This is a genomic window from Ruegeria sp. CL5 (genome assembly GCF_056536485.1).
The window spans coordinates 336,376-387,227 of record NZ_JBQFPS010000004.1 but is presented as its reverse complement, the minus strand read 5'-3'; the positions used below and the strand labels follow the sequence as shown (position 1 = coordinate 387,227).

Here is a 50,852-nt window from a genome sequence, read left to right as displayed (position 1 = left end):
TGCTTATGCTCCCCCATAATCCCCAATGGATACTGAACAGGCATCTCCCACCCAGCAAAATCAACCAACTTACCACCCAACTCAACATGCAAAGCGTGAAGAGGCGTGCGTCTTAAGGATGTCATGATGGCTACCTTCTAATTATATAGTGAACAGAAGCTATCCCGTCAGTCTGACCCAAGCTGAATATTTTGCAACGATTCAGCCCCGGTTTTCGATGGCAGACCAAGGACTGGCCAGGCTCGTATGCGAGTGTATGCTTTAATAATGTTCCTATAGGAAACTTTTTTCCATTAAGCAACACTCTTTAGATCGCGCCTAACTTACTGCTTTGCTTTTCCAATCCTTCCCAGACCATACGAAGGTAGAAGCTCAGATCTTACAGCACCTTATCACATTCATGACCTCAGTTTCTGAACCGCACAATCCAGAACCTTCAAGCCGGCAACCAGGTCAGTTTCGGTTGTATCCTCGGCAAAATCGTGGCTGATTCCACCAATTGACGGGACAAACAGCATCGCAACCGGCATCATGCGCGAAACATTGGTTGCATCATGCAAAGCCCCTGATGGCATCCGTCGCCACCGGCCTGGCGCGATCTGCTCGGCAGCCGCTTCCAGCGCTTTGCGAAGTTTGTGATCCATCGCCACAGGCTCCAAGCCCAGAAGGGATCCATAGCTAAGCTCCACACCCGTTTGTGCGGCGATATCGCTCGCGGTGTTGCGAATGATCTCTTCCATCTTTGCCAGCCGATCTGCATCTCCATCGCGCCACTGCATCGAGAAACGCACGCGGCCCGGCACGATTGAGGACGCGCTGGGATGCAGGTCTACATGCCCAATAGTCCAGACTGTTTGCGGCGTTACCACGTTACGAAACTGGTCATTAAGGCGTGAATTGAATAGGGACAGCGCTTGAAATGCATCGCGTCGCAGGTGCATGGGCGTTGTACCTGCGTGGTTTTGCTGGCCAACAAACTGAATCACCATATCGCGAATGCCGACGATGTCGGTAACAACACCGATCTGGTCACCCTGCGTGTCAAGCGAGGGGCCTTGTTCGATATGCATTTCGATGAACCCGGTGAACCGACCCGGGTCGACGAAACTAGCGGCACAATCCGCCATCGCCGCGCGTGCGCAACCAAAGGTCTCTCCGGTATGATCGGTCAGCCCATCTGCCCGTACCAGATCCAATCCGCCAGACCAAACCGCCGAGCCCGTTGTGACACCAAACCGACCTTCTTCATCCTGAAAGCTGACAACTGAAATAGGTTGCTCGCTGGACCGCGCGACCTCAAGCGCCGCAATCACACCCAATGCGCCATCCAGCCAGCCGCCTTCGGGTTGGCTGTCCGAATGTGACCCCATCAACAGCGACGGTCCTTCGGCTAATCCGAAAAGGTTTCCAACCGGGTCGAAATGGGGGGTCAACCCGGCTTCGGCCATGCGGCCTGCCAGCCAATGACGGGCTGCAATGTCAGCTTCAGAATAAGCAGGCCGAATGACACCTTTGCCCACGCCAGAAGCTCCGAACTGCCGTAATTTATGCAGATCTTCCAGAAACCGTTTTTCGTCGACTGCCATTACATTCCCCCGATCAACCAGAATGCACAATACGCCCGTCAGATTAGCTCGCAAGGGAGGGGCGTGAATTGATGCAGTTTTTCCCCAAACCCCTCTGGCCCCGAACGCGAAGCTGCCCTAAGACTTCGTCGCAAGAGGGTTCGAAATGTCATTCATTACATTGGTGCGTCACGGGCAGGCCAACACCGCCGCGCGGGACGAGAATAGCTACGACAGGCTCAGCGATCTGGGCCACCAGCAAGCGCGTTGGCTGGGTGCGCATCTGAAAGTTACCCAGGCCCATCACCCTCGGGTCTATTGTGGCACCCTTACACGTCATGTGGAGACAGCAGCCAGCATGGGTTTGGCCGAACCTGTGCACGACGCGCGCCTCAACGAAATTGAATACTTCACCCTCGCGCAGCTGTTTCATGAGCAACATGGCGTGGCGATTCCAATCGACCGCGAAGAGTTTGTGGAACATCTTCCCAAGACATTTACCGCGTGGGCCAATGGCGAAATTGAAAACCCGCCAGAGACCTTCGTCGAATTTGAAACCCGCGTCCGCGACGCGTTGCGCGACATCGGGACCGAAGGCGGGCCCGCGATTGTTGTGACATCCGGGGGGCTGATCTCGATGGTGGTCCGGCAGGCGATGATGCTGGATATCACTTCGATGGCACGGGTGGCGCTTGCCATCATGAATACGTCGATGCATCGTCTGCACCCAATCGGTTCACAGCTGAGCCCGGTCCTGTTCAATGCAGTGCCCCATCTGGAAGCACCAGATCGGCATTTTGCACAAACCCACCTGTAAGGAGGCACGGATGCAGCTCTATTTTGCCCCCCGCACAATCTCAGTCGCTGTGGCGATTGCGCTGGAAGAGGCCGACTTGGAATATGAAGCCGTGCAGCTTGATTTCGCCGGTGGCGAGCAGACAAAGCCCGCGTACAGGCAAATTAATCCCAAAGGCCGTGTACCTGCGCTTGCGGTTGATGGTGGCATTTTGACTGAAACCGGCGCCCTACTGGAGTTTGTTGCCGCCAAAGCACCCGAGGCCGGGCTGGTTCCGGCTGATCCCGTGATGGCAGCGCGAATGCGGGAGGTAATGTATTATCTGGCCTCGACCATGCATGTGAACCACGCGCACAAACTGCGCGGGCCTCGTTGGGCGGACAAGAAGGCCAGTTGGAAGGACATGAAGGACAAGGTACCCCAGACGATGACCGCGTCATGCGACTATATCGTTACAAACGGGCTGCGTGGTCCGTTCGTGTTGGGTGAGACACTCTCGCTAGCCGACGCTTACCTCTATGTGGTCTGTAGCTGGCTGGAAGGTGACGGCGTCGACGTTTCGGCCTTTCCCAAGATCATCGCCTTCCGCGAGGCGATGGAGGCTCGGCCATCGGTTCAGGCGGTGCGCGCCGCCGGAATGCTCTGACAAAAGGAAGTATGATGACACATCTCTGGGTCCGGGCGGAACAGCGCCCGAACGAGGAACGGGTCGGGCTTACCCCTGAAGGTGCCGCCGCACTGATCGCTGCAGGCATTCGTGTGACGGTCGAAAAAAGCTCTGTACGGGCTATTCCTTTGGATGGTTACAGACAGGCAGGTTGCGAAATCGCGTCCGAAAATTCGTGGCCAGAAGCCCCGCTTGACGCAATCGTCTTTGGCTTGAAAGAGCTGCCCGAGGATGGCACGCCCTTGCCTCACCGCCACATCATGTTTGGCCATGCTTATAAGGGTCAGCATTCTGGACGCGAATTGTTGCGGCGGTTTAAGGCCGGTGGCGGCACGCTTTATGACTTGGAATATCTGGTGGACGCAGATGGCCGCAGGGTTGCAGCCTTTGGCTATTGGGCTGGGTACGCCGGGGCTGCGGTTACACTGAAGACATGGGCAGCGCAGCAACGCGGGCAGGAATGCCCACCCGTTGGTGTTTATGCCAACAAAGACGCGTTGAATGATGAACTGATGGCCGAACTGGACGCTACAGGAGCCGACCGTCCCCGCGCCATCGTCATCGGCGCGTTAGGCCGTGTCGGGACCGGCGCCGCCGATATGTGCGAGGCCATGGGGGTCGCCGTCACCAAATGGGACATTGCCGAGACGTCCAGAGGCGGGCCATTTCCCGAAATCCTTGATCACGATCTCTTCCTGAACTGCATCTTCGCCCGACCGGGCACCCCGGTTTTTGTCCCGCGCGATGCTCTGAGCGCACAACGCAGTCTGACGGCCATCGGCGACGTGGCCTGCGACCCGGACAGCGATTACAACCCAGTGCCGGTCTATGACCGTGCCACCACATGGAACGCCCCTGCTTTGCGCGTGGCGACCAACCCGGTCATGGATGTGATGGCCATCGACAATTTGCCGTCGATGCTGCCCGTCGAAAGCTCGCAAGACTATGCGGCGCAACTGCTACCGTCCCTGCTGACGCTGACCGATCTGGACAGCGGTGTCTGGGGGCGGGCTGAGGCAACCTACAAAACACATATCGAAGGGATCTGAGAGATGACGATTCACTGGTGTGGCACCGGCCTGTCGGCCATCCCCGGCCTGCGCCGCCTAATCGAAGGCGGGCACAAGGTCAATGTTTGGAACCGGACTGTCGAGAAGGCCAAGGCCGAGGTCGGAGACCTGACGGATGACATCCGCGCCTTCGACATCGACGCCCTAGGCGCGGTGCTTGAGAAGGGCGACATTATCGTCTCGATGCTGCCGGGTGACTGGCATGTGCCACTGGCAGAGCTGGCAATTTCAAAAGAGGCCAACTTTGTGTCGTCATCCTATATTGCACCAGAGATGCGCGCGCTGGATGACATGGCGCGCGAGGCAGGTGTCGCGCTGGTCAACGAGGTCGGGTTGGACCCTGGGATCGACCACCTGATGGCGCATGCTCTGGTCGCCGACTACCGCGCCTCGGGCGCCTTCGATCCCCAGAACCACCTAAGCTTTATCTCGTATTGCGGCGGGATCCCGAAGAACCCAAACCCGTTCCGCTACAAGTTCAGCTGGTCACCGTTAGGTGTTCTAAAGGCGCTGCGCTCACCGTCGAAATCAATCCGCGACTATGCCCCATTGGACGTCGCGCGCCCGTGGGACGCGATCAGCAGCTATATCGCCCCGCTGCCCACGCCCGAAAGCTTCGAGGTCTACCCGAACCGCGACTCGATCCCGTTTAAGGCCGAGTACCAGTTCGAGGATCACTGGCCGGTCAAAGAATTCGTCCGCGGCACCCTGCGCCTGAACGGTTGGGCTGACGCGTGGTCGGATGTGTTTACTGAAATCGAGACCCTCACAGGGCCAGAAGGCGACGCCCGCCTGAAAGAGATGTCGGATCAGTTCTGGGAAGAAAACGCCTATGACGAGGGCGAACCCGACCGCGTGGTTCTGTGTGTGGGCCTGAAAGCCGAGAAAGAAGGCGTTGAGGTCTGGCATAAGACCTATGTCATGGACGCTTGGGGTGACGAACGCGGCACGGCCATGGCACGCCTGGTTTCGATCCCGGTGTCCCTTGCAGTCGAAGCCGTCCTGAACCGTGCTATCCCTGCCGGTGTCCACGCCGCGCCAAGTGATCCGAAACTGATACAGGGTTGGATGGACGAGATCGACACACTGGCACAACACCTGCAGATCGTGGACCACACCGCCTAAAACGCAATCAGCCGCTTCGAACACGCGAAGCGGCTGATCACATTGTGGCGTCGCTGACAGCCGTCAAATATATTGCGCTATCACCGCTTCAACATCGCAGCGATTGAGCCCAAGCTCTGACAATTCGAAATCTGAAAGACGGTTCAGCTCTTGACCGGCGCGAACGATATCGGCTTGGATTGCGCGCATTCTCATCGCCTGATCGAACAATAACAGCGCACTGTTAGACACGTTCTGTTTCGGATTTGGGTTGCTATCCAGCATATTCGTTACCTCGCGCTTACTTACATAGATTGCTTTTCGGATCGCACCGGACAGTGCCTAAGAGCAGGCCTGATAGGGCGTGTTGTGATAAACGTTTCGATATACGCGCTGCCGTATCTCAGCGCGTGGGATGCCGATATCGCTAAGCTGATGATCATTGAGCTTTTCAAGCACTCGGATCGTCTTGTTGTAAACTCTGCGACGCTGCCATGCAGATGGGGCCTCAGGCTGGCTCGCAAACTGGCCGAAGAAAAGAGACCGATAATCAGCTGCGGTTGTATTGACGTGTGCCATGTCGAATTCCTCCAGTATTCATCGTTGCTGTTGATGAACCTGATAAAAGAACTCGACATTAACCTCGGAGGAACGCCGCATTAATATTATTTAATGAAAGCGGATCAATCAATCCGATGCGCCAGCATCCGGACCAACCCATACGCCATAACGCGAGAACAGGGATTACATCAGATCGTTTTCGACATCTTCGGCAGAGATTCCCAGCGCATCCAACCCATTTTCCAGGTGATCGGATAAATGCGGCGTTCCTATCAGATAATCCGCGCAAGGGGTTGAGGCCTCGGACTTTGCGGTAGCAATGGCCTCGGCCAGATCTTCAGCGAAGAAGCTCTCACGACCGACCCACATGACGGCGACCAGTTCTGCTTGTTCATCCTCGCTCATGCGTTCGATGAATGCGCGTAACTCGCCCTCGGCCCGGTTCAACTCTCGCCCCATCATGGCAACCTGGGCGATTTTTCTTGCCGAGATTTCCAACATGTCCCAACTCCTCGTGTTCGCGGTTCACTGTTATCTGAACGATGCCACAGGCGATCGTCTTTGATCTTGCGCAAAGCGGAGGGCTTTACTGATGTGAACGCGATACAGGCTGATCAGGAACGGGCGCGGTGCGAAAGGGGCTGAACCGGGCGCGCTTGACCCATAGCTTAAGCGCTTGCCAGTGGATCAGAAACACCGCCCTTCGCGCTCCGAACGGTCGGCGCCAGAGCGATTTCAGAATAATGCGGTTGCTAAGCGGCCGGCGTGGACCCGTCAGGGTGGCGATCAGCCCCCCGCTGCCGCGGCCATAGTCGATCCAGACACCCACGCGCTCGTCGCGATAATCAAACCGAAACGTATAGGTCCCTTCAATTTCTTGAAACGGCGAGACATGCATCAGCTTGTCAGCCAGTATCCGATCAGTTGGCGCAATGGGCGAATGATCGGGTTTGTAGCACAGATAGCTGTGACGCGTACCATAAGTATTGGTCACTTCAGCAACCACAGCATAGAGCTGATTCACGTCATCAAAGCAGAACCAGAAACTCACGGGATTGAACACATGCCCAAGCATGCGCGGTTGGGTCAACAGAGTAATCTGCTCCGGCTGAGGAATACCCTGCGCCTCAAAACACTCACGCAGCCAAATCGCGCCGCGACCCCGACCAGGCTCGCCACCGTGATCGCTATCTCGCCATCCGGTCAGATTCACCTTGTTGAACGAAAACAAAAAGGGCGTCGTGGCACATACTTCAGGGTCAAACAGAACATAATCGATTGAATAGCGAAACGAATTATCGATCGCACCCTTGCGCCCGTGAAAGGTATGACCCGCGATGTGATCAACAGTGTTCATAACGCAGATGTTCCGTACTGACTGCAAATTGTTCAAAAGACATCCATTTCCGAATGCCCCTACATCATACATTACGAAATACTGCTCGTTTTGGATGAATTTTTTTGCACCAGACTGATCCAACTTGGGTCAGACAACGTAATGAGGTTATGTTTACCGAAATAGATACCGTGACCTTGGACGAAGCGGCAGCACAACCTGCTGTCAAAAGTGCCGTGCACGGCGCCAAACGATTTAAAGGTAAATCGGTGAACAGACAAAACAAAGGTTGTGATACGAGAAAGGAATGGGTGGATCACGTCCGTCGCATCCGAGATGCGGAGGATCAGATCGCATTTGCTGAACTGTTCCAGCATTTTGCGCCTCGAATAAAGGCATTCCTAATCAAGTCCGGGTCAGACGCTGCACTGGCAGAGGAATGCGCTCAAGAGGTCATGGCGACCTTGTGGCACAAGGCGCATCTTTTTGACCCGACAAGGGCAACAGTTGCGACCTGGGTGTTCACGATCGCAAGAAACAAGCGCATTGACGTATTGCGCAAACAACGCCGCCCCGAGCCCGAGGAACTTGGCTGGGGTCCTGAACCCGAACCCGAGCAAGAAGACGTTCTGGCACTTCAACAAGAAACTGCGCAACTGCGCGACGCGATAGCAGCGCTACCCGGTGCGCAAAGACAACTGATCGAGAAAGCCTATTTCGGCGATCTGAGCCATCGAGAAATCGCATCTCAGACCGGATTGCCTTTGGGAACGATCAAATCACGAATAAGGCTGGCGCTGGATCGCTTGCGCCATGCAATGAATTGAGATGACGATGATGAGCAACGAGATTAAACATCACCTGACAGACGACCTGCTGATGGCCTATGCCGCAGGCAATCTGCCCGAAGCGTTCGACCTGATGGTCGCCACGCACCTATCTCTTTGCGACCACTGCCGCGCCCGCGCTGAAAGCTTTGACGCAGTTGGCGGATGCGTTTTGCAGGAACAAGATGCGTCAGCAAGCATGAGTGACGGTTCACTGGCGGCAACAATGGCATTGATTGCTCAGGGCGCACCAAAGGTGAAACCCGCGCACCCGTCTTGTGCAGTTCTTCCGACACCGCTGCAGGACTATGTCGGCGGCGACGTGAACGCGATCAAATGGAAGCCCGTCGGCATGGGAGTCAAACAGGCAATCCTGCCCACGACCAGCGAAGCCACCGCCCGGTTGTTGTTTATCCCCGCCGGGGCAGCAGTGCCGGATCACAGCCATAAAGGCATAGAACTGACGATGGTCCTGCAGGGTGCATTCTCTGACGAGATCGACCGCTTCGACCGTGGCGATGTCGAAATCGCTGACCAGTCTATCCATCATACCCCTACGGCAGATATCTCTGAAGACTGCATTTGCCTGGCCGTCACTGATGCTCCACTGAAGTTCAGCAAGCTGATGCCGCGCCTGTTCCAGCCATTCCTTCGAATCTGACCCGTTGTGGTAGGGTTGTTTATCGACGCTAACTAGATCGGGGTTTTCAATGTTCTTAAGGATGGCAGTCACAGCGCTTTTGCTGACTTTTGGAGCCAGCGTTTCTGCACAGATGTCCGCAGACGTGAAATTCCAACCGGGCAATTTCGGTACGATGGTGAATGGGACTGTCACCGGCGACGAATATTTCGACTATAAACTGGGCGCCAAAGCGGGGCAGGAGATGTTCGCCGACCTTAAGGTCAGTGACACCAATGGCAACGGCGTGATCTATTTCAACATATTGCCGCCGGATAGCGACGGCGTCGCAATTTACAACGGCTCAATCGATGGAAATACCGCCCGGATCGAGCTTCCCGATGATGGCGACTACACCATACGTGTTTATCTGATGGGTAACGATCGCGACACAGGCAAGACGGTTGGTTACAATTTGGACCTGTCGATCCAATAACGCTTACCCTTCGGTTTTTCCCAGCGGCACGACGTTTGTTTGGTCATCCGGCGCAAGCTCTTCGAAGTCGAAATTGTCCAACCGTTGCGCCCGGCGACCCGCCTTTTCCGCGCTGATCTTGATTTCCGAGATATCCTTTGCAGCCTGCCCGAAATGACGGTCGAGGTTCGACACCCGGTCGCCCAAACGTTCCACATCCTTATGCAGCAGCCCCAATTCCTTGCGGATCGCACCGGCCTGTTCGCGCATACGCGCATCTTTAAGGATCGCCCGCATGGTGTTCAGCGTCGCCATGCAAGTTGTGGGTGAAACGATCCAAACGCGTTTCGAGAAACTCTCTTGCACCAATTCAGGGAACTTGGCGTGCAGCTCGGCATAGACTGCCTCAGAGGGTAGAAACATCAGCGCACCATCTGCAGTTTCACCGTCCAGAATGTACTTCTCGGCAATATCGTTGATGTGCTTGCGCACGGTACTGCGGAACATCTGTACCGCTGCTTTCAGCTCCATGTCGTTGGTCGATCCGATCAGCGCCTCATAGGCTTCCAGCGGGAACTTACTGTCGATCACGATCGGTCCGGGAGGGTTCGGCAGGTTGATCAGGCAATCAGCGCGCCGTCCGTTCGATAACGTGGCCTGCAGCTGAAAACTATCTGATGGCAGCGCCTTCGAAACGATATCGTTCAGCTGGATTTCCCCGAATGCCCCGCGCGTCTGCTTGTTCGACAGAATATCCTGCAACGACAGCACGTCGCCTGAAAGCTTGGTGATATTGTCCTGCGCTTTGTCGATGGCTGCCAGACGTTCCTGCAATTGCGTCAGCGAGGTCGCCGTCTGTTTCGACGAACCATGCAGCGATTCCTTCATCCGCTCCTGCATCTCAGCCAGAGCGCGCGCCGATTTCATCGCGTTATCCGCCAGCCGGTCATTCATCTGCTGTTGCACTGATGACAGGCGGGATTCAACGGTCTGGATCACCTGCACCTGCGCGTTGGCCTGCGTGTCCGAGACATGCTGTAGGCCACCCCGCAGTTGTTCCTGCCCCTGGCTCAGTTGCTGCACATGCTGCCCAAGGTGCGCCATCTGCCTGGCCAGCGGCTCCGCCATTTGAGCTGAACGCTGTGACGCTCGAAGTGACAGAAACAGAAGCAGCAGAATCAACACCACCACCCCGCCTGCAATCAGGATGATAGGGTCATTCAACGCATATTGGGTGCCAGCAATCTCGATCATGTTGCCTCGGATGTTCTTGTTTTATTCTTCATAGCCCGAGCGGGCCAGCGGATCAACTGCGGCCGAACAGGCGTTCGATATCGCTCAGCTTCAGTTCCACATAAGTTGGCCGCCCGTGGTTGCACTGCCCGGAATGGGGCGTCGCCTCCATCTCGCGCAGCAGGGCATTCATCTCTTCGGCCCGCATCCGACGGCCAGACCGAACCGAACCATGGCAGGCCACGCGGCTCAGGATCGCCTCGATCCGCGCTTGCACCGTCTGGCTTTCGCCCTGATCAGCAAGCTCATCAAGGATATCGAGGATCATCGCGCGGGCATCGACCTCGCCAAGAATGGCCGGAGTTTCGCGCACCGCGATGGCCCCGCCACCAAAGGATTCGATGGTCAATCCAAAGCGCGACAGGTCCTCTGCAACGGCCATCAGACGCGCGCAGTCACCGTCTGTCAGTTCGACGATTTCGGGGATCAACAACGCTTGTGCGGCAACGCCATTTTCGGCCATCTGAGCCTTGAGCTTTTCGTAAACCAGCCGTTCATGTGCGGCGTGTTGATCCACGATCACCATGCCGTCTGCCGTTTGGGCGATGATGTAATTCTCGTGCACCTGCCCGCGCGCCGCCCCCAAGGGCAGGTCTTGCGGCTCATCCACCGGTGCAGTTTCGGGCACCGGTTCCATGATGCGTCCGCTATAGTCCTGCGACAGTTCCGCAAAGCCCGGAGACTGCGCCCGATAGGCCGCCTGACGCGCCGCGGATGACGGGCGATCCATTTGATACACCCGCGCCGGGGTTGCAGGTGCCGGCTCGGGCCGCATCGCACCCAAGGTTGCGTTGGCCACGGTCGAAGATGCCCGGTGCCCGGCCTCGGCCAACGCGTGACGCAGGCTGGACACGATCAAGCCACGCGCGAGGCCGGGATCGCGGAACCGAACCTCGGATTTTGCCGGATGTACATTCACATCCACCAGCGTTGGATCGCAATCTATGAACAGCGCCGCCGCCGGATGCCGGTCGCGGCTGAGGAAATCGAAATAGGCCGCGCGCAGGGCACCGGTCAACATCTTGTCCCGCACGGGTCGCCCATTGACGAACAGATACTGCGCCACTGCAGCCCCGCGCGAATAGGTCGGCAGCGCGGCATAGCCATAAAGCCTGAGCCCTTCGCGTGTGGCATCGATCTGCAAAGCATTCTCAGCGAACTCACGGCCAAGAACGCGCGCCAATCGGGCATGCAGCGCATCAAACAGATCGCCATTCTCGCGGTCGGCACGAAAGGTCACGCGCCCCTCTCCCCCACCCGAGACATCGCGCAGAGTGAACGCGACCGAAGGCTCGGCCATCGCCAAACGTTTCACAATGTCCGAGATCGCCTGCGCCTCGGCCCGGTCCGTGCGCATGAATTTCAGCCGTGCCGGGGTGGCGTAGAACAGGTCTCGCAACTCAACCACAGTCCCAGCGCGCAAGGCTGCTGGCTTCACTGCATCCATTTTGCCACCGGACACTTGGATCGAGGCCGCATCAGCACCCGAGACACGGCTGGTGATGGTCAAACGCCCGACAGCCCCCAGCGAGGGCAGTGCTTCACCGCGAAATCCAAAGGTGTGGATATTCAACAGGTCGGCGCCGTCGATCTTCGATGTCGCATGGCGCGACAGCGCCAGTGGCAAATCCCCGGCTGCGATCCCACACCCATCATCTGTGACACGAATCAGGGTCTTGCCGCCATCCGCGACTTCGACGGCAATGCGTTTGGCCCCGGCATCTATGGCATTTTCGACCAATTCTTTAACTGCAGAGGCCGGCCGTTCCACGACTTCACCAGCAGCAATCCGATTGATCGCTGCATCATCAAGCTGCCGAATTACCGGGCGATCATTGCTGATATTGGGGTCTGCATACACCATACCACTATACCTAGCATAGATATGCGCGATTCGACCACAGGTTTGGATGGTACAGCGGGCGAGCAAATGATGTATCCGGCCAGCTTAACCCTGTCGTAAAGGGGGTAGCGACTTAGGTCAATACTGGCCGGATATACCAGAGTGAGTGGTGGTCTTGTGGTATTTGATCAAGGTTTGCGTACCATCGCACATGGAATAAATCCCGTTAATATTTGGAAATTGTTTCCAGTTGGCGAAGTTCAGCCGAAACCTTGCGAAACCCATTGGCGTGAATACGCCAAGTTAAGCCTGGCTGGGGGCTCCGCTGCGGGTTCGCCAGGGGCCAAGGACGGCGGTCAGCGCCAGTATCAAGCCAGATATCGTCGCGATCATTCCCGCAGCACTAACAGCATCTGCACCCCCCAGCCACAATGGGCCGTACCCAGCCAGAACATATCCCGAGATGGCTGAAATGGTCGCGAACAGAACGCTCCAGACAATCTGGGTTTCCAGCCGGTTCGTCATCATCCGAGCCGCAGCGGGTGGACAGATGAACATGGCGATCACGATGATTGATCCCACGGCATCAAATGCAGCTACGGCAGCGATCGCCGCTGTGATGACCAGCGCCATACCCAACACACCGGTTCGGATGCCAATGGTACGAGCAAATCCTTCGTCGAATGTCGAGATCTTGAGCGGCCGCCAGAACAACCAGGTAAACAAGATGACACCCACCATCGTCAGTGCAATTCGGGGCAATTCGGGGGGCAGACCAGCCAACGCCTGTACGTCCAGCAGAGACGACCATCCTGTGGCATCCAACCAGATCAAGCTTTCCAGATTGCCATAAAGCGCATGTTCCACGTCTAGATGAACCGTCGAGGTATCAGTCTGTTCCAACAGTAATACCCCGCCCGCAAACATGGTTGTGAACACCACTCCCATTGCGGCGCCGGGTTCAATCTGACCTAATCGTCGGATCGCCTCGATCATCACAACGGCAACGACAGCGGCCCCGGCCGCGCCGAGCATCATTGGCCAAGTAGAGATCGCACCTGTCAGCAGAAACGCCACGACAATGCCGGGCAGAACCACATGGCTGATCGCATCGCCAATAAGGGCCTGTTTACGAAGAACCAGAAAGTTTCCGGGAAGCGCGCAAGCGATGGCTGCAAATGTTCCAATCAACAGAGGGGTCAGCGACAGAGGGACAAATTCTTCACCACTCATGGCATGACCTCCTGCGGGCCACCGATGCGACGGTCTATTTCGGCGATCTGATCGCGCGTTAGAACAGTCTCGATATCACGCAAACCATCGTACAGCGCCGCGGTGGCCTCGTGCGCCTGATCGGCACGTACGAATTCCCACCGCTTTTCGTCCCGCAGCGCTTTGGCGGCGCGCGCTTTCCCTTCATCTGTCGCGACACCATCGGCGCGCACGATACCCGCACGACGCAGCAGGCGAATGGTCAGTGGCTCATAGATCTTCTGACCTTGCGCCAGCGCCAGAAGACCCTGCCGGATATGCACGCGTCGCTGGAACCTAAGGTGCCGCAGTACCGCCGCCAAAACGCCTCGAACCGGTGCGAACAAAAGTGACAGCGCGAAAAATCCAAAACTGACCAGGACAATGATCGGACCGGTTGGCAGGTTCGGTGCCGAGGCCGAAATTCCTGCCCCCAAAAAGCCAGCAAGCCCCCCGGATATCCCTGCCAGCAGCACAACACGGTCGGATCGTTCTGTCCAAAACCGCGCTGTCACCGGAGGAATGATGAGCAGTGCAACAATTAGGATCAGGCCAACGATCTTCAACCCGACCACAGTGACCGCCATAACAAGTCCCATCATCGCCAGATCAATCCGGTGCACAGGCAACCCACGCGCGGCGGCGTATTCGGGATCAAAGGCCACCATCGTCATCGGACGGCGGATAATCATCACCAGCAACAGAGTCGCCGCGCCACCGATTGCGATCACCAGCGCGTCTGCCCAGAGCATTCCGGCGGTGGACCCAAGCAAGAACCCCTCCAACCCTGCTTGACGTCCAACACCCATGGTCTGAATCACCGTCAGCAGGACAACACCAAAACCAAAGAAGACCGAAAGAACCGCACCGATCGCAGCATCCTCTGCAAGCCGCGTATGACGCGTTAGCCAGTTCATGCAAAGCAGACCGACCCAAGCCGATATGGCCGAACCGACCAACAGACCAATTAGATTGCGCCCATCCCCTCCAAACGCCACCAATGCCATGAAGGCAAGGCAAACCCCCGGCAGGGTCGCATGGCTAATGGCATCACTTACGAGGGCACGCTTACGCAGGAACAGAAACGTGCCGGTCACTCCCGCTGAAATGCCCAGCAACGTCGCACCGATCGCGACCAGCGTGGCGTTATAGCCTAGCTGCAGGGTCAGAGCATCCCAAAGCATGATTATCCCAGCGCGCGTGAAATCTGATCAATCTGTGCCGTTGCGAGGCGTCCGCCATAAGCGGCTTGCAACGTTTCCGCAGTAAAGGCCTGCTCAACCGAACCTTCGGCCACCTTGCGGGTGTTGATCAGGAACACATGGTCAAAATAGTCCGAAACCGTTGCCAGGTCGTGATGCACCACGACAACGGTCTTGCCTGCTTGCTTTAGTGATTTGAGCACAGCAATGATGGCCTTTTCGGTTGCGGCGTCCACGCCCGCAAAGGGCTCGTCCAGCAGGTACAGATCAGCATCCTGAGCCAATGCACGCGCAAGAAAGACCCTCTGCTGCTGACCACCGGAAAGCTGACCAATCTGACGGTCAGCAAACTCTCGCATTCCGACACGGTTCAAACAGTCCATGGCGCGGGCCATATGACGTGCGCGAACACGACCCAGTAGACCCAACTGACGCGACAATCCCATCAGAACCACGTCAATCACGCGTGTCGGAAAATCCCAATCCACACTGGCGCGCTGCGGGACATAGGCGATACGCGCACGTTGATCTTCGAGCGGCTGGCCAAACACCGTCACCTGACCGGAAAGAGGCGATACGATCCCCAACGCGGCCTTGAGCAAAGTGGACTTGCCAGCCCCATTCGGTCCGATGATCGCCGTCATCGCGCCGGGTTGCACCGTCATATCCACCGAGAACACTGCGGGCTTCTGACCGTACGAGACAGTCAGACCGCGAATGGCGAGCGGGCAGCGATCAATATCCTGCCCTTCAATTGAAACACCTTGAACTGTTGCGAGTTCCAGCATGGCTCAGAGCCCCGCCGACAGTTTGCCGTTCATGCCACGCTGCGGCACATCCGCGCCCAGCGCCCCGGCAATCACGGTGATGTTGTGATCAAGCATTCCGATATAAGTGCCCTCATATGTGCCGGGCTCTCCCATCGCGTCCGAGTAAAGCTCTCCACCGACACCGACCTCGTGGCCTTCAGCCGCGGCACCCTCGATCAGAGCACGCATGGACCGGTCAGAGACCGAGCTTTCCACGAAGACCGCTTTCAACTGACGGTTCACGAGTGTGTCGACCAACTCACCGATGCGGTTCAAACCGGCCTCTGATTGGGTCGAGATGCCCTGAACACCCAGCACTTCATAGCCATATTCAGCACCGAAATAGCCAAAGGCGTCATGGGCGGTTACCAACATACGGTTGTCATCAGGAACTGCAGTAAGCATCTGTTCGCCATAAGCGCTCAACGCGTCGATCTCGGCCAGAAACGCTTGAGTATTTGCAGAAAAGAATTCTGCAGCCTCAGGGCGAGCTAGAGTCAGAGCGTCTTGCACCTCAAGCACAACATCACGCCATAGCACCGGGCTCATCCAGACATGCGGGTCATATTTGTCGGCGTAGTCGTCATGAGCGCGTAATTTGCCTTTGTCGACACCCTCCGCAACTGCCACAACGGTTTGCTTGCGTCCCAGATCATCGAAGAAATCTTCCATCTGCGCTTCGAGATAGAGGCCGTGCCACAGCACTAGATCTGCGCGGGTCATCGCAACAATATCTGTGCGCGTCTGACGATAAGCATGTGGGTCAACACCTGGGCCCATCAAACCTTTAACTTCAACCTGATCACCGCCGATTTGCCGGGCCGTATCAGCGATCATGCCGGTCGTTGCGACAACCTTCAACGGCGCCTCGGCAATAGCGGCGGCTGGTAATGCAGCAACGAAAGCCAATGCTGCAAGAAAGGTACGGCGAATCATTTGCGACTCCATTTAGGTGCCTTGTTACCTCTGAATATGCGAACCATTCGCAACTAAGTCAATGCAAATGCGAATTACTCGCAAGAAAACATCTTTTTTGTCCATTTGGTCAAAATTTTACTCTTTGCAGGGGTCGGCACACCTTTCTTTTCTTCGCAGCCCATGCGAATTTGGCGCAAACCTCCAAAAGGACGGAAAAATGGAAACGCAGAGCTCAGAAAGCCCCGTGCGCACCCCGCATCTGCCGCAAGTGACCGAGCCCCGGAACCCGGGAATGGACCTGGATCTGGATTGGGTGCGGGCCGTACAGGCCAACACTTCGGCCATCGAACGCCGCGCCGCGACGCTGCCCGGTCGGCGGTCGGTAAAGAAGGAATACCAGGCAGCATGGCTGCTGAAGGCGATCACAATGATCGACCTGACCACCCTATCGGGTGATGACACAGTAGGGCGGGTTCGCCGCCTTTGTGCCAAGGCTCGGCAACCAGTGGCATCGTCGGTTCTGCAGGCGCTGGACATGCCGCCAATCACAACCGGAGCGGTCTGCGTCTACCATGACATGATCGAAACGGCTGTGGACGCATTGGAAGGCACTGGTATTCCGGTTGCGGCGGTATCCACTGGCTTCCCGGCTGGTCTATCTCCATTCCATCTGCGCGTGGCCGAGATCGAAGAAAGTGTGAAAGCGGGCGCCGAAGAGATCGATATTGTGATATCGCGCCGTCATGTGCTGTCCGGCGATTGGCAGGCCCTTTATGATGAGATGAAAGCGTTCCGCGTCGCTTGTGGTGATGCCCATGTCAAAGCCATCCTTGCCACCGGCGAACTGGGCAGCCTGCGCAATGTCGCCCGCGCCTCTCTGGTCTGCATGATGGCAGGTGCTGATTTCATCAAGACCTCGACCGGCAAGGAAAGCGTCAACGCAACCTTGCCTGTTTCGCTGGTGATGATCCGAGCCATTCGCGACTATTATGACCGCACCGGCTATCGCGTAGGCTACAAGCCTGCGGGTGGGATTTCGAAAGCCAAGGATGCGCTGGTCTATCTGTCGCTGATCAAGGACGAGCTGGGCGACCGCTGGCTGGAACCGGATCTGTTTCGCTTTGGCGCCTCATCACTGCTGGGCGATATCGAGCGGCAGTTGGAACACTATGTCACCGGCGCTTACTCCGCTGGTTACCGTCACTCCATGGGCTGAGGACAAAAACAATGACAGTCAAAGAGATTTTCGAGACCATGGACTACGGCCCTGCCCCCGAAAGCGCAGCCGAGGCTCTGGCCTGGCTGGTCGATCAGGGCGACAAGTTCGGCCACTATATCGATGGCGCATTCACCAAACCCGGCAAAGGGTTTGATAGCCGCAATCCGGCGACCGGAGAGGTTCTGGCCAAGCTGACGCAAGCGAAACAGGGTGACGTGGACGCTGCCGTTGCCGCCGCGCGCAAGGCGCAACCCAAATGGGAGAAGCTGGGCGGCGCGGGGCGTACACGTTATCTCTACGCGATTGCGCGCCTGCTGCAGAAGCATTCGCGCCTGTTTGCCGTGCTCGAAAGCCTCGACAACGGTAAGCCGATCCGTGAATCGCGCGATATCGACATCCCGCTGGCGCAGCGGCATTTCTATTACCATGCGGGCATGGCGCAGTTGATGGAAAGCGAACTGCCCGACGCTCAGGCGCTGGGGGTTTGCGGCCAGATCATTCCGTGGAACTTCCCGCTGTTGATGCTGGCGTGGAAAATCGCGCCTGCGCTGGCAATGGGCAACACGGTGGTTCTGAAGCCGGCCGAGTACACCTCGCTGACCGCACTGCTGTTCGCCGATATCTGCTCGCAGGCCGGGTTGCCGAAAGGCGTGGTCAATATCGTGACCGGAGACGGTGCGGTGGGCGAGATGATCGTAAACGCGGACGTCGATAAGATCGCCTTTACCGGTTCGACAGTTGTGGGGCGGCGCATCCGCGAGGCGACTGCAGGGTCGGGCAAGGAGCTGACATTAGAATTGGGCGGTAAGTCCGCCTACGTCGTCTTTGATGACGCCGATATCGACAGTGCCATCGAAGGTCTGGTCGACGCCATCTGGTTCAATCAGGGTCAAGTCTGCTGCGCAGGCTCGCGCCTTCTGGTTCAAGAGGGCATCGCCGATCGTTTCCACGCTAAGTTACGTGCCCGGATGGACACCCTGCGCATCGGTGACCCGCTGGACAAGTGCATCGACGTGGGCGCTGTAGTGGACCCTGTTCAGCTGCAGACCATCAAGGGCATGGTTGAAAGTAACACCGCTGGTCGCGTTCATCAGGCCGCTTGCGACTTGCCCGCGAACGGCTGCTACTACCCGCCAACGCTGATCTCGGGGTTGGAGACCTCTGACCCGCTGATGCAGGAAGAGATCTTTGGACCGGTGCTAGTTTCGTCCACCTTCCGCACCCCCGAAGAAGCGGTCGAACTGGCAAACAACACCCGCTACGGGTTGGCAGCAACGGTCTGGACCGAAAACGTAAACCTCGCGCTGGACATCGCGCCCAAGCTGGTTGCTGGCGTGGTCTGGGTGAACGCGACCAACCTGTTTGACGCCGCCGCCGGGTTTGGCGGCGTGCGCGAAAGCGGCTTTGGTCGCGAAGGCGGCTGGGAAGGTTTGGCGGCATACACAAAGCCCAAGGGCAAAGGTAAACCGCTGGCGAAGATCGAGGCGATCATGGGCGAAGGTGCTCCGGTCGATCCAATCGACCGCACCGCCAAATTGTATATCGGTGGTAAACAGGCGCGGCCCGACGGTGGCTATTCAAAGCCCGTTTGGGGTAAATCCGGTCTGCTGGGCCATGTGGGGCTTGGTAATCGCAAGGACATCCGGAACGCGGTTGAGGCCGCAGCTGGTGCCAAGGGTTGGTCCAAGACAACCGGCCACCTGCGCGCGCAGATCTTGTACTACATCGGCGAAAACCTCTCGGCCCGTGCCGATGAATTCGCCGCGCGTATCGACGCAATGACCGGCAAAAAGGACGGCGCGAAAGAGGTTGAAGCCTCAATCCAGCGTCTGTTTGCCGCCGCTGCCTGGGCCGACAAGTATGACGGTCAGGTGCATGGCGTTCCGATCCGGGGAGTCGCTATTGCGATGAAAGAGTCCGTTGGCGTGATCGGTGCTCTGTGTGCCGACGAGGCACCGCTTCTGGGTCTGGTTTCTGCGATGGCGCCAGCGATTGCCATGGGCAACCGGACAGTTCTGGTGGCTTCCGAGCCCTATCCACTGGCGGCAACAGACTTTTACCAGATCCTCGAAACTTCGGACGTCCCCGCTGGCGTGGTGAACATCCTGACCGGCAGTCATGTGGAATTGGCGAAACCGCTGGCCTCACATCTGAACGTGGATGCGGTCTGGTCGTTCTCGTCCACCGACCTTTCGAAAGAGATCGAAGCCGTCTCGGCCGGAAACCTGAAGCGAACTTGGGTCAATAACGCGACGGCATTTGACTGGAGCATGGACCATTCCCGCCGGTTCCTTCAGGCTGCGACCGAAGTGAAAAACATCTGGGTGCCCTACGGCGAGTAGGGCTCCCTGCCAAGGGAGGTCTACATGGATTTTTCAGGAAAAACCGTCATCGTCATCGGCGGAACCAGCGGCATCAATCGCGGCATTGCCGAGGCCTTTGCGGCCTCGGGCTCCAAACTGGCTGTAGCCAGTCGTTCGCAGGAAAAGGTTGATGATACGGTCGCGGCTCTGAAAGCCGCTGGCGCACAGGATGCCTTCGGTGCAGCGTTTGACGTGAGGAACCCTGAGGCCGTAGCGGCTGGACTGAAACAGTTCCATGATACATTAGGCGATTTTGACGTTTTGGTATCGGGCGCAGCAGGTAACTTCCCGGCGCTGGCGGCTGAGATGTCAGTCAATGCGTTCAAAACTGTGATCGATATCGACCTGATGGGCACGATCCACGTGATGAAGGGGGCCTACCCGTTCCTCAAACGCCCCGGCGCCAGCATCATCAACATTTCGGCCCCGCAGGCCTACTTACCTTATGAAGGTCAGGCCCATGTCTGCGCGGCAAAGGCGGGCGTGGATCAAATCACCCGGACCCTTTCGATGGAATGGGGTGTGGAAGGCATTCGTGTGAACTCGGTCGTGCCCGGTTTCATCGAAGGCACCGAGGGAGCCAAACGCCTTGCCCCTACCCCAGATGCTGGGGAAGCGTTACGCAAAGACGTACCGTTGGGCCGTTGGGGCCAACCGAAGGACGTGGCAAACGCCTGCCTGTTCCTCAGCTCTGACCTTGCCAGCTATATCAGCGGCACTGTTCTAGCCGTCGACGGAGCGCTTTATCAGCGCGGGTCAGGCAAATTCGGGCAAATGATGGGGCAGATGCTGCGGACAGCAAAACACAACTAAGTACCGGTCAGGACATAGGTGTCGCCAGCGTCTAAAGACCCGCAGGATTACCGTTTCAAAGAAGGCTACGAGCGTTTGGCACACAGGCCAGCTGCAACCAAAAGCGTAGTCAACAAACTGGCAACAATATAGAGTATGAACGCGCCAAGCAGGGATTGGCCAAGAGCCAGTGAAGCCGCAAATGTCAGCAGCCCTGCAAGTATACCCATTCCTAATACCGCAACTATCATGGCGTCTTTCTATCCTACCTATTGTCGCACGAGACACCGGTCTGATCTAACCGCTCAATCGCCTCGACAACGAAAGCATCCTTGATGTTTCTGGCCAAATTATGACCACGACTCATTAATGAACTCCTAAGTCACAAAATTGCACGCCAAGGGATTTCTAGTACCCTTGGCAGATTATAGTTTGCGCGTCCTGCACGACTGGCTCAACACAATCACACGGTCATGACGCGCAGCAAGGTCGTCTGACCGCTATCCGTCCAGACCGATCGGTTTCCCAACCACGGTGAAATGCAGGCCTTCGGGGTCCAAAAACTCGGCGGCTACCCGGTTTAAATCCTCCAGTGTCACCGCGTTCACCTTGTCATTGCGGGTTGCGATATAGTCGATGGGTAAGTCTTCCATCTGCATCCCCACCATGATCCCCGCGATCTGTCCATTCCCGTCGAACCGTAGCGGATATGCGCCTGTAAGATAGGTCTTGGCGTCATCCAGTTCCTCTTGGGTAAATCCCTCGGACGCAGCGCGGGCCCACTCATCGCGGATCACGTTAACCGCGTCGGCAATCCGGTCGTTGGCGGATGAGACCGAACCAAGGTAAACCGAGGCCAGATCCTTGGGCACCAGAAAGGTCGAGACACCGTAGGTTAGACCACGTTTTTCCCGCACTTCGTGCATCAGGCGGCTTTCAAATCCACCACCGCCTAATATGTGATTCAGGATAAAGGCTGCAAAGAAATCAGGATCGTCGCGGTCAATGCCTTTTTGGCCAAAAAGAGCAACCGATTGAGGCGTGTTGAATTCCACCACACTTATGCCGCCATCGATCTTAACATCGGCCTTATCCGGGATGGCTTTCCCTGTTTCTGGCAAATCCACCAGCAGAGTATCCAACAATGTGCCCAATTCTTCTGCGGTGATGTCACCGACGGCCCCGACATATAGCCGATCCTTGGCAAAGACGTTCTCGTAGGCCGCAATGATATCGTCACGGGTCAGCCCCGAAACACTTTCGATCGTCCCTTTTCCGTCCGTCGCGTAGGGGTGATCTCCGTAAGCCATTGCTGCAAAACTGCGTCCGGCAATATCGTTCGGATCAGTTTGGTCCGATTTCAGACCCGAGAGCACCTGCCCCCGCACCCGTTCAATGGCATCTTGGTCAAAGCGGGGGTCGTGAATTGTAGTCCGCAACAGATTGACCACATCATCGCGGTTCTCGGTCAGGAAGCGGGTTGAAATCGAGACTGTATCATCCGTCGCGCGGTAGCTGAATGAGGCCGCCAATGCCTCAAGCTCGCGCGCATAGGTCCGGACATCCATGTCGCCCGCGCCTTCCTCGATCAACCCGCTCATCAGGTAAACTGCGCCGCGTTTATCGGGATCATCCAAGGAGGTGCCGCCACGAAATCGCATCTCAAGCGCGGTAAAGGGTATTGAGTGATCTTCGACCAGCCATGCGGTGATTCCCCCTGGCGAAGTTACCTCCTGGATTTTGATTTCAGCCGATGCGGGCAGCGCGATAACAACAGCGATCAGAGTCGCAAGAATCCGTTTCATTGTGTCACCTCATCGTCACGCATCAGCCAACCGGTTACAGATGTTTCGGGCTGTATCACTTCTCGTGCCACCGCGATGATGTCATCGCTTGTCACCGCCTGCAGGATATCCGGCCAAGCCTGTACATCCTCGACCGTCAACCCGCTGGTCAGCGCGCGTCCATAGCGGTTTCCGATTCCGTCCACATTATCGCGCGCATAGGTTTGAGCGGCGCGAAGTTGCATCTTGATACGTTCCAGATCCTCTTCGTTCACGCCTTCGGCAATAAAGTCTGAAACGACCTGATCCATCGCATCCTCGGCCTCCTGCAACGAGACACCTTCGGCCGGAACAACAATCAGATCAAAGGTTGTGTCATCCAGTGAAACGCCCCGGTAGAACGCACCGGTATAGACGACCAGTTGCTGCTCAAACTGCAGCTTTTCATTCAGATAGGATGTGGTGCTACCGCCCAGCAACTCGGCCAAAAGAAACAGCGCCGCGGCTTTCTCCTGTGCCCCTGCATCGCGTTCGGGTGCCAGATAACTGCGTTGCACATAAGGCTGCGAGACCCGGGCGTCTTTGTAGGTCAGGCGGCGCTCAGCCGTTTGCGGGGGCTCCTGCGAACGGATCCTTTCGGGCAGGTCCGGATTGGCGGGAATCACACCATAATACTGATCTGCAAGCAATTTGACCTCGTCCGGGTCAACATCACCAGTCACCACCAGAATGGCGTTATTGGGCGCATAATGGGTCTGATAGAAGGACAGGGCATCGTCCATGTCGAGTTCTTCCATCTCGTGCTTCCAGCCGATAATGGGGACGCCATAGCGGTGGTTCAGATACTGCGCTGCGTTCATCTGTTCGCCAAACAGCGCGCGTGGATTGTTCTCGGTCCTCTGGTTGCGTTCCTCAAGGATGACGTCGCGCTCGGTCACGATGTCATTTTCAGTCAGGCGGATGTTGCGCATCCGGTCCGCCTCCATCCGCATCATCAGTTCCAACCGGTCGGCGGCAACGCGCTGGAAATAGGCAGTGTAGTCATAAGAGGTAAATGCGTTGTCATTTCCCCCGTTGGCCGCGACGGTGGCCGACAACTCACCCGCTTCCATTGTATCGGTGGCCTTGAACAGCAGGTGTTCCAGAAAATGCGCGACACCAGAGGACCCGATCGGTTCGTCTGCCGAGCCTGCCCGATACCAGACCATATGCTGCACCACCGGCGCGCGGTGGTCTTCGACCACTACGACGTCCATGCCGTTATCAAGCGTGAAAGTGGTAACCGCCTCATGCCCCTCTTTGGCCAAAAGAGGGGATGCTGCGATCAGGGCAGCCGACAATGCCAGGGCCCGAACCATGGGGCATCCTCCGTTTCGTTTCTGGTATTCAAACTACGGTGGTGCTGCCAGTGTTCAAGGCCAATGACGGAATGTTAAGAAAAGTTCATTCCAACGGAGGCGCAGAAGGTGTTTCAATACCACGCTGCCGCGCCGCTTCGTTTGCATTGTTCGCATCGATCGACTCGCGCCGATATGCCTGCGAATAACGATCCACCGGGAAAAGCCGCAAACGCGTGAAGCGCTGCTTCTTCTTACGGAAATCCGCATCTTCCTGGGCAACAACCTGCCGCGTATTGGCGGGAACACCATATCGGCTTGAAGCTGTGACCAGCGCTGCATCACTCGCAGGAATCGCGGTATTGGGGTTCAGGGCCGCTTCGCTACCGCCGAGAGCCACAACAGCATCTGCCTTTGGATTGGGATCAGTCAGATTCGCACCACCGGGGGTAGGTGCAGGTAGAAAAGCATAATCCTTTGGTTGGGTCAGCGGCTTAACCGGCAAGACCGAGAACTCATCCGGCCCGGGCCCGGGCGCCCGAAGATTGCGCAAACCAATATCAGAACAGCCCGCAACTGTCGCGGCGAGTGTCAGAACAAGAATGGTGCGTGGCATACGCATCAGTGTCTCCAGCCAGTTTCAGGCGCTTTTATCGCATATCATCGGGCAGGTCACGAGGGCTTTTTGCCATCGAACAGGACCAGACCTAATGCTCCCGCAAATATGAACACATCCGCCAGATTGAACACAAACGGGTTATTGATCCCACAGCAGGACATGTTCAGAAAATCCAGAACATAGCCATAAAGCACCCGGTCCACGACATTTCCCAGCGCGCCGCCGATCAGCAGGCCACCGCAGAATTGTTGAAACCTCGTCGGAGCTATTCGGCCCAACCAAATCAGGACACCCAGACAAATCGCCAGAGAAATGCCGATCAGGACCCAGCGCGCTGCATCGCTGTCGCCCTGAAACAGCCCGAAGTTGATGCCGCGATTCTCACCGTATTTGAACACCAGAAACGGCGGCAGGACGCCGATATCGCCCTGCGCAACGCGCAGCACGTGAACGACCAGATACTTGCTGATCTGGTCGATCAAAAGCGCCGCCAGTCCGGCCCAGAGGAGGAGCGGGCTGCGCATCAGTGACGGAAATGCCGCATACCGGTGAAGACCATGGCCAGACCTGCCTCATCTGCCGCCGCGATCACCTCATCGTCACGCATCGAACCGCCGGGCTGAATGACGCAAGTGGCGCCTGCCTCGGCGGCCTCCATCAATCCGTCGGGAAAGGGAAAGAACGCATCAGATGCCACGGCCGAGCCGATGGTCAGTGGTTGGGGCAGTTCCAGTACGTCGGCCATGCGCTCGGCCTTTTTGGCGGCGATCAACGCTGAATCGACGCGGCTCATCTGGCCTGCACCAACGCCTACGGTTGCGCCGTTTTTAACGTAGACGATAGCGTTGGATTTTACGTGTTTGGCGACCTTCCAGGCAAACAGCAGATCGCGCATTTGTTCGTCAGACGGGGCCTTCTTGGTGACGACCTTCAGGTCATCCATGCCGACAAAGCCGTTATCCTTGTCCTGCACCAGCAGGCCACCGGCGACCTGACGCACGGTTTTCCCTCCTGTTGTCACGTCAGGCAGAGCCTCTGTGGTCAGCAAGCGCAGGTTCTTCTTCGCGGCGAATATCGCTTTGGCCTCGTCCGACGCACCCGGAGCGATCACGACCTCGGTAAAGATTCCAGTGATCTCTTGCGCGGTTTGCGCATCCAGAGGCTGGTTCAGAGCAACTATTCCGCCAAAGGCCGAGGTCCGATCACAATCGAACGCGGCTTTATAGGCCTCAAGCAACGTGGCCCCCTTGGCCACACCGCACGGGTTCGCGTGCTTAATGATGGCACAGGCTGCGCCGTCCGCCGGATCAAACTCGGCGACCAGTTCAAACGCCGCGTCCGTGTCGTTGATGTTGTTGTAGCTCAGTTCCTTGCCCTGATGCTGCACAGCGGTCGCCACGCCAGGGCGATCTGTACCATCTGTGTAGAATGCAGCCTGCTGATGGCTATTCTCGCCATAGCGCAGGGTCTGTTTCAACTCACCCGCAAAGGTGCGGCGTTTCGGCGCCTCAAGCTGCAATGCGTCGGCCATCCAGTTGGACACGGCGGTGTCATAAGCGGCAGTCCGGGCATAGGCCTTTTGCGCCAGCCACTGTCGGAAACCCAGAGACGTCTTACCGTAGTTTTCTTCAAGTTGATCCAGCAGCGAAGAATAATCCTCGACATCCACAACGACGTTAACGAATGCATGGTTCTTGGACGCCGCCCGGATCATCGCAGGTCCACCAATGTCGATATTCTCGATGCACTCATCGTAACCTGCACCCTTCGCCACGGTCGCTTCAAACGGATAGAGATTCACGATCAGCAGGTCGATCGCAGCAATCCCGTGTTCGTTCATCGCGGCAACGTGGGTATCATTGTCGCGCAGCGCCAGAAGGCCGCCATGCACCATCGGGTGAAGCGTTTTGACCCGGCCATCCATCATCTCAGGAAAACCGGTCACCTCGCTCACATCTTTGACCTCTAGGCCAGCATCACGCAACGCTTTGGCCGTGCCGCCAGTCGAAAGCAACTCGACCCCGCGTTCGGACAGTGCCTTGCCCAGTTCGATCAATCCGGTCTTGTCGGAAACGGAAAGCAACGCGCGGCGCACGGGGTGAAGATCGGTCATGGGTCCAAAGGTCCTTTTGGCGTCAGTCGAATACGGGCTCGTCCCGGTGCGTGTCCCGCACGGCATAGGCTGTATCCTGAGCCTTGCTGAGCGTCCACCGGATGCGCGTCGCATACTCCATTGCGCGCCCAGATAGAACGATCTGTTTTGTCGCGCGCGGCTTTAATCGACCTTTTTCCAAGTAAACGCTTGGTTCAACTGACAACTTTCCAACGCGATCGTGGCGGAAAACCCAAATCTCGCCGCTTTTGAGCGCCATCGACACGGCCGCACCGCCCAAATCCAACGCCGCATCAACGTCGGGATGCAGGTGAAAACGGATATCAAAGGCGATCCCATTCAGGCCCGCCCCGTCCATGGCCCGGTCAAATTGCCGTTTGGCTTTGTCGGTTGCGGTCAGCAGTATATCTTCTCCTTCAAGCTCGCGCCCATCAAATCGCAGCTCGAGCGTACGGGCGTGGGTCAGACCGAACACTTTGTTGTAACCATCATGGCCGACCATGAACCGTGTGCCCTCAAAGGCATCTTCGAAATCCACCGGGACGTCCCGAGGGCCATCGACCAGCGCCTCCTGCGACGATCCTTTTGCGACTTCGGCAAGCCGCCCGCTGGAGTAGCCGTCGACACACAGGGTTGAATGGGACGGGGTTGCGCGCCCCGCACGTCGCCAATCCTGACCAAAACTGCCACCCGATCCACAGTTCACGATCAGCGGGCGCCGGCCCGAGGTCAGTTCAAACGCAAGGGTGGACGCGTGCGCGTTATACGAGGCTGCGCCTTTGGGTGGCGCGCTGGCATCCACCAGAACCGTCGTGCGCGAGGCCGCCAGACGCGCATAACCCATCGACAGGTCCGAGTGCTGCTGCGGCTTTACCCCGCTTTGCGCCAACGCCTGATCCAACCGTCCTTCCAACCCGCGCCCACCGCCGTGAAATCTGGCCAGCGCCCCATCCGCATGGCGCAGATTTCGCAACGTCGGCGCGATGCGTTTGATCGCTTCGGTCTGCGAAGCAGGTGTGCCGCGGCCCACTTCGCTGAGAGCCGCCGAAGTCCAGGACAACAAGGTAAACACCTCAAGCAATTCTTCGGGATTGCGGGTTGGGATACCGCCTTCGGCATCAATCTGACGTTCACACTCACGGGCCAGAGCACGCAAGGCCGGGTCTGCCATCTGCTCCTGACCTTCCAACGCCAATCCGGCCTGCACAAGACCGGCCAGAGCCTCGAACCTTGGCAATCCCGGTGTTGCCGCTGTCCAGCGTTTGGACAGAAACCACGTCTGCTGCGACAGCGATCGAAAGAAAGCCTTGCTTTGCGCCTCATCAACACCGCGCAGAAGAAAAACCGCGTGATTGATCCAACGCATGACCCGCCGCCCTGTCAGGTCCGGCGCCCAACCAGGGCCTTTGCCGCGCCCATGCGCATCTATCCAACCCCAGACCCAACGCTGCGCTTTTTCCCGGGCGCGCATGTCGCCCACGGCCGCCAAATCGTCCAGCCACACAAAACCGTGGCGTTCGTCATCGAAATCAAGGCTTGGCGCGACCACATCCCAGAGGTCGGTGTCATCAGCCTCGACCAGATATCCCGCAAACAGCAAATTCCCGGCCACCAGTTGCCGACCACGGGCAAAAGACCCAACCGTACGCGGCTCGGGCTGGCCGACGAATCCCGAGACCGCCTTCCGCCTTTGACTCAGGCGCGCGTAAAGACGGTTATGAAACCGCGTCCAGCGATTGGCCATTGTATCCGTGTTTGACATGACGCTTGCGACTCTGCCCCTTGCGCTCTGCGGGCGCTTGAGCACACGATAGACCGGTCCGCGCGTCAAGTCATCGAAAAGCGTCGCGTCAGGCGGATTTGTTCAGACAGGCGATATAAAACCCGTCCATCCCTCCCTTGTCCTGCCAGTAATCGGGACGCAAGCGCAGGCCACCTTCTTCAGTGATCCAATCTGCTTCAACGCCCGCAATCTCAAGAGCGGCGCGGTCAACCTGCATATCGGAATAGCTATCCAGTGCCTCTTCAATCTGTACTTCACCCTCGTCCGGCAGAAGCGAGCATGTGCAATAGACCAACCGCCCGCCGGGCTTCAGCAAAGTCCAGGCATGGGCCAGCATGCGCGCCTGTAACTCGATCAACCCGCCAAATTCCGAACCGTCCTTGGCGAAAGGCAAATCCGGATGGCGGCGAATCGTACCCGTTGCCGAACAGGGTGCGTCCAGCAAGATAGCGTCATACTGGCCCTTATGCTCCAGCGCATCTTGGGCGATAACCTTAGCTTTCAGGCCGGTTCGTTTCAGGTTCTCGCGAACGCGCACAAGTCTCGCCTCCGAGATATCCAGAGCGGTGACATCTGCACCTGCAGCGGATAGCTGCAAGGTTTTTCCACCCGGCGCGGCGCAGAGATCCAGAATTTTCTCTCCGGCTTTCGGGGCCAGAACCCGAACGGGTAACGCCGCCGCCGCATCCTGAACCCACCAATCCCCGGCCTCATATCCCGGCAGGGTCGAGACCTGCCCCGCATCCTGCAGCCGCGCCGAATCGGTGGGCAACATCTCTGCACCCGCGATCTCGACGCTTGGTTTTGGCGTCAAATCCAATGGTGCCCCGTTGAAATGCGCGTGCTCCATACCTTTCACGGCGTCTTCACCCCACGCCATGATCAGCGGTTCGCGCAACCACTCTGGCAGGCGAGGCACACGCATCTTGGGCCAAGCGTCGGGCCCGTCGGCGGCAATCTTGCGCAAAACCGCGTTAACCAACCCCTTCAGCCGTCCATGCTTGCGCGAACGGCCCACGATCTCGACCATGGAATTCACCACCCCGTGCGCGGCTTCGCCCTGACACAGCTCGACCGTGCCAAGCCGCAAGGCGTTGTGAACCGTCAGCGCGGGCGTTTGTCGCAGGTGATCGGCCAGCAGCCGGTCGGCACGCTCGAGCCCGCGCAAGGTTTCGATCGTCAATCGTTGCGCCCGCGCGCGATCCTCAGGGGCCAATCGATCCAGCGCACCTGCCGCAAGACATTCGGGCAACAGCCGCTCCTCGCCGAGTATCTGATCCAGCAGATAGATCGCACTTCGGCGCGCTGCTGTGGCGGAATTTAACATGATGCTGAGTGCCTCTCGTGACCTTTGCCCGCATTGCCTTGTGCGGACGAGGGCGTATATCAAGGCCCTGTACGGAAAGGAACCCAATGTCATGAGTGACGAGCGCAAAGACCTGCCCCCTGCCGCCCAGCGCGCCCTTGCCGAGGCAGAAGAACGCCGCAAAAACGCAGAGGCCGAAGCGAAGGCACGGCCCAAAGAGCTGGGCGGGCGCGACGGACCAGATCCGGCCCGTTACGGCGATTGGGAGAAAAAGGGCATCGCTATCGATTTCTGATCAGCCATCGCGCAGCGCCTGCAAGAAGTCATCGATCAAAGCGCGCTGTCGATTCGAGCGCACCCTATCCTCGGGCCATGTCAGCCAATAGCCATCTTTTGTCGCAAGCTCGGACATATCCAGTCTGAGAAGTTGACCGGTCTCCAAACTGCTCGACGCCAAAGGGAGTGATCCCAACGCGATCCCCATGCCCTGACGCGCTGCCGTAATCGCATGACCCACCGAGTCGAAACTGATCCGGCTAGCCGGTAATTCATCAACCCCCGCAACCTGCGCCCAATCCTTCCAGCCGGGGCGTTCTCCACGTAGATCAATCAGCGGCGCGCCCCACTTGATGCCAGATGCTGCCATCGGTGCCAGCACTTCAGGCGCGATAAGCTTTGCCTTTCGCCCAGGCCAGACGCCTCTGCCATAGCGGATCTGCAGCCAGGTACGCTCTTCCTCCAACGTAGCGCGACGCGCCATCGAATCTGTCATCACACGCACTTTGGGCTGCGCCTCCAGGAACGTGGGCAAGGCAGGGAGAACCAGCGCGTGGATATGCGACGAAAGTCCTGCGACCCGAAGCTCGCGCGGGGTTTTTCCGAAAAGATCCTCGGTATTGCGTTCCAGTGCCTGCAGGCTGTCCTGCACCAATGGCAGATAGCTTTCACCCTCGATTGTCAGCGACACGCCCCGTGCCTCGCGCACAAACAGCGATCGACCTAACCAAGCCTCAAGATTGCCGATCCGTTGACTGACCGCTGCCTGCGTCAGACCAAATTCGCGCGCAGCGGCAGAAAAACCGCCCAGTCGCCCGGCAGCTTCGAACACGCGCAGCCAGTCCAGAGGGGGTAATCCGATCTTATTCTTAGCCATAAGATTTTCCAGGCCTCAGCGGCAATAAGGTTTAATTGTGGTAATGCCACGAAGCGCGTATCTCTTCAAGCAAAGCCCGCGCTGAACAGGAGAACCCCCATGCTGCGCTCTGCCACCCATGACCCCTCGATGGTCACCATCGATTTTGCGAACGGCACTCAATCCCGATTTCACGCCATCTGGTTGCGCGACAACGCTCTGGACCCCGAAACACGAGCGTCGGGCAATGGTCAGCGCCTGATTACAATCAGCGATATTCCGGCTGAGACTTCGATCAGCGCGGCAGAGGTCGTTAACGGAGATCTGATCGTCACCTTCCAGCCCGAAAACAAAACTGTGACTTTTCCTGCCAGTTGGTTGGCCGAACACGTCTATGATCGCGATCGGGACAGCGAGATCGGCCGTCTGGCCCCAGACATCACAACTTGGGAACGCGGCATCGACGCGCCGTGCGGTGACTGGAATGCGGTGCATGCCAACCCCACGGCCAAGCGCGACTGGCTGGCCGCAGTGGCGGAATACGGGTTCGCTAAGCTAACAGATGGTCCCACCGAGCCAGAATCGCTGCTGAAAGTGGCCGATTTGTTCGGCTATGTGCGTGAGACCAACTATGGTCCTTATTTTGAGGTCCGGACCGAGGTGAATCCAACCAACCTCGCCTATACCGGATTAGGTCTGCAGGCCCATACCGACAATCCCTATCGCGACCCGGTACCAACGCTGCAAATCCTCTACTGTCTTGAGAATTCGGCCGAAGGTGGGGATTCCATTGTTGTCGATGGCTTCCGCGCGGCCGAGCGTCTACGCGATCAGAACCCCGAAGGTTTCGCCCTGCTGGCGGGCTATCCGGCGCGGTTTGAATACAAGGGCTCTGACGGCGTCTGTCTACAATCGCGTCGCCCGATGATCGAACTGTCTCCGGATGGCGAATTGATCGGCATCCGCTTCAACAACCGTTCCTCCGCTCCGTTCGTTGATGTGCCTTTCGATCAGATGGAGGCCTATTATGCCGCTTATCGTCAGTTGGGTGAGATCATCGACGATCCTGCCATGGGCGTGTCTTTCAAGCTGGAACCGGGCGAAAGCTTTATTGTCGACAACACCCGCGTCCTGCATGCGCGTCTGGGTTACTCCGGCGCGGGGTCACGCTGGCTGCAGGGCTGCTATGCTGACAAGGATGGGTTGCTTTCGACCTTGGCAGCCATGCGGATGGCACAGCCGGAGGCAGCAGAATGAAACCCGACTTTTCAACCCTGAACCAGGACAACATCGTGGCATTTATCGGCGACATCTTCGAGCGCCGTGGTGGCGAGGAATATCTGGGCGAACCCGTGACCATGGCCGAGCACATGCTGCAGGGTGCCACGATTGCCGAACAAAATGGGCAGCCCGAAGAAATCATTGTCGGCGCGCTGTTGCATGACATTGGTCACTTCACATCTGAATTTGGCACCTATCATCCCGACGACACCGAAGATCGCCACCACGAGGACGCGGGAGCAGAGGTGCTCGAGCAGTTCTTCCCCTCGGTCATCACCGATTGCTGCCGTTATCATGTGGCGGCCAAGCGATATCTCTGCGCGACGAAGCCTGATTATTTCAACCGCCTGTCCGCCGCCTCGGTTCATACGCTAGAACTACAAGGCGGCCCGATGAGCGCCGCGGAGGTCGCGGAGTTTGAGGCCAACCCGAACCTGAAAGAGATCATCCAGGTGCGCTATCTCGACGAGGCGGGCAAGCGCGCGGAAATGGAAACACCGGATTTCGCCCATTTCGCGCCGATGGTGCAGCGCATGGTCGATAAACATCTGGGTTCGTCATGACCGCGCCAGAGTACATCTTCGAGGCCAGTTCAAAACCATCCCTGCCCTGGCACGAGGTGCCGCTGATCCGCGCAACGGATACTTCGGTCAAGGGGTATGGCTGTCTGGTCGACACCCCGGATACGTTCGAGATCGAAATTGTGCGCTGGCCGCAGCAAGGTTGGCGACCAATTGACGAAGGAACCGGCGACGAAGCGGGTTGGGTCGAAGGCACGTTCAAATGCGACTGGCAGGGCGATGTTCTTTATGGTGAGAACGAGGCCGTCAAAGGCCACTACGTTCTGGGTTGGTCCACCGATCCGCAAAAGGCACAGACGGGCCGTCAAACCGGACCCCGCGATCAGGTCTTGCTGTGGCATATGAACTACCACCCGGACGGGGGGCAGATGTTCTGGCCGCTGGACAACAAACCCTTCATCGTCCCCGCCGCCCTGCCCGGCGACAACCTGACGCCCGAAAAAGTGGTGGCGTTCTGGTGCGACGGCTCACGCGGGCTCTATATTCACCCCGGCATCTGGCACGAGGGGATTTTCCCGGTCGAAGACCACCAGCGTTTCCTTGACCGGCAAGGACGGGTTCATGCCCGCGTCAGCGCCGATATCGGGAAAGAATTCGGCGTCTATCTGGCCTGCCCGCTGCGAGCGGACAAGATCAGGGATTTATGACCAACGCCGCCTGATGACTCGAACGTTTGCGGGCGATCCAGAACTGTACGACCAGCAGATAAGGCACGAAGAACGCGAAGTTCTGCACCAGATCGAAAGGGCCCGAGAAATCGGGCTCTGACCCCACTCCACCGGTCAGCAGGTACCAAAGCGTGTAATGCACACGGTATAGCCATGACCCAAGAGCCAGCCAGAACAGCCGCAACCCCCAGGCCCAATGCCCTGCACGACCCCTGATCAGCGCCATCCTCGCCACCATTAATCCAGCGGTGAACAGGCAGAGCCCATACAGAAAGAACGCTGCAGACATGAGCGGTCCACCGATGGTTCCGCGCAACGGGATATAGGTCATGCCCGCCAGGCCGGTAATCAGCGCCAGCGTGACCAGCAGCCCGCCCAACATGCGATGAAATCCGATAAACCGCTGCCGAAGGCCCCGCAGCAGCTGCAGCGGCACCAGCGCCACCAGCAAAGTTCCGGCAAAGATATGCAGCATCATGGCCGCGTTGCCGACATCTTGACGTTCGGAAAAGAGATAGCTCTGCCTAGCCGCGTCCTCGGACAGGCCAACACCGATCATACCCAGCCCGTGCATCAAAAAGGGCAGCAGCGTCAGATAGAACACGATCAGCACCAATCCGGTCGCCACTCGAGATGTAAGGTTCCGCATAGGCCCGAGTTTAACGCCGTTGCGCGGCCCGTCTCTGGCTTACAGCCCGAGCACATCCACCATGTCGTATTGGCCCGGTGCCTTACCCTGCCCCCATAGCGCTGCCTTCAGCGCGCCACGCGCAAAGATGGCGCGATCCGTGGCGAGATGGCGCAAGACGATGCGTTCTCCCGGCGCGGCAAACAAGACGTCGTGTTCGCCGACGATGTCTCCACCGCGGATGGCGTGGAAGCCGATATCACCGCGTTTGCGCGCGCCGGTAATGCCGTCACGACCACGGTCGGACACATCCGCCAATTTGACGCCGCGCCCTTCGGCGGCGGCTTCACCCAGCATCAAGGCCGTACCAGAGGGTGCATCAACCTTGTGGTGGTGGTGGCCTTCGATGACTTCAATGTCGAAATCCTCATCCAGCGCGGCGGCAACCTTTTTGGTCAGTTGCACCAGCAGGTTCACGCCAAGGCTCATGTTTCCTGCCCGCACGATCACCGCATGGCGCGAGGCCGGTTCCAGCGCCGCAATCTGTTCGTCACTCATGCCGGTGGTGCCGATCACATGCACGCAGCGCGCCTGCGCGGCCAAAGCGGCAAACTCCAGCGTCGCCTCAGGTGCGGTGAAGTCGATCACCGCCTGCGCCTGCGCGAAGGCCTCCAGCGGATCATCGGTGACCAAAACTCCCAGCGCAGGGCCACCCATTGCTTCACCAACATCCTGACCGATCCAATCGTGACCCTTGCGCTCGACCACACCAACCAGGCGTGCCTGATCACTGTCGGTCACGGTCTTGATCAGCATCTGCCCCATACGGCCCGAAGCCCCTGTAATGACGATCCCCGGAATATGGGTCATTGCGTTGGTCCTTTTCTAAAGTCGGCTCAAAGCCTCCTACCCCGTTCGCACCCGCTTGGCAAAGCCCGGCTTTGCGCTTAGATCGGGGTTTATGGCTAAGAACAAATTCCACGATGGCCCCGGCCCGTCCCAACGACAGCTGCGTGTCGGCGAACTTATCCGCCGTACCCTGTCCGAAGTTTTGGCGCGCGGAGATGTCCACGACCCCGATTTGAACCGCATGTCGATCACCGTGGGCGAGGTGCGCACCTCGCCCGATCTAAAGATCGCCACCGCCTATGTGCTGCCATTGGGCGGCAAAGGGCAGGAGGACGTGATCGAACTGCTCGCTCGCAACAAGGGTGAGCTGCGGCGCATGGTCGGCAAGAAGGTCGGACTGAAATTCTCTCCCGATCTGCGGTTCCGGTTGGATGACACATTCGACCGTCTGGATGACACCCGTCGCATGTTCGAACAGGACGCGGTGCGCCGCGATCTGGACGAGTGATCCGCCTATCTGTCACATTAGGCGCAGTTGTTTGGGCCGCACAGGCTGGGGCAGTGACTTGTGAAAAGCTGACCCACGAGGACAAGCGCTATACCATTTGCGAGGTAGACGCGGCATCCGAAGATTTGCGCCTGTTCCTGAACGATGAGAATGGCGACCTGTTGGGCCATTTCTCGTCAGTGAACGAAGCTCTGGCCCCTGACGGTAAGCGTTTGGCCTTTGCGATGAACGCGGGCATGTATCATGATGATCGCTCGCCCGTGGGTCACTTTGTTGAGGACGGCGAAGAACAGATGCGTGTGATCCCGAATGCTGGCCCGGGAAACTTCGGTCTGTTGCCCAACGGTGTGTTCTGCATTCGCGATGGACGCGCCGATGTGTTTGAGACATTGGATTACATCGAACGCGCGCCGGAATGCCGGTTCGCCACCCAGTCCGGCCCGATGCTTGTCATCGATGGAGAGTTGCACCCCCGATTCCTGCCGGATTCGACCTCTCTCTATATACGCAATGGTGTCGGAACCAACGCTGAAGGGACCCGTGCGGTATTTGCAATCTCTGAGGATTACGTCACCTTCCATGAATTCGGCAGGGTGTTCCGCGACGCGCTGGATACTCCGAACGCATTGTTTCTGGATGGCAATATTTCGCGGATGTATGACCGCGCCAACAACCGATCGGACATCGGTTTTTCACTGGGACCAATAGTAGGCGTCGTCGAGAACGTACCGGCAAATTGACAGCGTCGAAGCGATCCGCTAACTCGCGCGCCTCAGTAAGTTTCAAGGTGCAAGATGGGACGCAAACGCAAGGGTCGTGACATTTCCGGTTGGCTGGTGGTGGACAAGCCTGCGGGCATGACTTCGACCGCGGTCGTCAACAAGGTGCGTTGGGCGATGGACGCCAAGAAAGCAGGCCATGCAGGCACGCTGGACCCCGAAGCGACCGGCGTTCTGGCGGTAGCTTTGGGCGAGGCGACCAAGACTGTTCCCTACATCACCGATGCGCTGAAAGCCTACACATTCACTGTGCGATTAGGACAGGCGACCAATACCGACGATGCCGAAGGCGAAGTTATCTCGGAAAGCTCTGCACGCCCGACGGATGAAGACATCAAACAGGCGCTCTCACCGTTCCTCGGGGACATCATGCAGGTGCCGCCCAAGTTTTCAGCTGTGAAGATCGACGGTCAGCGCGCGTACAAACTGGCCCGCGATGGCGAAGATGTGGAACTTTCCGCACGCCCCCTGTGGGTTGAAGAATTGATCCTTGTCGACCGACCCGACACCGATCATGTGATGTTGGAAATGACATGCGGCAAAGGCGGGTATGTCCGTTCGATCGCGCGCGATCTGGGCGAAGCGCTGGGCTGCTACGGCCACGTCAAAGAACTCCGTCGCATCTGGTCGGGTCCGTTCGAGGCCGAAGACGGCCTGTCCATCGAACAGATCGACGAGATGGCCAAATCCACAGCATTGGATGAATACCTGCACCCGTTGGAAACCGGCCTGTCTGATCTGCCTGAGTTGAAATGCACCCCGGAAGGGGCAACCCGACTGCGCAATGGCAATCCGGGAATGGTGCTGGCATCCGACGTCGAATACGGCGACGAGGCCTGGGCTTCGCTGGATGGCAAGGCTGTGGCCGTCGGGATATACAAATCCGGTGAATTGCATCCCAGCCGGGTGTTCGTCGTTTGAACCACGTGTTAGGCGAAGGGCATGATCACCCGTTCTCATACCAAGGGCGACGCGCCCTCGACCGCCATCTACTCCAACTGCGAAAAGTATCGCTATAGCCTGACCCGCATCTGGGATCCGGCGGGGCGCAAGGCGCTGTTTGTGATGCTGAACCCATCGACCGCAACCGAGGTACAGAACGATCCCACGGTGGAACGCTGTGAACGGCGGGCGCGAACACTGGGCTTCGGCGCATTTCAGGTTACCAACATTTTTGCATGGCGCGATACCGACCCGCGCAAAATGCGCGCAGCCGAGGATCCTGTTGGACCGCAGAACGACCAAGCCATTCTGGAAGGTGTTGACTGGGCCGATCAGGTTATTGCTGGCTGGGGCACACATGGCGCGCATCTTGATCGCGGTCGATCTGTCGAAGCACTGCTGCGCGCCACTGGTCAACCGATGTATCATCTGGGGCTCACCAAAGACGGCCATCCAAAGCACCCGCTCTACATCGCTTACGCGCAACAGCCTCAGTTGTGGTGACAAAGGGTTAACCACGCCTGCAACTTGGCTTTGACCAACCTATTGATTGCATGAGATGTTTTACACTCGGGGCAAGTGTGCTTGCGGAGGGTAATCATGTTTCTGATCGGTTTATTCGGGATGGCTGCATTAGGAGGGGCCGCCTATGCGATAAGCGACGTTCTCGTACCCGACGAAACAACCGAGGAGGATGGTGAGCAAATTGATGACTCGGTTGAGGATGAATTGACCGAAGGCAACCTCCTCGAACTGGATGAAGATGTTGAAGAGCCCGATTCATCTGAAGATACCAACACAGGTGAAATCCTCTCTGAGCATGAGGGAAATCTGGTCATCGCGGGCGATGAGGATGCAAATGTTCTGACCGGACAAGAGGGTAATGATCAGATTAATGGGTACGAAGGCGGCGACCTCATCGACGGGGGGGACGGAAATGACATCATCTACGGTGGTTCCGGAGAGGACACGCTAATCGGAAACGTCGGGAACGATGTGCTACATGGCGGGAATGGCGACGACAATTTGGCCGGAATGTCAGGCAATGACGACCTGTATGGTCATTTCGGAATGGATGAGTTGGAAGGTGGCGACGGCGATGACCGGATTTTCGGCGGTCAGGACGATGATGTCTTGAGGGGCGATGACGGCGACGATCAATTGCAAGGTGGCGACGGCGATGACTATCTGACAGGCGGTGCAGGACAAGATGCCCTGTTCGGTGGAGACGGGGATGACATTCTGAACGGCAACGATGGTCGGGAGGAGACTTCCCCTGACTTTCTGAACGGGGGCGCTGGCGATGATGTCATACTGGCCAAAGACGGAGATATCGTCACCGGTGGAGACGGCGATGACGAAATAATCGTGCAGCCAGAACCGGATCAGGAGGCCGCAACAATCATGGATTTCCAGATTGGTCACGATAAGCTGCTAGTCACCTGGGACGGCCCAGAAGACCCTGAGCTGACCATCGAGCCAGACAGCGAAAACAATGACCTGACCCATGTCAGGGTCAACGGCGAGAACGTTGCGCAGATATTTGGTGCAGAAGGTCTAGCCGCAGATGATATTCTGTTTGTGACCGAAGCCCAATTGGCACAGTACGCTTTCACTGGTTGAACCCGCAGAATCCCTTTGCCATTCGCAACAAAAGCGCCTATACGCGCCCATCCGCATTGGAATCGGTGCGGTTTTCTCCATGGGCCTGTGCTGGACGACATCCCGGCCTGCGCCATCAACTCTAACCTTTAAAGGAGACCCCGATGTCGATTACTGCCGCTGAAAAAGCACGCGTCATGAAAGAATTCGCAACCAAGGACGGCGACACCGGTTCGCCAGAAGTCCAGGTTGCCATCCTGACCTCGCGCATCACCACCCTGACCGAGCACTTCAAGACCCACAAGAAAGACAACCACGGTCGTCGCGGTCTGCTGAAAATGGTCGCCCAGCGCCGTAAGCTGCTTGACTACCTGAAGGGCAAAGAAGAAGCGCGCTATCAGGACCTGATCAAAAAGCTGGGCATCCGCCGCTAATCACGCTTTGTTCGTGCGTTGCGGGCACTGAACGCCCCTTTTTTGTACATCTAGTACGCCCGCCAATAGGCGGGCGTATTTGTTTTGTGTAACACTGAATCAGCTATGGCATCGTGCATGAAGCATGGCCGAGAACTATAGGCCAACCCACGTTCAGGAGTGGCATTAAAATGTGCAGTTACACTTTGAACAAATTTTTTTGCTCCATGTGAACCACTTCACTGACCAGACCAAAAGAATGCGCCATGCTGACATTGTTAGTGAGTAGGCGCTTCTTTTGTTTCGGGCGTCAGGTTTTCATAGTCCTCCCTATATTTACTGGGCGCGCCTTTGACAGGCGCGCCCTTTTGTTACCTTGATCACCCGGAATGCGAGCGATTCTCAGCCGATTTGCATCAAATCCAGGAAGAAGTTCGTGCTCCGGAAGACGAGAAGACCCATAATCAATCAAGGGTCTAATTGTGACGTGGCGTCGCGACCGAATGGCGATAGCTCCGAAGGTTGACGTAAGCGTAAGTAATACAGCTATATTTTTACCACTTGATCAAAAATGATGCGAAACGTGGAATCCTTCCCCCTTTCTCAAAGTCAAATTTTTCATACATGCGCCGTGTCGCTGCGGGTTACCACTCACGGCATATGATCTTTGAGCTTCTCCCTCGAGGCTCAGATCTGACCCGCAGCGACAAGCATCTGGGCGAATTAAGTTGTTGGGAGGTGAACGATGCCATTGAAATCTGTTCTGGACAGAGTGTTTTCGACTAAAACAATTCGAACGGCTGATGTTGTTAAATCATCGGTGGTGCCTTCCAGCCCAGATGGAACGCGAAAACCAATATCGAGGGTCGAAACTGCCGCTGTTCTCCGAGGACTTCTCAGAGAGGAACAGCAAAATCCGGCGAAACCGCGCGCGCACGAAGACCCAATACAATAGCGCGCCAATGTCGTCACATCCGGCCTCTGTCATCGGGTTTCCAGTGCCAAATATCGAAGCAATGCGCACTATTGAAAACGCCCGCAACTCGGCGGGCGTTTAATGGGGGTCAGGTGAACTCGGGCTGCTATTGCGACATGCCACCTTCGCTGCTGACCTGTTCCTGAACGTGGGTCTCATTGCCCACGGTCGCACCACGTGGAGGGAAATCCGCAAAAGTCGCCAGATGTGCCTGAACCAGCCGGGCTGCCGGACCAAAGGCCCACATCTTGTTGCCCATCCAGCGGGTATACATCCCGGATTCCTCGGCCGCTTTCTCATAAGGATCGCGGCGTAGGTTGAACAGCAATGGCGCGTTCAGTTCCTCTTTAGGACCGGCCCAGCCCTTTTCCTGAATGGTGAAATGCGCCTTCCAGTCGTTATAGCGGATCGCCTGCAGATCGGTGCCTTCGTAATAGACAATCTCTTTGCGGTTACTGGGTGTTTCGCCAGTCAGATATGAAAGCTGATTATACCCGTCCAGATGCACCTGATAGCCTTCGAACCCTTCAAGCAGATCGGCAGGAAGGTTCTGCGATCCGCCTGCTGCCGCGACAAGAGTGGGCATCCAATCCATGCCGTCGAAGATACCGTTCAGCACCTGACCTTCAGCAACTTTGCCGGGCCAACGGATGATCGCGGGAACGCGGAATCCTCCCTCCCAGGTGGTGCCTTTTTCGCCGTGGAATGGCGTGGTGCCACCATCGGGCCATGTCATCGTTTCCGGACCATTGTCCGAGGTGAAGATGACGATGGTGTTGTCGGCGATACCAAGCTCTTCTAGATGCGCGGTCACCTTGCCGACATTGTCGTCAAGCTCCTTCATGACCACATCCTGCAGGCCGCGCCCGTCGCCCAGCATCGCCTCGTATTCCGGGCTGAGATGGGTCCAGACATGCGCCCGCGCAGGCGCCATCCAGACAAAGAACGGGGTTTCGCTGTCAACTGCGCGGTTGATGAAATCGATGGTGTGGGCCGTGACCTCATCATCCAGGGTTTTCTGACGTTCAGGCGGGGCTGGACCGTCATCAATGATGCGCTGTTTGCCCACCGGCCCCCAGCGGGGGTCGACGGTTTCGTCAACGGTATCCGTAGCAAACGAGTGGATAATGTTGCGCGGACCGAACTGAGCGGCAAATTCCGGATCATCCGGCCAGTCGGGGTCGGTCGTGTATTCCATAGCGTTGAGGTGGTAGAGCCAGCCCCAATATTCATCAAAACCCTTGGCCGTTGGCAGGAACTTGTTCAGATCGCCCAGATGGTTCTTACCGAACTGCCCCGTGGTATAGCCCATGGAATTGAGGATATTTGCCAACGTCGGGTCTTCGTCGCTAAGCCCGACCGGATCGCCCGGAAGGCCCACCGTGTGCATGCCGGTACGTACCGGGAACTGACCGGTGATAAAGGCGGAACGCCCTGCAGTGCAGCTGGGTTGCGCATAATAGTCGGTCAACCGGGCGCCCTCGGCGGCAAGCTGATCCAGATTCGGGGTCTGGATGCTTTTGACACCTTGATGATAGCTGCCAAGGCTGGCCCATCCGACATCGTCAGCCATGATCACCAGAATATTGGGCTTGTCGGACTGTGCAACGGCCGTCGTGGCAACCGCCCACAAAGCCGCAGCGAGGCTGGTAGTTACTGATTTTATTCGAAACATTCGGTTCGACTCCTGCGTTCAATCGGATTGGCCGAGTGGGCCGATATGCGGTATGTCCTAGCGGGTGGACCATTCGCTCCGCAAACGCGGGTTTACTTTTTTGCAGGATCTGAAACTTAATGTTCAGTAACTGAAACTTGAGGGTCATCGTGTTAACTAAAAAGACTCTTTCCGCCTTTCTGCACCTTGCCGAGACGGGCAACTTTCAGGAAGCGGCCAAACGTCTGGGCGTCTCGAACGCGTCGCTGTCGCGTTATGTTTCGATGGCCGAGGAACAAGTCGGCTTTCCGCTGTTTCACCGCAAACGCGGCAACAGCGGGCTGACGCGTGAGGGGCAAACGTTCCTGCCCGTGGCCAAAACTCTGCAGGCGGATTTGAATCGCTGCGCTGATCAGGTGGAGCGTATCCGTCTGGATACCGGTCAAACCGTGCGGATCGGCTGTGGCCCTCTAACGCCGCGAACGCTGGTGCGGCCCGCGATTCAGGCCGCCTTGCAGCAATCCCCGGCATTCCGTTTCAGGGTGGATGTCAGCGCGCAACAGGCACCGATCGAGATGCTTGAGAGCGATGAAATCGACATCTATCTAGGCGATCTGACGCATACGCCCGAGACCGAGAATATCAAGCTGATGATGTTCGAAAAACGTGCGGTGGCGTTTGCTGCCCATGTTTCACATCCACTGCACGGCACCTCGCCTGTAACCTTGAACGCGCTTTTTTCATATCCTTTCGCCTCGCCGCATCTGCACAAGCATTGGCGTGCGGCGATCAAGCGGGCATTGGGCGGCACCGACGAAGCGGCCGAAAAGGTCAGAGCGTTGCCTCAGGTGGAAAGTGATGATTATGCCTTTCTAACGTCGCTGCTGACGGGCCCAGAGTTTGTTGTCGGCGGGATGCCTGAAACCTTCGCCGAACTGGTCGCAGACGGATCGGTCAAGCTGATCGAGACCACGCCACCGATTACCTGGAACATATGCGCTGCACGAAAAGCAGGGCCGGGTCAGCCGGCTACCGAAGCCCTGTGGAAACAGCTGGAGGAACTGGCTTGTCAAAACCATGGGTAACGCCTTATTCACCCAAATGGTTGACTGAAGCATGAAAGGAGTGTAATTCATCCAAATGGTTGAACGAGAGAGTCGCTATGACTTGGGCGCAATATTGAAGGCCGCGTCCGACCCGACACGCCGAGCGATCCTGACTATGCTTGCGCAGCAGGGTCCCTTGCGGGTGACGGATATCGCGCGACGCTTCGAGATGAGCCTCAATTCGGTATCCAAGCACATCAAGGTGCTGGAAAATGCCGGGTTGGTGCAGCGTCGGACAGAATGGCGCGAACATCTGATCGAGGTTCAGATGGATCCCTTGTCAGCCGTGGATGAATGGTTTGCCGGGCTGCGTTCAATTTGGGCGCTTCGGCTGGACGCCTTGGAAACTGCTTTGGAGGACCCAGAAGATGACGGAACTGTCCCTTGAAATAACGCGCGCCATTCCGCACCCGCCTGAAAAGGTGTTTGACGCGTGGCTGAACCCGGAAATGCTGGCTAAATTCATGCTGCCCGGCCCCAACATGACCGTGCCCGAGGCGCAATCCGACGCCCAGGTCGGTGGCCGGTTCAAGATCATCATGCGCGCACCCGAGGCCGGAGACCTCCCGCATGAGGGCGAATATAAGGTCATCGACCGGCCCAACCGGCTGCAATTCACCTGGAACTCTCCCTACAGTCAGGACGATTCCACCGTGACGCTGGATTTCACGCCCACTGACAAGGGCACCGAACTGCGCCTGCACCACATCCGCTTTCCGTCGCAGGAAAGCCGCGACAATCATGAAGGCGGCTGGACCCGAATCCTTGAATCGCTGGAGGTTGCGCTGTGATCAACTGGCTCGCCCTTGGCGCGGGCGTAATCGCCGCCTTTCTGTTGGGGTGGCTGATCTACGGCCCCATCGGATTTCAGAAACGCTGGGCCGAAGGCACGCGGATCGATCCCACCCCACCCGCGTCTCCACCTCTGCCGCAAATGGCAGCCCAGATCGTGTTTTTGATCCTGCTGGCCTCAGTGATCGCCGTAACTGAGACGACCAACAGCCTTGGGGTTGCGGTACTGGCCATCCTTGCAGTCGCAGCACAGACGGCCTCGGTCGGGGCATGGGCGCAGAAAAGCGGTTTCGCCATCGCGGTCGATACTGGCTATGCGTTTGGCTGCGGCGTAGTGATGATCCTGGCGCACGCGATCCTTTGATATATCGACCCCTGCCCGGCTTAGGCGGGGGTTAGGCAAACCCCTGCCCCTCAAAAACTCCCGACTTTCCAAAGCTTGCAAACTGATGTATGGGCCAGTCATCTGAGACGTTGTGCCCTGACCCCGGCACTCGAACGGAAGATAAATGGGGTCGGCGGCAATGGGGCCGCCACGCAAACCGGAGACCCGCAGGGGCGGGAGTGCTCCGTTCTAGGATACGCATATGTTTGATGTAACGAAGAAATCTATGCAGTGGGGCGAAGAGACGCTCACACTGGAAACCGGCAAGGTTGCCCGTCAGGCTGACGGCAGCGTGATCGCCACGCTGGGCGAAACCAGCGTCATGGCGAACGTGACCTTTGCGCGGGCTCAAAAACCGGGTCAGGACTTTTTCCCGCTGACCGTACACTACCAAGAGAAATACTATGCCGCCGGTAAGGTTCCGGGTGGCTTTTTCAAGCGCGAGGCGCGCCCGACCGAGAAAGAGACGCTGACTGCGCGACTCATCGACCGTCCGATCCGTCCGCTGTTCGTCGACGGCTTCAAAAACGAAGTTCTGGTGATGTGCACCGTGCTGTCCCACGATCTGGTCAACGATCCCGACATCGTTGCGATGATCGCGGCATCCGCTGCCCTGACCATTTCCGGTGCGCCGTTCATGGGCCCGATCGCCGGTGCTCGCGTTGGCTTCGAGGATGGCGAATACGTTCTGAACCCGACCGTCGATGACATGCAGGACCTGCGCCTGAACCCCGAGCAGCGTCTGGATCTGGTTGTTGCCGGCACCAAAGACGCCGTGATGATGGTGGAATCAGAAGCGTACGAACTGTCCGAGGCAGAGATGCTGGGCGCGGTGAACTTTGCGCACGCGCAAATCCAGCCGGTGATCGACCTGATCATTTCGCTGGCCGAAGAAACCGCAAAAGAGCCGTTCGACTTCGAAGCGCCGGATTACTCGGAGCTGTATGCTGCCGTTAAGGCCGCCGGTGAAGAGCAGATGCGCGCCGCGTTCGCGATCACCGACAAGCAAGAGCGCACCGCCGCTGTTGCCGCTGCACGTGAAGCAATCAAGGAAGCGCTGACCGAAGAGCAGCTGGAAGACGGCAACCTCGGCTCCGCAATGAAGAAGCTGGAAGCTGGCATTCTGCGCGGCGACGTCGTCAAGGGCGGCAAGCGGATCGACGGTCGTTCGACCACCGATATCCGTTCGATCGTTGCAGAAACCTCGATGCTGCCGCGGACCCACGGTTCCGCTCTGTTCACCCGCGGTGAAACACAGGCGCTTGCCGTGACCACTCTGGGCACCGGTGACGATGAGCAGTTCATCGACGCGCTGCATGGCAACTTCAAGTCGAACTTCCTGCTGCACTACAACTTCCCTCCGTATTCGGTTGGTGAAGTTGGCCGCGTAGGTGGACCGGGCCGTCGTGAGATCGGCCACGGCAAGCTGGCATGGCGCGCCCTGCAGGCGGTTCTGCCTGCGGCAACCGACTTCCCCTACACGATCCGCATCGTGTCGGAGATCACCGAATCCAACGGCTCGTCCTCGATGGCGTCGGTCTGCGGCGGTTCGCTGTCGATGATGGATGCGGGTGTACCGCTGAAAGCACCGGTTGCCGGTGTGGCCATGGGTCTGATCCTGGAAGATGACGGCGAGTACGCAATCCTGTCGGACATTCTGGGTGACGAAGACCACCTGGGCGACATGGACTTCAAGGTTGCGGGTACCGAAAACGGCATCACCTCGCTGCAGATGGACATCAAGGTTGCGGGCATCACGCCCGAGATCATGGAGAAAGCCCTGGCGCAAGCCAAGGACGGCCGGATGCACATTCTGGGTGAGATGGGCAAAGCCCTATCTGAGACCAACGAATTCTCGGTCCACGCCCCGCGCATCGAGACCATGAACATCCCAACCGACAAGATCCGCGAAGTGATTGGTTCGGGCGGTAAAGTCATCCGCGAAATCGTCGAGGTTTCGGGTGCCAAAGTCGACATCAATGACGACGGCGTCATCAAGATCGCGTCGCCCGATGGTGAATCGATCAAGAAGGCCTATGAGATGATCCACTCGATCGTTGCTGAGCCGGAAGAAGGTCAGATCTACACCGGTAAAGTGGTCAAGATCGTCGATTTCGGTGCCTTCGTGAACTTCTTTGGCAAGCGCGACGGTCTGGTCCACGTGTCCCAGATCGAAAACCGCCGCCTGAACCATCCGTCGGATGTTCTGAAGGAAGGACAGGAAGTGAAGGTTAAGCTGCTTGGCTTTGATGATCGCGGCAAGGTGCGCCTGTCGATGAAAGTCGTCGATCAGGAAACCGGCGAAGAGATCGTTCCCGAGAAGAAAGAAAAGAAAGAGGAAAGCGCAGAGTAATCTGCCTTTACTGTCTGGATGCGAGAGACCCCGGTTCAGGCCGGGGTCTTTTTGTCTTTATGGTCCGCATAAACCGAAGCAAGTACTGCCCGCTTCGGACCTATGTGTTGGCGCGGAGCTCTCATTCCAAATCCGCTCCGATTTGCAGAACAATGTCGAGGAAAAGCTCCAGATCCTGCCGCCGCGTGCGGTGATTGTTGATCGCCACGCGCAAGCAATGCTTCCCGTCCAGGGTGGTATCAGAGGGAACCGCGATGCCGGATTCCTGAACCCGTAACATGATTTCTGTGTTGATTTCCCTTAGCCGATCTTCATCCGCGATCCCATTGGTATAGCGAAAGCACACGATGTTCAGATCCACGGGCGCGACGAGTTCAAGCCGCTGGTCGGCACTCACCAATTGCTGCAGATATCGCGCCTGTTCGATGTTCTGATCGATCAGACGGCCAAACTTTTCGACCCCGTTCTCTTTCAGTGACATCCAGATCTTGAGTGCTTTGAACCCACGGCTAAGCTCAAAACTATAGTCGGCCAAAAACTTGCCAGCGATCAGCCCGCGTTCCTGAATTTGCAGATAGTCGCCGTGCATCTCAAACGTATCGAAATGGCGCTTTGCGTCCCGGACCAGTACGCAGCCAGCTTCGAAAGGGGTGTGCAGCCATTTATGCGGGTCCAAGGCGATGGAGTCGGCCAACTCTATTCCATCAACCAAATGTTTGTTGGCGGGCGCCAGGCGCAGGAAAGCTCCAATACAGCCGTCAACATGGAACCACATCCCTTCGCGACGACAGATTTCCGCAACTGCAGTGAGATCATCCATTGCACCGGTATTCGTCGTCCCTGCCGTCGCGATCACGCAGGCCGGTTTGATGCCATTGGCCCGGTCTGCTGCGATGGCCTTTTCCAACGCAGGGATGCGCATTCGATTGTGGTCATCGCTTGCAACCTCTGTCAGCGACTTTGCGCCATGGCCCATCGTCTCGAGTGCTTTCTGATGGCAGCTATGTACTTGGTCTGAAGAGTAAAACCTGAGGGGTTGCGGCATGCCCAATATGCCTTCGGCGCGAACGTCAACGCCGGCAAGTGCGTTTCGCGCCACATTCAGAGCCACCATATTGGCCATCGAGCCACCGCTGGTCAGAGTTCCACTAGCGTCCTCGGGAAAGCCCATCAATTCCTTGAACCAGTCAACCACCTGATTGTCGATCATCGCCGCAGCCGTGTTGCCGCCACCAAGGTTCGAACCGTCAACCGCGGCAATAAAATCGCCCAGTGCACCGGTGAAATTGGACGAACCCATATACCATCCCCAGAACCGTGGATGGATGTTGCCCATGGAATACGGGAACAGGTTTTCGCGCAGGTCGGCATAGACGGCATCAAGCGGCTGCGGCGTCATGGGTGCAGGCGATTTGAAGAAGTTTCGAACCGTATCCGGCATTTCCTGCCAGACATGCCGATCACGGACCTGGGACAAATGCCCGATCGCATCGTCAACCATCTGATGTGCAAGATTGCGCGATAGGGTCCAGTCTTCCGGATCCAGAGATTCTTCAAAATTGCCCATGTCAAAACCCCCAAGTGTTCAAAAGCCGCAAGTGTGGGGTGCACATGATACTTAGTCAATCTGCCTTGGATTCTGATCCTGATTTGGCCGGTCAATAAAGCTGTGAGACCCTATGCGCGCTTCATTAGAAAGGGGACACCCACGGGGCCTCGGGTTCCGCTCACACCGTCCTTAGCCGCACTCAGGTGCTGGTTCGGTAAACCAATTCTTAACACTTATAAGTTGAGTTAGCTCAAAGTTAAGAAATATATCGATATCCGGGAAATCGCTCCGCTTTGGCCTCGATCACCATCTATGAAATCAGCGGCGACCCGTTTGGCAATCCAAGCGTGACCATCACCGAAGGGTATCAGGTCGAAATCACCGATGATGACGGCCTTCTTGAGGATCCGGATGGAAACGGCGGCCAGCAGTTTAACACCAGTACGCTTCCTAACCTGGACAACTCGGGCAACCTCCAGATTTTCGAAGGTTACACGGCAACTGTAAGCGGGGCGCCAGTTACCTATACGCTGATTAATTTTTCAGGGACGCAATACATCGTCGTGACCTCTGGCGATGTTGAAGTCGGGGATGTTCTGACAGGCAACACGCTGGCGCAGAACCCCGCGCCGCCGGTGGCCTATGACAGCCTGCCTAGCTTTGTCTGCTTCACATCGGGGTCCTACATCCTAACTCCGTCCGGTCGCCGTTTGATTGAAGAGATCAAAGTCGGGGATCAGGTGATCGTCGCGGATGGCACCAGCCCGGCCGTGCGCTGGGTGGGCAGGCGGTGGCTGAGCGAGGCGGATCTGCATCAGACCCCAAAGCATTGTCCGATCCGGATCAGCGCAGGCAGTCTTGGACCGCAAACGCCGTCACGAGATCTGCTGCTGTCGCCGCAGCATCGGGTGGTCGTTTCGTCGCCGGCAATGGAACTTCATCATAGTCACTCGATGATGCTGGCGACTGCTAAATCTCTGGTCAACGGTAAGACCATCAATCAGCTGCCGCCGGAAGGAGGTGTCGAGTATATTCACATCCTGTTCGACCAGCATGAGTTGGTGAATGTTGAAGGGTTGTGGTCGGAATCATTTTATCCCGGCGACCATACACTCGACGTGATGAGTCTGGCGGTGAAGGAAGAACTGTTCGATCTGTTTCCCGAACTGCAGTCGGGTGCACGCGGCTATGGTGATACCGTGTTGCCGGTGCTGAGATCATTCGAAGTGCAGATTTTGCGCTCGGGTTTGTGCGCCCCTTCCGGGACCACACCAGCATTTTTGCATTGAAAGAAGCAGGGGGCTTTTGCCCCCTGCCCGTCTATCCGTTTAGGACGGCGCTTTGGTCTTACGCAGATAAGGGAAGATCGTCTCGAACTCGCCGAACTTTTCTTTCGCCTCATCATTCGATACCGCAGGCGGGATGATCACATCCTCACCCGGCACCCAGTTGGCGGGAGTTGCCACGCCCCTGGCGCTCATTTGCAGCCCGTCCAGTGCACGCAGGATTTCCGCAAAGTTCCGGCCCACGGTCATTGGGTAGGTCATCGACAGCTTCAATTGTTTGTCCGGACCAATGATAAAGACCGAACGTACGGTGGCACTGTCGGCAGGCGTACGACCGTCGGGCAGATACGCTTCTGCCGGCAGCATGTCGAAGGCTTTGGACACGGCCAGCCCATCATCAGCAATGATCGGGAAGCCGGGGTTGGCGTTGCCATATGCTTCAATGTCTTTCTTCCACTTCTTGTGGTCTTCGACACCATCGACCGACACACCCATCACCTTGGTGTTCCGCGCCGCCCATTCATCGTTCAGCTGCGCAACGGCCGAAAACTCGGTCGTGCAGACGGGGGTGAAATCCTTGGGATGCGAGAACAGGATTGCCCAGCTGTCGCCGATCCAGTCATGGAATTGGACGGTACCTTGATCCGTTTCTGCTGTGAAATTCGGGACGGTGTCGTTGATACGCAAACCCATTGGAAAACTCCTCTACTGTAGAAAATCGTGAGTCGGTTGCTGCCAATCTAATCACTTACCGCAAAGGTTAAACCATTCATGTTGCCCTGTCAGGAAATTCGGTAGATACATAATTTGATCAAATTATGATTCTCACTTGCCTTGCACCAAGTCAGGTGACAAAGTGCACATGAAAACCGACCGGACGGTCGATTTATTTTTGCTCCGGAGGATGAGCCATGATCGAAAAGCGCGAGTTCTATATCGACGGCAAATGGGTTGCCCCATCAGAACCAATTGATTTCAAAGTCATCGACCCCTCGACCGAAGAGCCCTGCGCGGTGATCTCGCTGGGATCTGAGGCCGACACGAATGCGGCGGTCGCTGCGGCCAAAGCCGCCCTGCCCGGCTGGATGGCCACCCCAGTCGAAGAGCGCATCGCTTTGGTTGAAAAGCTGGTCGACATCTATGCTACGCGTTCGGAGGATCTGGCGCAGGCGATGTCCATGGAAATGGGTGCGCCGATTGACATGGCGCGTACCCAGCAATCCGGTGCGGGCATCTATCACCTGAAAAACTTTATCCGCGCCGCCAAGGCGTTTCAGTTCGAACGTCCGCTGGGTGATCACGCGCCGAATGACCGGATCATCTATGAGGCGGTAGGTGTAGCCGCCCTGATCACGCCCTGGAATTGGCCGATGAATCAGGTCACGCTCAAGGTGGGCGCCGCCGCGATTGCGGGCTGCACGATGGTGATAAAACCCTCGGAACAGAGCCCGCTGAACGCGATGATTTTTGCCGAGATGATGGATGAAGCTGGCTTTCCAGCAGGCGTCTTCAATCTGGTGAACGGCGATGGTGTCGGCGTCGGCTCGCAGCTATCGGGGCATCCAGATGTGGATATGGTCAGCTTCACCGGCTCGACGCGCGCAGGTACTGCGATTTCCAAAAACGCCGCCGATACCTTGAAAAAGGTACATCTGGAACTGGGTGGCAAAGGCGCAAATGTGGTCTTTGCGGATGCCGATGAAAAGGCCGTCAAAC

51 protein-coding genes and 1 pseudogene (1 of these 52 running past the window's edge) are annotated in these 50,852 nt (G+C 57.4%); 27 read left to right on the top strand and 25 right to left on the bottom strand.

Annotated features, from left to right (window positions below; translation table 11 throughout):
- A pseudogene (gcvT, locus tag ACR0IU_RS09890) lies at positions 1–125 on the bottom strand (glycine cleavage system aminomethyltransferase GcvT); the annotation flags it as partial.
- 273 nt (positions 126–398) lie between these two features.
- The gene (locus ACR0IU_RS09885; protein ID WP_480716124.1) at positions 399–1,586 is read right to left on the bottom strand and encodes a Zn-dependent hydrolase; all 1,188 of its coding nucleotides are present in this window, start codon (positions 1,584–1,586) and stop codon (positions 399–401) included.
- 145 nt (positions 1,587–1,731) lie between these two features.
- Between ACR0IU_RS09885 and ACR0IU_RS09880 the strand changes: the two genes are divergently transcribed.
- The 4 genes from ACR0IU_RS09880 to ACR0IU_RS09865 are packed head-to-tail and all read left to right on the top strand — an operon-like array spanning position 1,732 to position 5,223.
- On the top strand, positions 1,732–2,382 hold the full coding sequence (locus tag ACR0IU_RS09880) for a histidine phosphatase family protein (protein ID WP_480716123.1): 651 nt from the start codon (positions 1,732–1,734) through the stop codon (positions 2,380–2,382).
- A gap of 10 nt (positions 2,383–2,392) precedes the next feature.
- Entirely contained in the window at positions 2,393–3,007 is a 615-nt protein-coding gene (locus ACR0IU_RS09875) for a glutathione S-transferase family protein (protein WP_480455819.1), read from the top strand.
- Positions 3,008–3,021: 14 nt separating this feature from the next.
- Complete coding sequence (locus ACR0IU_RS09870; RefSeq protein WP_480716122.1) at positions 3,022–4,077, top strand: saccharopine dehydrogenase; 1,056 nt, start codon at positions 3,022–3,024, stop codon at positions 4,075–4,077.
- 3 nt (positions 4,078–4,080) lie between these two features.
- Entirely contained in the window at positions 4,081–5,223 is a 1,143-nt protein-coding gene (locus tag ACR0IU_RS09865) for a saccharopine dehydrogenase family protein (protein WP_480716121.1), read from the top strand.
- A 63-nt stretch (positions 5,224–5,286) separates the two neighbouring features.
- On the opposite strand, the gene ACR0IU_RS09860 is transcribed toward ACR0IU_RS09865, so the two are convergent.
- The 4 genes from ACR0IU_RS09860 to ACR0IU_RS09845 form a co-directional block, all read right to left on the bottom strand.
- Positions 5,287–5,487 (bottom strand): DUF1127 domain-containing protein, encoded by a 201-nt coding sequence (locus ACR0IU_RS09860; RefSeq protein WP_010438673.1) that lies wholly within the window; start codon positions 5,485–5,487, stop codon positions 5,287–5,289.
- Between the two features lie 57 nt (positions 5,488–5,544).
- Entirely contained in the window at positions 5,545–5,781 is a 237-nt protein-coding gene (locus tag ACR0IU_RS09855) for a DUF1127 domain-containing protein (protein WP_480716120.1), read from the bottom strand.
- A 165-nt stretch (positions 5,782–5,946) separates the two neighbouring features.
- A complete protein-coding gene (locus tag ACR0IU_RS09850; RefSeq protein ID WP_010438669.1) occupies positions 5,947–6,264 on the bottom strand; it encodes a DUF3775 domain-containing protein in 318 nt (105 codons plus the stop codon).
- A gap of 85 nt (positions 6,265–6,349) precedes the next feature.
- On the bottom strand, positions 6,350–7,120 hold the full coding sequence (locus ACR0IU_RS09845; protein ID WP_480716119.1) for a DUF1365 domain-containing protein: 771 nt from the start codon (positions 7,118–7,120) through the stop codon (positions 6,350–6,352).
- A gap of 149 nt (positions 7,121–7,269) precedes the next feature.
- On the opposite strand from ACR0IU_RS09845, the gene ACR0IU_RS09840 reads away from it, so the two are divergent.
- Genes ACR0IU_RS09840 through ACR0IU_RS09830 form a run of 3 tightly spaced genes read left to right on the top strand, consistent with a single transcriptional unit; the run spans position 7,270 to position 9,041 of the window.
- On the top strand, positions 7,270–7,926 hold the full coding sequence (locus tag ACR0IU_RS09840; protein WP_480716118.1) for a sigma-70 family RNA polymerase sigma factor: 657 nt from the start codon (positions 7,270–7,272) through the stop codon (positions 7,924–7,926).
- Positions 7,927–7,936: 10 nt separating this feature from the next.
- Positions 7,937–8,587, top strand: coding sequence for a ChrR family anti-sigma-E factor (locus ACR0IU_RS09835; RefSeq protein ID WP_480716117.1), 651 nt, complete (start codon positions 7,937–7,939; stop codon positions 8,585–8,587).
- 49 nt (positions 8,588–8,636) lie between these two features.
- Complete coding sequence (locus ACR0IU_RS09830) at positions 8,637–9,041, top strand: hypothetical protein (RefSeq protein ID WP_480436536.1); 405 nt, start codon at positions 8,637–8,639, stop codon at positions 9,039–9,041.
- A 3-nt stretch (positions 9,042–9,044) separates the two neighbouring features.
- Here the strand turns inward: ACR0IU_RS09830 and ACR0IU_RS09825 are convergent, their stop codons facing one another.
- The 6 genes from ACR0IU_RS09825 to ACR0IU_RS09800 all read right to left on the bottom strand — a co-directional run bounded on the left by ACR0IU_RS09825 (position 9,045) and on the right by ACR0IU_RS09800 (position 16,354).
- Positions 9,045–10,274: a DNA recombination protein RmuC gene (locus ACR0IU_RS09825; protein ID WP_480716116.1), complete on the bottom strand. Its 1,230-nt coding sequence runs from the start codon at positions 10,272–10,274 to the stop codon at positions 9,045–9,047.
- A gap of 52 nt (positions 10,275–10,326) precedes the next feature.
- Positions 10,327–12,177, bottom strand: a complete 1,851-nt coding sequence (gene mutL, locus ACR0IU_RS09820) for a DNA mismatch repair endonuclease MutL (protein ID WP_480716115.1) — start codon at positions 12,175–12,177, stop codon at positions 10,327–10,329.
- 282 nt (positions 12,178–12,459) lie between these two features.
- A complete protein-coding gene (locus ACR0IU_RS09815) occupies positions 12,460–13,389 on the bottom strand; it encodes a metal ABC transporter permease (RefSeq protein WP_480716114.1) in 930 nt (309 codons plus the stop codon).
- Positions 13,386–14,591, bottom strand: coding sequence for a metal ABC transporter permease (locus ACR0IU_RS09810; RefSeq protein WP_480716113.1), 1,206 nt, complete (start codon positions 14,589–14,591; stop codon positions 13,386–13,388). Before ACR0IU_RS09810 ends, ACR0IU_RS09815 begins: the two co-directional genes overlap by 4 nt.
- 2 nt (positions 14,592–14,593) lie before the next feature.
- On the bottom strand, positions 14,594–15,397 hold the full coding sequence (locus tag ACR0IU_RS09805; RefSeq protein WP_480716112.1) for a metal ABC transporter ATP-binding protein: 804 nt from the start codon (positions 15,395–15,397) through the stop codon (positions 14,594–14,596).
- Between the two features lie 3 nt (positions 15,398–15,400).
- The gene (locus ACR0IU_RS09800) at positions 15,401–16,354 is read right to left on the bottom strand and encodes a metal ABC transporter solute-binding protein, Zn/Mn family (protein ID WP_480716111.1); all 954 of its coding nucleotides are present in this window, start codon (positions 16,352–16,354) and stop codon (positions 15,401–15,403) included.
- Positions 16,355–16,553: 199 nt separating this feature from the next.
- On the opposite strand from ACR0IU_RS09800, the gene deoC reads away from it, so the two are divergent.
- Genes deoC through ACR0IU_RS09785 form a run of 3 tightly spaced genes read left to right on the top strand, consistent with a single transcriptional unit; the run spans position 16,554 to position 20,731 of the window.
- Positions 16,554–17,552 (top strand): deoxyribose-phosphate aldolase, encoded by a 999-nt coding sequence (deoC, locus tag ACR0IU_RS09795; protein WP_170541747.1) that lies wholly within the window; start codon positions 16,554–16,556, stop codon positions 17,550–17,552.
- A gap of 11 nt (positions 17,553–17,563) precedes the next feature.
- Positions 17,564–19,897, top strand: coding sequence for an aldehyde dehydrogenase family protein (locus ACR0IU_RS09790; protein ID WP_480716110.1), 2,334 nt, complete (start codon positions 17,564–17,566; stop codon positions 19,895–19,897).
- Positions 19,898–19,921: 24 nt separating this feature from the next.
- Entirely contained in the window at positions 19,922–20,731 is an 810-nt protein-coding gene (locus ACR0IU_RS09785; protein WP_480716109.1) for an SDR family oxidoreductase, read from the top strand.
- A 479-nt stretch (positions 20,732–21,210) separates the two neighbouring features.
- Here the strand turns inward: ACR0IU_RS09785 and ACR0IU_RS09780 are convergent, their stop codons facing one another.
- The 7 genes from ACR0IU_RS09780 to ACR0IU_RS09750 all read right to left on the bottom strand — a co-directional run bounded on the left by ACR0IU_RS09780 (position 21,211) and on the right by ACR0IU_RS09750 (position 29,673).
- Positions 21,211–22,515, bottom strand: coding sequence for a M16 family metallopeptidase (locus ACR0IU_RS09780; protein WP_480716108.1), 1,305 nt, complete (start codon positions 22,513–22,515; stop codon positions 21,211–21,213).
- Positions 22,512–23,852 (bottom strand): M16 family metallopeptidase, encoded by a 1,341-nt coding sequence (locus tag ACR0IU_RS09775; protein WP_480716107.1) that lies wholly within the window; start codon positions 23,850–23,852, stop codon positions 22,512–22,514. Before ACR0IU_RS09775 ends, ACR0IU_RS09780 begins: the two co-directional genes overlap by 4 nt.
- 85 nt (positions 23,853–23,937) lie before the next feature.
- Complete coding sequence (locus tag ACR0IU_RS09770) at positions 23,938–24,453, bottom strand: DUF3035 domain-containing protein (RefSeq protein ID WP_010438645.1); 516 nt, start codon at positions 24,451–24,453, stop codon at positions 23,938–23,940.
- 50 nt (positions 24,454–24,503) lie between these two features.
- Positions 24,504–24,974 carry a signal peptidase II gene (gene lspA, locus ACR0IU_RS09765; protein WP_480656364.1) on the bottom strand — a complete coding sequence of 157 codons (471 nt, stop codon included), beginning with the start codon at positions 24,972–24,974 and terminating at the stop codon, positions 24,504–24,506.
- Positions 24,974–26,563 (bottom strand): bifunctional phosphoribosylaminoimidazolecarboxamide formyltransferase/IMP cyclohydrolase, encoded by a 1,590-nt coding sequence (gene purH, locus ACR0IU_RS09760; RefSeq protein ID WP_480716106.1) that lies wholly within the window; start codon positions 26,561–26,563, stop codon positions 24,974–24,976. The genes lspA and purH overlap by 1 nt, the downstream gene beginning before the upstream one ends.
- 22 nt (positions 26,564–26,585) lie before the next feature.
- The gene (locus ACR0IU_RS09755; protein ID WP_480716105.1) at positions 26,586–28,325 is read right to left on the bottom strand and encodes a heparinase II/III family protein; all 1,740 of its coding nucleotides are present in this window, start codon (positions 28,323–28,325) and stop codon (positions 26,586–26,588) included.
- An 88-nt stretch (positions 28,326–28,413) separates the two neighbouring features.
- A complete protein-coding gene (locus ACR0IU_RS09750) occupies positions 28,414–29,673 on the bottom strand; it encodes an RsmB/NOP family class I SAM-dependent RNA methyltransferase (protein ID WP_480716104.1) in 1,260 nt (419 codons plus the stop codon).
- Positions 29,674–29,764: 91 nt separating this feature from the next.
- On the opposite strand from ACR0IU_RS09750, the gene ACR0IU_RS09745 reads away from it, so the two are divergent.
- Positions 29,765–29,947 carry a DUF1674 domain-containing protein gene (locus ACR0IU_RS09745; RefSeq protein WP_010438637.1) on the top strand — a complete coding sequence of 61 codons (183 nt, stop codon included), beginning with the start codon at positions 29,765–29,767 and terminating at the stop codon, positions 29,945–29,947.
- Here the strand turns inward: ACR0IU_RS09745 and ACR0IU_RS09740 are convergent, their stop codons facing one another.
- Positions 29,948–30,805, bottom strand: a complete 858-nt coding sequence (locus tag ACR0IU_RS09740; protein ID WP_480716103.1) for a LysR family transcriptional regulator — start codon at positions 30,803–30,805, stop codon at positions 29,948–29,950. It lies immediately after the preceding gene.
- A gap of 99 nt (positions 30,806–30,904) precedes the next feature.
- Between ACR0IU_RS09740 and tmpA the strand changes: the two genes are divergently transcribed.
- The 3 genes from tmpA to ACR0IU_RS09725 are packed head-to-tail and all read left to right on the top strand — an operon-like array spanning position 30,905 to position 33,293.
- On the top strand, positions 30,905–32,041 hold the full coding sequence (gene tmpA, locus ACR0IU_RS09735; protein WP_480716102.1) for a 2-trimethylaminoethylphosphonate dioxygenase: 1,137 nt from the start codon (positions 30,905–30,907) through the stop codon (positions 32,039–32,041).
- On the top strand, positions 32,038–32,628 hold the full coding sequence (gene tmpB / locus ACR0IU_RS09730) for a (R)-1-hydroxy-2-trimethylaminoethylphosphonate oxygenase (RefSeq protein WP_170541780.1): 591 nt from the start codon (positions 32,038–32,040) through the stop codon (positions 32,626–32,628). Before tmpA ends, tmpB begins: the two co-directional genes overlap by 4 nt.
- Complete coding sequence (locus ACR0IU_RS09725; RefSeq protein WP_480716101.1) at positions 32,625–33,293, top strand: ureidoglycolate lyase; 669 nt, start codon at positions 32,625–32,627, stop codon at positions 33,291–33,293. The genes tmpB and ACR0IU_RS09725 overlap by 4 nt, the downstream gene beginning before the upstream one ends.
- Here the strand turns inward: ACR0IU_RS09725 and ACR0IU_RS09720 are convergent.
- Both ACR0IU_RS09720 and dapB read right to left on the bottom strand, forming a co-directional pair.
- The gene (locus ACR0IU_RS09720) at positions 33,280–33,963 is read right to left on the bottom strand and encodes a DUF2306 domain-containing protein (RefSeq protein WP_480716100.1); all 684 of its coding nucleotides are present in this window, start codon (positions 33,961–33,963) and stop codon (positions 33,280–33,282) included. The genes ACR0IU_RS09725 and ACR0IU_RS09720 overlap by 14 nt on opposite strands.
- 39 nt (positions 33,964–34,002) lie before the next feature.
- Positions 34,003–34,812, bottom strand: coding sequence for a 4-hydroxy-tetrahydrodipicolinate reductase (gene dapB, locus ACR0IU_RS09715; protein ID WP_170541790.1), 810 nt, complete (start codon positions 34,810–34,812; stop codon positions 34,003–34,005).
- 91 nt (positions 34,813–34,903) lie between these two features.
- On the opposite strand from dapB, the gene rbfA reads away from it, so the two are divergent.
- From rbfA to rpsO, 6 genes are all read left to right on the top strand, one after another.
- On the top strand, positions 34,904–35,299 hold the full coding sequence (gene rbfA / locus ACR0IU_RS09710) for a 30S ribosome-binding factor RbfA (RefSeq protein WP_010438628.1): 396 nt from the start codon (positions 34,904–34,906) through the stop codon (positions 35,297–35,299).
- The gene (locus ACR0IU_RS09705) at positions 35,296–36,039 is read left to right on the top strand and encodes a phosphodiester glycosidase family protein (RefSeq protein WP_170703574.1); all 744 of its coding nucleotides are present in this window, start codon (positions 35,296–35,298) and stop codon (positions 36,037–36,039) included. Before rbfA ends, ACR0IU_RS09705 begins: the two co-directional genes overlap by 4 nt.
- A 54-nt stretch (positions 36,040–36,093) precedes the next feature.
- On the top strand, positions 36,094–36,999 hold the full coding sequence (truB, locus tag ACR0IU_RS09700) for a tRNA pseudouridine(55) synthase TruB (protein ID WP_480716099.1): 906 nt from the start codon (positions 36,094–36,096) through the stop codon (positions 36,997–36,999).
- A gap of 21 nt (positions 37,000–37,020) precedes the next feature.
- Entirely contained in the window at positions 37,021–37,524 is a 504-nt protein-coding gene (locus ACR0IU_RS09695; protein ID WP_170541799.1) for a DUF1643 domain-containing protein, read from the top strand.
- A 96-nt stretch (positions 37,525–37,620) separates the two neighbouring features.
- Positions 37,621–38,643: a calcium-binding protein gene (locus tag ACR0IU_RS09690; RefSeq protein WP_480716098.1), complete on the top strand. Its 1,023-nt coding sequence runs from the start codon at positions 37,621–37,623 to the stop codon at positions 38,641–38,643.
- A gap of 143 nt (positions 38,644–38,786) precedes the next feature.
- Positions 38,787–39,056: a 30S ribosomal protein S15 gene (gene rpsO, locus ACR0IU_RS09685; RefSeq protein ID WP_008757925.1), complete on the top strand. Its 270-nt coding sequence runs from the start codon at positions 38,787–38,789 to the stop codon at positions 39,054–39,056.
- Between the two features lie 1,061 nt (positions 39,057–40,117).
- On the opposite strand, the gene ACR0IU_RS09680 is transcribed toward rpsO, so the two are convergent.
- Complete coding sequence (locus tag ACR0IU_RS09680; protein WP_480716097.1) at positions 40,118–41,686, bottom strand: arylsulfatase; 1,569 nt, start codon at positions 41,684–41,686, stop codon at positions 40,118–40,120.
- A 149-nt stretch (positions 41,687–41,835) separates the two neighbouring features.
- On the opposite strand from ACR0IU_RS09680, the gene ACR0IU_RS09675 reads away from it, so the two are divergent.
- The 5 genes from ACR0IU_RS09675 (at position 41,836) to pnp (ending at position 46,301) form a co-directional block, all read left to right on the top strand.
- Entirely contained in the window at positions 41,836–42,750 is a 915-nt protein-coding gene (locus ACR0IU_RS09675) for a LysR family transcriptional regulator (RefSeq protein ID WP_480716096.1), read from the top strand.
- 55 nt (positions 42,751–42,805) lie between these two features.
- Positions 42,806–43,159 (top strand): ArsR/SmtB family transcription factor, encoded by a 354-nt coding sequence (locus ACR0IU_RS09670; RefSeq protein ID WP_010438614.1) that lies wholly within the window; start codon positions 42,806–42,808, stop codon positions 43,157–43,159.
- Positions 43,140–43,562, top strand: a complete 423-nt coding sequence (locus ACR0IU_RS09665) for an SRPBCC family protein (RefSeq protein WP_480716095.1) — start codon at positions 43,140–43,142, stop codon at positions 43,560–43,562. The genes ACR0IU_RS09670 and ACR0IU_RS09665 overlap by 20 nt, the downstream gene beginning before the upstream one ends.
- On the top strand, positions 43,559–43,927 hold the full coding sequence (locus ACR0IU_RS09660; protein ID WP_480716094.1) for a DUF1761 family protein: 369 nt from the start codon (positions 43,559–43,561) through the stop codon (positions 43,925–43,927). Before ACR0IU_RS09665 ends, ACR0IU_RS09660 begins: the two co-directional genes overlap by 4 nt.
- A gap of 223 nt (positions 43,928–44,150) precedes the next feature.
- The gene (gene pnp / locus ACR0IU_RS09655; RefSeq protein ID WP_480716093.1) at positions 44,151–46,301 is read left to right on the top strand and encodes a polyribonucleotide nucleotidyltransferase; all 2,151 of its coding nucleotides are present in this window, start codon (positions 44,151–44,153) and stop codon (positions 46,299–46,301) included.
- A 121-nt stretch (positions 46,302–46,422) separates the two neighbouring features.
- On the opposite strand, the gene ACR0IU_RS09650 is transcribed toward pnp, so the two are convergent.
- The gene (locus ACR0IU_RS09650; protein WP_480716092.1) at positions 46,423–47,868 is read right to left on the bottom strand and encodes a pyridoxal phosphate-dependent decarboxylase family protein; all 1,446 of its coding nucleotides are present in this window, start codon (positions 47,866–47,868) and stop codon (positions 46,423–46,425) included.
- A 275-nt stretch (positions 47,869–48,143) separates the two neighbouring features.
- On the opposite strand from ACR0IU_RS09650, the gene ACR0IU_RS09645 reads away from it, so the two are divergent.
- Positions 48,144–49,139: a Hint domain-containing protein gene (locus tag ACR0IU_RS09645; RefSeq protein WP_480716091.1), complete on the top strand. Its 996-nt coding sequence runs from the start codon at positions 48,144–48,146 to the stop codon at positions 49,137–49,139.
- Positions 49,140–49,178: 39 nt separating this feature from the next.
- Here ACR0IU_RS09645 and ACR0IU_RS09640 read toward each other — a convergent pair whose 3' ends face one another.
- Entirely contained in the window at positions 49,179–49,829 is a 651-nt protein-coding gene (locus ACR0IU_RS09640) for a peroxiredoxin (RefSeq protein WP_480716090.1), read from the bottom strand.
- Between the two features lie 218 nt (positions 49,830–50,047).
- Between ACR0IU_RS09640 and ACR0IU_RS09635 the strand changes: the two genes are divergently transcribed.
- Positions 50,048–50,852 carry the 5' portion of an aldehyde dehydrogenase family protein gene (locus ACR0IU_RS09635; protein ID WP_480716089.1) on the top strand. The gene runs 635 nt beyond the window's last position, so the window shows 805 of its 1,440 coding nt (coding positions 1–805); its start codon is at positions 50,048–50,050; its stop codon lies beyond the right edge, outside the window.

Excerpts from the sequence above, each read along its gene's own strand:
- ACR0IU_RS09885 (WP_480716124.1), bottom strand. The coding sequence starts at position 1,586 with ATGGCAGTCGACGAAAAACGGTTTCTGGAAGATCTGCATAAATTACGG.
- ACR0IU_RS09880 (WP_480716123.1), top strand. The coding sequence starts at position 1,732 with ATGTCATTCATTACATTGGTGCGTCACGGGCAGGCCAACACCGCCGCG.
- ACR0IU_RS09875 (WP_480455819.1), top strand. The coding sequence starts at position 2,393 with ATGCAGCTCTATTTTGCCCCCCGCACAATCTCAGTCGCTGTGGCGATT.
- ACR0IU_RS09870 (WP_480716122.1), top strand. The coding sequence starts at position 3,022 with ATGACACATCTCTGGGTCCGGGCGGAACAGCGCCCGAACGAGGAACGG.
- ACR0IU_RS09865 (WP_480716121.1), top strand. The coding sequence starts at position 4,081 with ATGACGATTCACTGGTGTGGCACCGGCCTGTCGGCCATCCCCGGCCTG.
- ACR0IU_RS09860 (WP_010438673.1), bottom strand. The coding sequence starts at position 5,487 with ATGCTGGATAGCAACCCAAATCCGAAACAGAACGTGTCTAACAGTGCG.
- ACR0IU_RS09855 (WP_480716120.1), bottom strand. The coding sequence starts at position 5,781 with ATGGCACACGTCAATACAACCGCAGCTGATTATCGGTCTCTTTTCTTC.
- ACR0IU_RS09850 (WP_010438669.1), bottom strand. The coding sequence starts at position 6,264 with ATGTTGGAAATCTCGGCAAGAAAAATCGCCCAGGTTGCCATGATGGGG.
- ACR0IU_RS09845 (WP_480716119.1), bottom strand. The coding sequence starts at position 7,120 with ATGAACACTGTTGATCACATCGCGGGTCATACCTTTCACGGGCGCAAG.
- ACR0IU_RS09840 (WP_480716118.1), top strand. The coding sequence starts at position 7,270 with ATGTTTACCGAAATAGATACCGTGACCTTGGACGAAGCGGCAGCACAA.
- ACR0IU_RS09835 (WP_480716117.1), top strand. The coding sequence starts at position 7,937 with ATGAGCAACGAGATTAAACATCACCTGACAGACGACCTGCTGATGGCC.
- ACR0IU_RS09830 (WP_480436536.1), top strand. The coding sequence starts at position 8,637 with ATGTTCTTAAGGATGGCAGTCACAGCGCTTTTGCTGACTTTTGGAGCC.
- ACR0IU_RS09825 (WP_480716116.1), bottom strand. The coding sequence starts at position 10,274 with ATGATCGAGATTGCTGGCACCCAATATGCGTTGAATGACCCTATCATC.
- mutL (WP_480716115.1), bottom strand. The coding sequence starts at position 12,177 with ATGGTGTATGCAGACCCCAATATCAGCAATGATCGCCCGGTAATTCGG.
- ACR0IU_RS09815 (WP_480716114.1), bottom strand. The coding sequence starts at position 13,389 with ATGAGTGGTGAAGAATTTGTCCCTCTGTCGCTGACCCCTCTGTTGATT.
- ACR0IU_RS09810 (WP_480716113.1), bottom strand. The coding sequence starts at position 14,591 with ATGCTTTGGGATGCTCTGACCCTGCAGCTAGGCTATAACGCCACGCTG.
- ACR0IU_RS09805 (WP_480716112.1), bottom strand. The coding sequence starts at position 15,397 with ATGCTGGAACTCGCAACAGTTCAAGGTGTTTCAATTGAAGGGCAGGAT.
- ACR0IU_RS09800 (WP_480716111.1), bottom strand. The coding sequence starts at position 16,354 with ATGATTCGCCGTACCTTTCTTGCAGCATTGGCTTTCGTTGCTGCATTA.
- deoC (WP_170541747.1), top strand. The coding sequence starts at position 16,554 with ATGGAAACGCAGAGCTCAGAAAGCCCCGTGCGCACCCCGCATCTGCCG.
- ACR0IU_RS09790 (WP_480716110.1), top strand. The coding sequence starts at position 17,564 with ATGACAGTCAAAGAGATTTTCGAGACCATGGACTACGGCCCTGCCCCC.
- ACR0IU_RS09785 (WP_480716109.1), top strand. The coding sequence starts at position 19,922 with ATGGATTTTTCAGGAAAAACCGTCATCGTCATCGGCGGAACCAGCGGC.
- ACR0IU_RS09780 (WP_480716108.1), bottom strand. The coding sequence starts at position 22,515 with ATGAAACGGATTCTTGCGACTCTGATCGCTGTTGTTATCGCGCTGCCC.
- ACR0IU_RS09775 (WP_480716107.1), bottom strand. The coding sequence starts at position 23,852 with ATGGTTCGGGCCCTGGCATTGTCGGCTGCCCTGATCGCAGCATCCCCT.
- ACR0IU_RS09770 (WP_010438645.1), bottom strand. The coding sequence starts at position 24,453 with ATGCGTATGCCACGCACCATTCTTGTTCTGACACTCGCCGCGACAGTT.
- lspA (WP_480656364.1), bottom strand. The coding sequence starts at position 24,974 with ATGCGCAGCCCGCTCCTCCTCTGGGCCGGACTGGCGGCGCTTTTGATC.
- purH (WP_480716106.1), bottom strand. The coding sequence starts at position 26,563 with ATGACCGATCTTCACCCCGTGCGCCGCGCGTTGCTTTCCGTTTCCGAC.
- ACR0IU_RS09755 (WP_480716105.1), bottom strand. The coding sequence starts at position 28,325 with ATGTCAAACACGGATACAATGGCCAATCGCTGGACGCGGTTTCATAAC.
- ACR0IU_RS09750 (WP_480716104.1), bottom strand. The coding sequence starts at position 29,673 with ATGTTAAATTCCGCCACAGCAGCGCGCCGAAGTGCGATCTATCTGCTG.
- ACR0IU_RS09745 (WP_010438637.1), top strand. The coding sequence starts at position 29,765 with ATGAGTGACGAGCGCAAAGACCTGCCCCCTGCCGCCCAGCGCGCCCTT.
- ACR0IU_RS09740 (WP_480716103.1), bottom strand. The coding sequence starts at position 30,805 with ATGGCTAAGAATAAGATCGGATTACCCCCTCTGGACTGGCTGCGCGTG.
- tmpA (WP_480716102.1), top strand. The coding sequence starts at position 30,905 with ATGCTGCGCTCTGCCACCCATGACCCCTCGATGGTCACCATCGATTTT.
- tmpB (WP_170541780.1), top strand. The coding sequence starts at position 32,038 with ATGAAACCCGACTTTTCAACCCTGAACCAGGACAACATCGTGGCATTT.
- ACR0IU_RS09725 (WP_480716101.1), top strand. The coding sequence starts at position 32,625 with ATGACCGCGCCAGAGTACATCTTCGAGGCCAGTTCAAAACCATCCCTG.
- ACR0IU_RS09720 (WP_480716100.1), bottom strand. The coding sequence starts at position 33,963 with ATGCGGAACCTTACATCTCGAGTGGCGACCGGATTGGTGCTGATCGTG.
- dapB (WP_170541790.1), bottom strand. The coding sequence starts at position 34,812 with ATGACCCATATTCCGGGGATCGTCATTACAGGGGCTTCGGGCCGTATG.
- rbfA (WP_010438628.1), top strand. The coding sequence starts at position 34,904 with ATGGCTAAGAACAAATTCCACGATGGCCCCGGCCCGTCCCAACGACAG.
- truB (WP_480716099.1), top strand. The coding sequence starts at position 36,094 with ATGGGACGCAAACGCAAGGGTCGTGACATTTCCGGTTGGCTGGTGGTG.
- ACR0IU_RS09695 (WP_170541799.1), top strand. The coding sequence starts at position 37,021 with ATGATCACCCGTTCTCATACCAAGGGCGACGCGCCCTCGACCGCCATC.
- ACR0IU_RS09690 (WP_480716098.1), top strand. The coding sequence starts at position 37,621 with ATGTTTCTGATCGGTTTATTCGGGATGGCTGCATTAGGAGGGGCCGCC.
- rpsO (WP_008757925.1), top strand. The coding sequence starts at position 38,787 with ATGTCGATTACTGCCGCTGAAAAAGCACGCGTCATGAAAGAATTCGCA.
- ACR0IU_RS09680 (WP_480716097.1), bottom strand. The coding sequence starts at position 41,686 with ATGTTTCGAATAAAATCAGTAACTACCAGCCTCGCTGCGGCTTTGTGG.
- ACR0IU_RS09670 (WP_010438614.1), top strand. The coding sequence starts at position 42,806 with ATGGTTGAACGAGAGAGTCGCTATGACTTGGGCGCAATATTGAAGGCC.
- ACR0IU_RS09665 (WP_480716095.1), top strand. The coding sequence starts at position 43,140 with ATGACGGAACTGTCCCTTGAAATAACGCGCGCCATTCCGCACCCGCCT.
- pnp (WP_480716093.1), top strand. The coding sequence starts at position 44,151 with ATGTTTGATGTAACGAAGAAATCTATGCAGTGGGGCGAAGAGACGCTC.
- ACR0IU_RS09650 (WP_480716092.1), bottom strand. The coding sequence starts at position 47,868 with ATGGGCAATTTTGAAGAATCTCTGGATCCGGAAGACTGGACCCTATCG.
- ACR0IU_RS09640 (WP_480716090.1), bottom strand. The coding sequence starts at position 49,829 with ATGGGTTTGCGTATCAACGACACCGTCCCGAATTTCACAGCAGAAACG.